This is a genomic window from Vibrio sp. S17_S38, from assembly GCF_014694375.1.
Classification (GTDB): Bacteria; Pseudomonadota; Gammaproteobacteria; order Enterobacterales; family Vibrionaceae; genus Vibrio.
This window is the reverse complement of the sequence record NZ_JAAUWW010000010.1, coordinates 57,672-115,342: the sequence shown is the minus strand read 5'-3', so window position 1 is coordinate 115,342 and position 57,671 is coordinate 57,672. Positions and strand designations below refer to the sequence as shown.

Here is a 57,671-nt window from a genome sequence, read left to right as displayed (position 1 = left end):
TTGATGAAGCCAAATTTAAGGTCTTCTTTTTCTGGTGGACCTATTTTTTCAGCCGCATGAACGACAATAGGCGTTAATAACACACACATTGATAAGGCCACTACTGAGGTTAATTTTTTTACTTTAAGTACCGCTTCGTCCATTTTATTCCCCTAAGGCCAACGACCTTTGCTTGATCCATCAACTCATATTCAAAAAAAAACGCCGCCCATCCGTAGATAGGCAGCGCCATTGCTATTCCATATTCGATTTTGTTCACCGCCATTGATGATTAAAATCGCCGTCTTATTTCAAATAGTGAAACAGACTCAAATTGTCGTGTTACTTATATATCTAATAACTATCCAATTTTTGTGCCAACTTATAAACAGGTTATTTTTTAGCTACTTAGCAATAAACCCCTTTCCGATGTTACTTATTTGTTGCAAAACAGTGCAAGGTTGCACACATTTCAATCATTAGAGTGAGATGTGTTCAAAGGTAACTAATAAGTTTTTCGCGACTTGTCCCATCGTTTGACTGTTTTTCATAGCCGTACTACGCAACGCTTGGTAGGCTTTTTTCTCATCAATCTTATGTAACTTCATTAACAAGGCTTTTGCTTGCTCCACCCACTTACGTTCCTCTAATTTTTGCTCTAGATCCGAAATAGTTTGTCTTTGAGATTGCGCATTCTCTCGAACTTGTTCCGCATACTCCAACCAGCCTTTAAGTGGTTCAGTGGGAATTGATGATAATAAAACATAGCCAGATGAGTTTGGCAGGCGATCACTATCCATTGGTTTTAACTGATTGATAAATGCGATTAATGGAATATTATTATGCTCAGCCAGTTCAATGATCCACTTCAGCTCACCACATGGTTGCCGCCATGACACCACTAAAATAGAATCCGGCTGCTTGGCCAATACGGATTCTAACTTGCGTAACGAACAGGCTGTAATGTCATCAAAATCCTGTGCTAAGTGACCACACAAAAACACTTGTTGGTTCATTTCATCACAACACACAATAATAGGCTTTTGACTTGATTTGGATTTTTTCACCGCTAGAGAAAGTGTTCCCTTTGATGATTTTTTATTCGACATTCTTTCCATTGGCACTCATTACATCCTTGTAAACAACCGGCTAATCACGCCTTTATGCCAACAATCATGCAATTGACTCGCCTACTTGGTCGAAAGAATGAAAAACACCTCTTTAGGGGTAGGCAAACCTAGAGGTAAGAGATATAAAAAAACAGGTGCTAGTCGCTCACCTGTTTCATTTCGATTTAAAGCTAAAAGTTTATAACAAAAGTTAATATTTAACTTGATAGCTCAGCATGTAAGTTCTGCCTTGCCCTTTGTAGTCAAATATAGATGCAGGCGCTGAAGCTCCATAGTACAGCTGAGCACGTTGTCCCCAAACGGTTGTATAGTCTTCATCCATTAAGTTCTGGATCCCAAATGCTAGGCTACCTACGGGTAAGTTGACGGAGCTCATAAAGTCAACGGTTGTATAACCATCGAGTTCATTATCTGAATCATCACTTAAATCAAACATAGTATTACTTTGTAAACGTAATGCATATTGTTCATCATACCAACCCAACCAAGCACTCGCCTTTGATGCACTTGCTCCTGTCACAGCAGACTTAACCCAATTACCACTACTGTCTTTCTCTTCAGTTCGAACAACATGGCCAGAACCACCGATTTGTAAATTAGTCGTTAACCAATAATTCAGTTCTGTTTCTAAGCCATATACGCGTTTATCCGAATCTATTTCTTTTACTGAAAGGTTCTTTTTATCATAGGAAATCACTTTATCTGACAATGAAATATACGCAGCGGTTTGAATACTTAACTCACCAACTTGGTTACGCATCCCCACTTCAAAACTGTTGGTTTTCATCCCTTCAAGTTGAGAGTCAGCAACATTAATGCTGTCCACCAGTTCTAAATGTCCACCGACATTATCGTAGGTACCAATGCCATAATATTTCGCAGGATCAGCAAGATCAAATCCTTGAGAAAAATTAGCCCATACCTGATTCATGGCATTAATACGGTAAATAGTCCCTAAGTTAAACAAACCGACACTATAGTCAGTGCTACCACCATTAATACTATCGGCAGACATTGCTCCACCAAGGGCGATTGTTGCTTGTGCATCAGAGGCAACATAATCATCGATCTTATTATTGATGTATTGGTAACGATACCCACCTTGAACAGACCAATCGTCGGTAATACTAAACTCACCTTGTAAGAAGCCGGCAACCGAAGCCACTTCCGTTCCTGGGTATCGACCTATTGTGGCGTAAGAATCATTAACTAAGCCGCCTGTTGCATAGCTAGTCGCAGGATCAAAAATGGTTTGTTTGCTGTCTAATGTATCAATATAGCCATCAACGCCATACGTTAAATTAAAGCGTCCAAAGTCTTTAAGCAGCGCCATTCGTAAGCTAACAACTTCAGTATTTTGCTCTGAAGCTGCCATGTAAGTACCGTAGATAAAAGGGATAAAAGACATGTTTTCTTTACGGTATGAAGCTTGAACCATTAACTGCTGACTTAAAAAATCCGTATTCAAATAGTTCATATTGAGCATGTAACGCTCGGTGCCACCTTGCTGGTCAGATTCATAACCCTTACTGCGTGGATCAATTTGACTCGGATCTCTTAACCCTGCAAAATTTTGCCCAAAATTAATTCCGTACGGGCTATCTTGTTGGCTATCATAATATTGCGCCATTAAAGATATCGTTTGGGTATCGGTTAAATTAATTTCTCCCGATGCCATAAGATCGAGTACTTTGTTGTACTGTAATGAACCTTGGGTGATATCCGGTACAATGATGTCACCATTACCGTCATACTTCCCACCTGTTTCATGGTATACGGCGGAAATTCGTCCCCGTGCTTTATCATTACCACCGCTAATTGACTGAGCAATCTTGCCATCGTAATCATCACTATTATTAAAACCAGAACCGCCACCAACATAGGTTTCAGCTTGAACAGTGCCATCAGAAGAGGCTTTTTTAGTGACGATATTAATCACACCACCAGTTGCACCCGCTCCATAAACCGAAGTCGCACCAGAAAGCACTTCAATACGTTCGATATTAAATGGGTCGATGGAGTCAAATTGACGGCTAATTGATCGAGAAGAGTTAAGTGATACACCATCAATCATTACTAACGCAGAACGACCACGTAAATTCTGAGCATTGTTGGTACGCCCTTGACTACCAACATCTAATGATGGAATCGTCGCTGCAAGAATGTCGCCTAAGCTTTTTCCCATACGAGCTTCTTGCTCAATACGCTCTTGATCAACATACCAAACCGTTCCCGGAATTTCGCTAATGCTTTTAGGTGCCGTACTTGCCACCACCACCATCGCATCCGTGGATCTATTTTTATCTTCTGCCTGTACTGCGAAACTTGACGCTCCAACAAGTGCTAAAGCTAATGTTACAGGTGTTAATCTCAATCCTTTTAAAGTGTTAATTTCCATTTAACTATTTCTCTCTATATTGAATTTAAAAAATAAACGCATTTCAATACTTCATGTGTAATGCCAACAAAAAGTAATACGAACCCAAATGATAAGTATTACCATGTATAAGCAAGAATCACCCATTACTAAACGGGAAACCCGAGGATTAAATGAATGATTTAATGATCAGCAGTTCAAATACCAATCTTACATACCCTATTTACTTAGGTATTTTATGGTGTTTCTAATTATTCTTATTGCTTACGTAGCAAGTAAATGAAGTAACCGCCGCCAATTAATGACGCTAATAACCCTGCGGGAACTTGCCATGGAAACCAAATGTTTCGCCCAAGCCAATCAGCCAATAGCATGATATTACTACCAATAACACACGCTAATAGCATTTGATGTCGAGCGGTATACTGCCCCAACGATTTCGCCATATGTGGCGCTAATAAACCAACGAAACTAAGCGGGCCAACAACGATCACGGCTAAAGCTGTCAATAATGAGGCCAACAACATTAACCATTGACGTACGCGATAGGTATTCACCCCAAGCGCACTTGCCGTAATATTCCCCATCGCCATTAAATCCAACCAGCGGTGACATAAAAATAAGCCCGCAGCCAACACTATTGTTCCGAGTACTAATACCAAAGAATCTGACCAAGCAACCAAATACGTTGAACCTGATAACCATGCTAATAACGCTTTAACTTGTTCATTACCACTGGCCAGTGATATTCGAATTAAAGAATCTAAAAACGCACTTAATGCCACTCCTGTTAATAGCATTCTGGCCGGTGACAATTGGCTTTTTCGACTTAACCACCACACCAAAAACATCACAGATAAAGCCCCTGCACCGCCCAGTAATAACTGTTCAGCTCGGCTAATAGATCCAAAAATCAAAACGCCTAATACTAATGAGAAAGCCGCACCAGAGCTGATACCTATAACTTCTGGACTAGACATTGGATTGCCCGTGATCCGCTGAATAATACTGCCAGCTAAAGCTAAAGAAGCACCGGCAAACACCGCAACAATCACTCTCGGTAGGCGTAAATCGAGTACAGTTTCCGACCAAGCCACTTGCCACCCTAGCTGACTTTGTCCTACAAAAAGCGATAGGCATAACAAGATAACAAGTACCGTAATCGAGAAAATAAAAACCGGTAAAAAAGCCTTATCAACAAAATATGGATCTGGAGTGGCTTCAAATTTTTGACTTGAAGACCATGATTGCTTGCTTAACAACCACAGTAAACATGGTGCCCCAATTAAAGCTGTGACTGCTCCCGTTGGTAATAAATCGCCAGCAATCCCAGTAAACTGCATCACCACGAGATCAGTAAGCAGCAACAATACTGCACCGACTAATGTACTAATAATCAGTTGGCTTATCATACGTCGAGCACCAAGCAATTTTGCCAAAGCAGGTGCGACCAAACCTATAAAACCGATGATCCCGACTTCACTCACAATGCTAGAAGTAACAAACACAGCAACGATTAATGCCGAGATCCGCAACACACCTACTTTTACGCCCATTGAAGAGGCAACATCTTCCCCTAACTGAAGAATTGAAAGTGGTCTTTGGATCAGCATTAACACCACTAAAGCCAATAAAATTTGTGGCAATAGATGCTGAACCCCAAGCCAATCATTTTGATCAAGCGCTCCCGCTCCCCAAATAAATAGTCCGGTTAATTGTTGTTCATTAAATAAGATCAACACCATATTTAATGCCCCTAAAAACAGAGTTACCACCATTCCTGATAACACCATTTGTAGTGGCGCGAAGCCTTTTCTTACCGTCAGTAAAAACACTAACCCTGTCGCCAGTAATCCACCAATAAAAGCAAAAGATTGAGGGGTTAACCAAAATAAAATTGAATACAACGTACTCCAATCGGCTAATGGTAATAATAATGCAACGGCAATTCCAAGTTGAGCGCCAGATGCCACACCTAACGTTGTTGGAGAAGCTAGTGGGTTTCTTAATACCGCTTGCATCACACATCCCGCCATCGCAAGCCCTGCACCGCACAAGATGGCCATCGCTAAACGAGGAAAAAAGCTGTAATGCAAAATAACGTGTTGATAGCTATCAAGATCGGGCGACAGCAGAACCTCACTCCATTGAGATAACGGCAATGGATAAGGCAAACTAATAGAAATCAATCCAGTAATGATTGCCGCGACTATCAGCATGAAGAAAACCGACTTCAATAAATAGACATAATTTGCGCTGTTAGTTTTTAAAACTGAGATAGATAACGTCATTATTTAGCCGGCATCGTTAATTGACGAGTCACTTCATTACTCAATCGCTCGGCCGCTTTAAGACCACCAAAGGTCCACACTGGCGGCAGCGCGTATACTCGATTTTCTCGAACAAATTTCATGACCTTCCAGATAGGATTACTGGTTAATACACTTTTGTCTTTTTTGCTCACTGGACCAAAATAGAAAACGCTCGAATGTTGTAAAGGTGCTAATTGTGAAATCGTCGCAGAACTAAAACCCCAGCTATTTCCCATCGGCTGCCATGCATTGTTTAATCCCATTTGAGTAATGGTTTCACCTGCCAATGAATTGGATGCATGAATTCGAATATGTTTATCACCAATAAAGCGAATGAGTAATAACGGTGTCTGCGAAGTATTATGCGATTCAATATTGGCTTTATTGGTTTTTAGGGTTTGATTAAACTCATCGATCACTTGCTGAGCTCGAACCGTGCGATCAAGCACTTTACCCAACGTCAATAGTTGAACCTTTGCCGCTTCTAAAGGCTTATTCTTTGGGGTATAGACACTCAAGACCATCGTGGGTGCAATCGCATTTAATTTTTCATAAGCTGGGCTCATCGCGTCACTCATCAAAATTAAATCTGGTTTCATCTGGGCTAAAAGTTCCAAATTAGGCTCTCGCCTTGATCCCACACTGACTACATCATTAGGCAAGCTCGGTTCCACTACCCAGCTCTGGTAACCTTTTACATCTGCCACACCATAAGGAATAACGCCCAATGCTAATAGATGCTCAGTTAATACCCAATCAAGTGCGACTACTTTAATTGGCGTCGTTTTCAACTCAACGCTTCCCATTTCATGTTCAAAACTTTGAGCCTTAGCACTCAAAGCAATAAGAAACAAAATGGCACCAAAAAAACGCATTTTCATCTTCATTATTTCCTTTTGTTCCCGAGCGTTAACTCAAGAACTATTTTTGAATATATCGCTTCAAAATCATCATGTACTGACGAATATATTGATTAACGGATGTAGCTTATTGAATGTCCCGTTTCTGGGTGGATAAACAAACCAAGAGGAATTCCGTAAATCGAATGCAGCACGTCTTGCTGCATAAGTTCTTGCGGTGAACCGCTTGCTAATACTTTCCCTGAATGCAACGCCACCATATGATCACTAAAACGTGCCGCCATATTAATGTCGTGTAATACCATAATGACCGTCATACCTAAGCTTTGATTTAATTCACGAATTAACGCGAGAAGTTCATATTGATGCGCCACATCTAACGCTGATGTTGGTTCATCAAGTAAAATACATTCACTTTTTTGTGCCAATAACATTGCCACCCAAGCTCGTTGCCTTTCACCACCAGATAACGTCGCAACAAAACGATCCTGCATATGAGTTAATCCAACTTGCTCAATGGCTTGGTCGATAAATACTTCGTCTTGAGTACTATAACGACCAAATAAGCCTTTCCATGGATAACGTCCAAAACGCACCAGTTCACGAACCTTTACGCCATCGGTGATTGGTGGATGCTGGGGTAAATAAGACACTTTCAATGCGAAGTCTTTAGCCGATAAATCAGATAATTTACTTCCATCCACTAAGATCTCACCTTGAGTCGCCACTTGCTGTCTCGCGAGCATTTTGATCAACGTCGATTTACCACTACCGTTATGACCAAGTAAACTGGTCACTTTTCCTTTCTCAAAACCAATGTTAATGGGACTCAAAATCGTCTTATCTTGAGTACTAAATGCAACATCTGTTAACTGAAACATACACCGAAACCTAAATGAGCTATTTATGAACCTATTTTAAATCGCGCAAATAATAATAATTATCATAAGCAATATCAATTAAAATATGAATTTATAACCAAGCCAGTTCACAAATAAAGATCATTTATACCGAAAGTAATTGAAGTTGCAGTTAGGCCGTAATTGAACATAACCAACAAAGCTTCAGGTAAGAGAGGTATACACCATTACGATAATAACAGTGGATTACTAATCGGATCGGCCAACTCAGGTAAAGGACGCTCACTGCTATCCCCTAACCCAATTTTAAACCGTACTTTGTTTAAGCAAATTTTGTCTATTTTATCCGTGAAAAGATTCAATAATTCATAACGCTCACTTAGTTCAGGATGCTGGGATTGATAGCTTATAAGCGTGCGTCGCAATAACTGATAAAACACAACTTCACTAACACCAAGCTTTTCTAACCAAGGCGAAACAAAACGTAAAACAGTGACAAAATGTCCGGTTAATAAGTCATGGATCAGATAATGAGCGGGCAAACGAACAAGGTTATTTTGAATATCTTGATCTAAACTTTCTAGTTCAGAAAAAGGTTGATCGATCAGACGCAAATCACCATGAAAATCTTTAATCAAACAGCCTACTGGACGGTTATCTTCCAATACTAAAGTAACGTTTTGACCATGCGCGACAATACCAACACCATATTTCACCATTAAGTGGTAAATGGGTACCACCACATGTTGAAACAGTTCTTGCAACCATTGCTTAGCAGGCAAACCCGATAATAAAATTAATGCTTCAATGCACGATGTTCCTTCTCCATCGGCTTGCATTAACGTCGCCATTGAAAGTGGTCGTTGATTAATTGGCAGCAAACTTTCTGCGCGCTCACGCCAAATACAGCCCAGCATTTCTTGGTATCGATATGGGCCCTCAATTTTGGACTGATGCGGATGCGGGCAATACACACCACCTATTTCTTGCTGAACGCGTAAACCACACATCTTTAGCACGGGATCGTTATTGGCGATATCAGCCAACCACACAGAAATCCTGGCGCCATGAGCAATATATTTCCCGGGAATTCCTCGATAACAAGATGTATTTAGAATAGTCAATGCTGTTTTTACATCAACATCAACTAAAGAACTTTCTGCGGTCAACGTTCGAATTGATTGTTGAGCAATCCACTTCATTGAGGTGGTGCCTAACTCGATCAATTGTTGTTGCATAAAATACTGAAGATATTGGCTTTTTAAATAACGCTCTAATTGCCAAGGGTGCACGAGGATGATGTCAAACTTATCCAACCCACCTTGAGGCAGCTGGCAAATCAATGCTTGCCACTCTTCATTTGAGACAAAAGATTCAAATAAATTTTGCGAAGTTAAACCGGTCTGAAAACCAGAGATAGAAATAGACTTATCAACGGCCAGAAAGTGTAGTGCGAAAGCCTCGCCCGACTCAGGTGAATATTGTTCTAATTCAGTTTCTCCCCACCCTAGTCGACCTTTATTAGCGATCAATTTAGGGTGTGCATCAAGATATTGTTGACGTGTTACTTCATCCATCAGAACGATATCTTGAGCCGTAACACCTTGTTGCGCTTTCAAGCACCGTATCTCGCTCCAAAGTGTTTGTTGTGTTTCTTCAATCAAGCCCGCTAAATTCATATCTGATATTGACAACCTAGTCTGTAGATCCAATAACAAATCATTCAGTAGTGGAATATCACCGTGGCTAGTCATAATCGAATCAGACTTGATCAGCAACATTCCCCACACGCTGAGTTTTGCGTTAAAAGACCAAAAATGATCGCCACATTCCAATTGAAACACCTGACCTTTAACGCCTTTTGATGCCAAAGTTTGAGGTCTACTTGGGGTGTAATTGATGAGCTGCTCAAAATGAATTTCACTCAATGTTTTTGCGATTAACTTGCGGTTAGCCTGCTGCCAAAACTGATGATCCACGCATCCTCCTAAATCATAATACATTGATAAAAAATAGGTTTTTATTTCATCTCTAAAACATGTAGCACGAAATATTCACCAAGAATTTACATCAATGTATTGACATCAGACCCAAAGATCAACAAATATAATGATAATTATTCGCATTATCATTTGAAGATTAAATTATGTGGTTATTCGGTTCATTATTAACATTAGGCGTCAACCAAACACTCTTGATTGCGTTGTTGCCTCAAATTGCGATGCTTTTCGATGTCGATGCTCAGAGTAACAATCTTGGTTTGATTGCCATTGCCATCAATGTGAATTTAGTCAGTTATTGGATTGGATCTGGTTTGTGGGGAAAATATCTCCATAAAACAAGTTTGCTGCAAGCCTATTTTGTTGCTTCCTTAGGCTATATTATTTGCCACGTTTTATTCATCAGCGCTCTATTTCACGTATCTGAACCACAGTTATGGTTAGCCGCATTAAGCCGATTTGGCTTAGGGTTATTTAGCAGTGCGTTCATGCCGATTGGACAAACTCATCTTGCACATAAACAACCGCCTGCACTCAATAAATTATCGCAACTAAGTGGTATGGCAACATTAGGTCGATTGCTTGGCCCCACGCTAGTCTTCTTGCCTCTCACGTTACCCACCGTGTTATTACTCACTCTCATTCCGGTATTAACGAGCTTGTTGTTGATTAAATGGTTTGTAAAAGACTCACTAACTCTGACCGATCATCAACAAGTTTCACATAAAACCACAGACAAAACCTCATCATGGCAATTGGCCAAACAACACCAATTAACGTTTATAACCGCATGTTTAACCACCATGTTAGTCGCAGTTTATCAATTGATGTTGATCCCATATCTAGCTCAATTGGGTTTCAATGACCAAAATATTTCTCATTATCTTGCCATGCTAATGCTAGGGATCAGCTTATTGATGGTAATAAACCAACTCTGGCTTATCCCCCATGTCGTTAATTTTTCCAACATCACTTGGCATAGTATCTTTTGGTCATTACTTGTCACCGCAGCACTACTTATTTTCACCGAACATCATTTAAGCGCTTTAGTGGCATTAAGTATCACTTTAACTATCGCACTATCAACGTTGCCTGCTTGGTATTCAAAACAACTTCTATCCATCCAAGAAAGTAAGAATAACACCAGTCAACTCAGTGGATTATTGGCGCAATCCCACTCTTCTGGTCATTTAATCGGTACTGGTTTCGCCTCATTATTTTTATATTTGCATTGGAATATTGAATATTTATTACTCCTCAGCATCGCCATATTACTCATTTGTACGATTCAACTCAGACGTAAACATAGGCTTTTAGCTCCTTCGCGCAGCTTGAGTCAAAGCTAACATTTAACGTAATAATTTTATCCACTCAATACCGATTTTTAATAAGGAAATGTCATGTCACTTGAACAGCCATCTTCACTCCATCACGATCTCAGCTTACAAAGCTTTTTTAACAGCTTTTCAATGGAAACAGATTCTTGCCAGCTCCATCACCGCACATTATTTATTCCATTAGGAGAGAAGCAACTTGCTTTGCCGTTAAGCTACCAATCTCACCTTGGTAGACATCGTTATAAAGGTGACATTTACCTTTGTCGTAACGCTATCACTGATTCACTTTCACAAACTGACCGTATTGAATTTTCAGCCTCTATTCAACACATCGTTGATCATTACTTCCCACGAGTGAAGGATGAAAAACGCGATCGATTCTTTAACCGTGTTGGCGAGTCAAACCGTTATGTAAAAGCGGCTTATGAATCGCTCATGTCTAGACAAAACACAAACCCAATAGACGCTTTTATTCAATCAGAACAAGCATTAATTGGTGGCCATAGCATGCACCCTGCTCCCAAAAGTTGTGAGCCACTGACGATTGAGGAGCAACATGCTTATTTGCCAGAATATGGGCAGATGTTTGCAATTGAATGGTTTGCTGTTGATCCTAAATTTGTCGCAACACAAAAAAATGCTCAAGGTGATACACAAGCGCTTTACTACACTTTCAAACAATTATTACGCAAAAATCTTAATCTTGATGGTAAAGCTGAAATGCCATTGCCCACTTTAATTGAACAAGGTTGGTTAGCACTCCCAATGCATCCATTACAAGCACAAGCATGGCGTAGAAGTCAGCATGATACTGATCTCAGCAAACATGTTATCGATTGTAAAATTGCCACGCAAGGTTGGACAGCAACATCATCTAGCCGAGCAATTTATCACCCAAACTTAGCTTGGATGCTGAAAGTTTCTTTACCCGTAAAACTGACCAATTCACTTCGACTTCTCACAGAAAAAGAAGTCAAACGTGGGGTACAATTTAGTCAATTATTGCAAACCAATGCAGGCAAAGAAATGCTGCAACGCATGCCAAATACGGAGTTCCTACAAGAACCAATGTGGGCATCAATAAAATCTCTCGAAGGTGAATGCTTAGATCTTCCTTTGGTGTGTTTACGAGATAACGTTTTCTTTAAATCAAATAACAAAAAAAGTTCGTATTTGTTGGCGAGCGTGAATCAGAACATCAATAATCACAGCCAAATTGGGGATTGGGTAAAAGCCTACGCCAACGCAGAAAATATCAGTTTGCAACAAGCGGCACATCAATGGTTATCTTGCTTTATGGACAATGTCATTGCGCCGCTATGTATTGCTCGTAGTGATTACGGCATCATTTTATTAGCTCACCAACAAAATATTTTGTTAGATATTAAAGACAATCTGCCTACAGGTATGAAATACCGTGATTGCCAAGGCATCGCTCTCACTGATATCACTCTCACTCGTTTTTCAGATTTATTTGATGGTCAGCAACCTGAGTATTTTGTGTCGCAAGATCAAGTTAATCCTTATTTGGCTTATTACTTAATAGGCAATAGTTTACTCAATACCATTACGGCTATTTGCGCCGATCACCAATTAGATGAACGTTCATTATGGACAGTTTGTCAGCATAGTTTTTCAGCCTTGCGTCAAGCTCACCCAAAAGATCCAAGTTTTTATGACTACTTGTTATCGTCGCCAACTTTACACTGGAAGCGGAACTTCTTCTGTTTCTTATCCGATTTAAACGAAGCCACCTTAGACGATCCAAGTCAGATTTACTGCCAGATTTCGAATCCATTTTATGACTCTGAGCCAAAACCTCGTATACATAAACCACTGCCTCTTACTCAAGCATCAGGCTCGTCACGCTCTTTACAACCTTCTCACTCGCGACAGCAACGCAATGTGTGCATTGAAACCTTAAGCCATTTAGATGATGGCGAACAAGTGCATCAACGTTACCGCCTTTATGAACATGGCATTAATAAAGGTGAATTTGATGTTATTCGCCATCTTAGTGGTACGCATTTAGATGCAGAATTTAGTGATACATTGATGTGGTGGAGCGCCCTAGAACACGCTTTTTATCTTTATAACGATACTGATATTTCAAGCAATCAATGGCCTGAATTTGCCAAACCACACTTAAGCGATAACAAAATGTCGCGAGTGATTTTTTTACAAGTGGCACCTATCTGGCATCAAGCACATGAAAGCCAAAGTCGGTCTAGCCAATCCAACGCTAACCAAAGTATCAGCGACATATCCAGTTCAACCCAGATCGCTGCCAATGGTATTTCCCACCCGACACGCCCCGATAAACCCGTGGGCCAAGTTTTTCAACGCTACTGTTACCACTTAAAACGTAATCTATCATTTAGAACGGTAGATATTGAGCGTGATTTGCAAATTTTTAACCAATGGCACAATCACTCACAAATCCACCCTGTTTGGGAGCTAAAAGGCAGCCTTTCTATGCACCGAGAGTACCTACAGAAGATGGCACAAGATCCGCACCAATTTGCGGTAATTGGTGAGTTTGATGGCGTCGCTTTTGGATATTTTGAAGTGTATTGGGCACCAGAAGACCGCCTTGGACCATATTACGAATGCCAAGATTTTGATCGTGGAGTGCATATTCTCGCGGGTAACTTTGATTATCGCGGCGGCACCTTTTTCGATGCTTGGGGGAAATCCATTTTACATTACTGCTTTTTAGATGAAGCACAAACCATGAGAGCCGTTGGTGAACCCAATGCCAAGAATCACCGCGTGGTAAAAATAACCGAACGTATTGGGATGAAAAAACAATTCGAATTTGATTTCCCTCATAAACGTGCCGCCTTATTACAATGCGAACGTGGCGACTTTTTTAACCGCGTACTGTTCTAAAACCTCAAATCTAAAGGAAAAGATGATGACTACACCACAGAAACTAGACCCAATGTTAGACTGTATCGGCATCGGCTTAGGCCCTTTCAACTTGAGTATTGCCGCATTGGCAGATCAAGAAAAAACTCAATTGAGTACTCTATTCTTAGAACGTAAACCCTCTTTTAGTTGGCACCCAGGTTTACTTTTAAGCGATGCTAAAATGCAAACATCCTTTTTAAAGGACTTGGTAACCGCTATCGATCCCACTAGCCAATACAGTTTTTTAAATTACTTGGTGACTCAGCAAAAATTCTACCCTTTCTGCGCCTCTGGCCAGTCGGTAATTTCACGCTTAGAGTTCTCAGATTATTTAGCATGGACTGCTCATCAACTGCCCAATGCACAGTTCGATTGCAACGTGAAAAATGTTGAGTATAAAGACGGCCAATTTACCGTTAGCTCAGAAAATGACACCTTCACTAGCGAGCATTTAATCATTGGAACGGGAATGCAGCCTTACGTGCCTGAGTGCATAAAAGGCCAATTATCTAGCACCTGCTTCCACGCTAGCGAACTGGCTTTACGTGCGCCGGATCTCACGGGAAAACGAGTCGCTATTATTGGTGGAGGTCAAACTGGTGCAGATATTTTCCAACATACCTTTGATAAGCACTTTGGCAAACCGGCACACATTGAATGGATCACTCGTCGTCCTAACATCGAACAATTAGATGAAGGTTGCTTCACTGACCAATATTTCATGCCTGATTATGTCAATAACTTCTATCCACTTGATCAAAAGAGTAAGCAGCAAGAAATTACTCATCAAAAGCTTTCAAGTGACGGTGTCACCTCTGATTGTTTACAAAATATCTACCAAAGCCTATATCACGACAAATATGTACTCAGAAATACTAAATGGTGGGCAATTAAACCTCATCAAAGCTTAATGGGAAGTCAGTACAGAAATGGAGTATATCAACTAGAAATCCAGCATGGGCTGAACCAAACTGTGGATATTATTCAAGCTGATGTCGTTATTCTTTGTACCGGATTTACCCACGACTTACCAGCTTGTTTTGACAACTTAAAACACTTGATGATCACCGATCAACATAATCCCCTCATATTAAGCTCAGATTACTGTTTACAGTGGAAAGGCATGCAAACCAATCACATCTACATTGTGAATTCTGGCACGCATAATCACGGTATCGCCGAGCCTCAACTCAGCCTAGCGGCTTGGCGAGCAGGCAAAATTATCAACCACTTAACGCAACGATTCGTTTATCCATTAGCGGAAAATCAAAATATTATGGATTGGGGATTAGATGTTGAACCGCAACACGATTTAGCCGCAGTAAGCTCGATGTGATACATATATGTCCGATACATATAAAGCTTAGGTAACTGAACTGTTGACCATATTAAAAAGCAATCCATTGAATTGGATTGCTTTTTTATTTTAAAATCGAGTTAAGTTACTTCTTCTTAAAAACAGGATTAGCATACATCTCGATTAATTTCGTCTGTGCATTTTCTGGTAATTGACGCAATTTCGCCGCCAATGTTGCCTTTGTTTCATCTGTAATTGAATCGCTCTTGTGACCTGCTGCCAAAAGATTAATCGGGTACAATCTATACAGATTGTGAATTTGTCGGTCGATCTCTTGAGCTAATAAATCAGGGGCTTCGAAATCGCCAGTGACAACGTCACCAAAGCTTACATGAACTCGCCCTTTATCCCCAATAATACCAGTCACAATGCTTTCAATATCTTCAAACTCTGTTTTTTGATAATGACCATTAGTTTCCATTTGGTACAATTCGTTGGCTTTTGCTACATCAAGTGGATCATTTTCATAAGAAATAGATACCGGCACAATTTTCAACGACTTTACATAATCTGAAAATGGTATTTTTTGACGACGACCTTCAACATGGAACATCTTTAAGATTGCAGGCTCCGTCATATCATTACCATCTTTAGCTCGCCCTTCACGTTGAGCAATCCAAATCGAATTATTTGTATCTAAAGAATGCTTGATATAGGCCGAAAGCTGGCCCAATGTTTTCATCATCTCACGTGGGCCTTTCGCTGAACGTTTAACAATAAAGCTTTTGTTTAGCTTCATCATTTCAGTTGCACAAGGCATTTTTAATAAATTATCACCAATTGCAATTCTCATTGTTCGATGACCCGCATTATATAAGCCCCAGTTAACAAGTGCTGGGTCCATAGCAATATCACGGTGATTAGAGACAAATAAGTATGCTTGGTTTGGATCTAGATTTTCTAATCCAGTATAGGTGACCCCATTAGATGTTTTATCTAACGTTGATCCCATAAAATTTTTCACTTCAAATTGAATATCATCAACACTTTTTAGCTTCGACCATTTTAACTTGAGATAAAACTTGATAATTGGCGAGACCAATTGCTTAAACCAAGCTGATTTATGCGAAAACCGATACTTAATGATGGCATTAATAAAATCAGCATCATTAATTAGCCGATCTAACGCGGCAGGGATCTCATCATCATTATAAGGACGAATTTCTTTATACGGATCGTTATCAATACTCATTATTTACTGCTGTTATGAATAAAACGTAATTTGCACAAAATTGTAGTTAGTTCGACAACTTCACCCTATCTTTTTAGGTAACCACTAACACAACTATGCAAAGCTTAAACTGGAGACGTAAAGTACCTGAATTAGCGCCAATAGTGAATAAGAAGATAGCTCAGTTTTGCTATCTTCGACCTTTTTAGTATGGTTTTTTGATATTTTAACCACAAAAATTGGCATCAGGTTTAAGAAAACGCTAATCTTAGCCTCTCTTACTAGAAGTCTGAACTCTGCACATGAATTATCTCACCTCTCACACTCGTACCCAATATCCATTTCTTGTCAGCACGGCTAGAAAAAAAACTACCAAACATCGACTCATTTATATTGAACAAGGCAACATCATTGTTCGTTTGGGGAAAGAAGAATATATATTTACAACCGGACAAACTCTATGGCTACCAATAGATTGCTTGGTTGCGATAAGCTATTTACCAAATACAAACGTGACTGAAATAGAGATATCTATCCGATCCCAGAGAAACTATCCCTATCAAGCGGGTTTACTACGCGGTTCAGAACTTATCAACGCTATCGTAAATAAGCTTTGCCATCTCCATTTTTCACCAAATGATACTGCGTTAAAGGCTTTATATTCCGTTTTTATTGACGAAATAACATCAAATGAATATCAAAAAGAAAAAACACCACATCTTAATGATAATCACACAAGCGTATTACAAAGCTTCAAAGATAAAACTGAACATCACCAAATACAAGTTGCACTAAAGGTTAGAGAAGCCTTCAAAATGCAGCAGTCAGGAAAACATCGTTCTGTTATTATTAATACCCTATTTTCAGGCAATGAGGCTCAGGCAGATCAACTTTGTCGCTTAATTGCTAATCAAGCCTTATAAAGTTGATTACTCTCAATAAATTTCTGAACTGACGCGGTAGTTAAGTGTTCAATATTTACATTTTGGCTACAGTTTTGGCGAATATCACTGCTTCGTACGGCTAATTTTTCAGGACACGCTAGCACAGACCAACGCTGAATAATTTCATCGTATTTATAAAACTTAGAGAAACTTAAAAAATTATCTGGCCCCAAAACAAACGTCAGTTCAGCGTCTGGATGCATTTCTTGTAAAGCACAAAGCACCTCAAAAGTCGTTACAGAATCCTTATTGTCTTGATAAAGCTGATTTTCAATACGCGATAGTTTAACTTTGGTGAATGCCATATCTGCAATAAATCTCTCTACCATCTGACAGCGGACATCAAACTCCAACATGGACTTTCCCCAGGCATGAGCAATACTGGGCACTAACAATATTTGGTCAAAATGCATTAATGATGAAATGACCGATTGATGCCCCAAACTCGGTGGATTAAATGCACTGCCAAATACCGCTATGGTAGCCATGTTGATTTCCCTATAAACAATAATTCAATGTATTAATCTCAAGTTTACCACCGAAAAGCGTTGATTCGAACTGGAAACCCTAACCCTTTTGAGTATATGATTAAAACGACTTAAATTTGCTGGTAATAAGGGATCATCATGGAGCAACACATTCGCCAAGAAATGCGCGTACAACCATCTATTGATGCACAATTTGAAATCGCTCGTCGGATTTCATTTATCAAAAATCGTCTTCAAGCATCTGGTTGTAAAGCATTAATATTAGGGATTAGCGGTGGCGTTGACTCCACCACTTGTGGTCGTTTAGCTCAGTTAGCGATCAATCAATTGAATCAAGAATTATCAACAAACGATTATCAATTTATTGCGGTTCGTCTCCCTTATGGTGAGCAAAAAGATGAAGAAGAAGCGCAATTAGCTCTCTCGTTTATTCAACCAACACATTCTATCTCGGTTAATATCAAAGCCGGTGTCGATGGGATGAATAGCGCTACACACCAAGCACTTAAGCATACTGGATTACTTCCAACCAAAGCTGAGAAATTAGATTTTGTGAAAGGGAATGTAAAAGCACGGGCTCGTATGATAGCCCAGTACGAAGTTGCAGGTTATGTAGGAGGCTTAGTATTAGGAACGGATCACTCTGCCGAAAATATTACTGGTTTTTATACCAAATTTGGGGATGGCGCATGCGATCTTGCTCCCCTATTTGGCTTAAATAAGCGACAAGTTCGTCAAGTTGCGGCGCAGTTAGGAGCCCCAGAATTATTAGTGAAGAAAGTTCCAACAGCGGATCTAGAAGAACTCGATCCACAAAAAGCAGATGAAGCAGCATTAGGCCTAACTTATGATCAAATTGATGATTTTCTAGAAGGTAAGCCAGTATCCAAAGATGCATCTGATCTTTTAGTGAGTATTTATAATAAGACACAACATAAGCGCCAACCGATTCCAACTATTTATGATGATGAGTAATTGGGAATAAAATAGGCTCCCAAATTCACATAGGGAGCCTTTAAATCAGCGGTAAAATTCAATTGCCGCTTAGTTGCTTAGTTGCTTAGTTAAATATTAAATAAGCAACGATTTTTTAGATATCAATTACGATTTAGATACCAACTATTGCTTGATACCTTCAACATAAAGATCTAAATCAACATAACTAGCACCCGCCATGACTTTAATACCAAAATCTTTTAATTCCAGACGAGTCGTGCCTTTAAACCCAGCTCTCTCTTTACCCCATGGGTCATTACCACCGCCAATAAACTCAGCATCAATTGTTATTGGCATTTTCTTTCCATGTAGATCCAAAGTTCCATCAACGGCTAATTTTCCATCGCCTTTATCTGTTACTTTTGTACTTGTAAATGTGGCTTTCGGGAATTTACTCGCATCTAAGAAGTCATCGCTACGAATATGTTTATCACGATCGGCTTGATTAGAATCTATACTGCTAGTATCAACGACAACATTCACTGTAGACGCTGAAACATTGCTCGGATCGTAAGAAAATGTCCCATCAAAAGTATTAAAACGACCTTGGGTGAAGCTATAACCTAAATGGCTAACACGGAAGTTTACCGAAGCATGGGCTCCTTTTGTGTCAATAGCATAATCTGCAGCAATCGCACTCATAGGCGCAACCATGATGGCACATAAGCCTACCGCTGTTAGATGTTTTCTAATTCCTGTTTTGATCATTTTATAACTCCTGTCATTTTTCGTAGGGTATCGTCTTTATTAATAAAGTGGTGTTTTAATGAAGCAACAGCATGTACTGCAGCTAACGCAATGAGCACACAAGCAAAATAATAATGAAGCAAACCAGAAATATCCGATTGGTCTTCAAACAATGCACCAAGAGATGGCACAGTAAACCAATCAAAAATATCGATTCCTCTCCCATCAGAAGTTGAAATTAAATAGCCCGAAATGAAGATACTAAACATAAGTAAGTACATTAAGCCATGAGCAACTTTAGCGGCAATCTTTTCAAACGGAGTCCCGTCAATAGCGGGTGATGCCGTTAATAGCCTCCATATAACTCTAAACATAGTTAAAGCAGAGAGTAATAAACCTATCGATTTATGCCAATGGGGAGCATCTTGATACCAAGCACTATAATAATCTAAGTCCACCATCCATAAGCCGGAAGTAAACAAACCAATAATCACCAAAGCTGCAACCCAATGGTTCACTTTTGCAATTTTGTTATATCTTTTCACATTACTTTTCATCGGCTACCACGGCTGTTCATCTATTAAAACCTTCTCATCATAGCGCTGGAATATCAAAAGCACTTATTAATAAATGTAACATTTGTATTCAAATGTAAATTAATCACAACCAGTTGAAATAAAATCTTAAATTGACTGGTCTTAACTATCACTTGATTCGTATTGCTAAAACAATGTAATTAAAACGTTATGAAAAAAGGAACTTGTTATGTTAATAAAAAATGTTCTTTCGTGGCAACTCAAAGAAAACCAATCAACACCAGAAACAATCTATAAACAACGACGAGATATTGTGAAGAAGCTTGGCCTTGCTGCTGCCATAACACCGCTTGCTTCTAATGCACAAGCTGGGTTGTTTGATGTTTTTTCAGCAAAGAAAGACTCAGCTCCTGATGTGGATCCTCGCCAACCACTTAAAGGTACTGCCTCTCCTTTATCGACTCAAGGCTTGGAATTAACGCCGGAATCAAAAGTGCTAACCTACAATAATTTTTATGAGTTTGGTTCAAGTAAAGGCCAACCTGCTGAACTATCAAAAGGATTTAAAACTCGTCCCTGGACAATAGAAATTACTGGTGAAGTCTCAAAACCAGTTACTCTGGATATTGACGATATTATGAAAAATATGTCCATTGAAGAGCGGATCTATCGTCATCGATGTGTTGAAGCGTGGTCAATGAATGTGCCATGGCTTGGATTTACTCTAGCCAGCCTCCTTAAGCTCGTCCAACCAACGAGCAAGGCTAAATATGTCGCATTTGAAACGCTTTACGATCCAGAGCGCATGCCAGGACAAAAGTCATACTCTGTTGGTGGTGGTATTGATTACCCTTATGTAGAAGGCCTCACGATAGAAGAAGCGATGAACCCTTTGGCATTGATGACAGTTGGTTTATATGGAAAAACGTTAGCGCCACAAAATGGAGCCCCACTACGCTTGATAGTTCCATGGAAATATGGTTTTAAAGGCATTAAATCAATTGTTAAAATACATCTATTAGAGCAACGCCCGCCTACAACATGGAATTTATTGGCTTCAAATGAATATGGTTTTTACGCCAATGTGAACCCAAATGTTGACCATCCAAGATGGAGCCAAGCAAGTGAGCGCTTTATCGGTGAGGGGAGTTTATTCAGTTCACGTCGACAAGATACCTTGATGTTTAACGGTTATGGTGAACAAGTCGCTTCACTTTATAAAAATCTAGATTTAAAGAAAAACTATTAAACAGAAGGTACGTATGACATTAACTCCCAAACATACGATATTGATCAAAATTGTCATACACCTTGGGCATATTTTTGCATTTGTATGGCTATTTTTTGCTGTGACTAATGGATATTTAGGCGCCGATCCGGTCGAGCCAATCATCCACTTTACAGGTAAAGCCGCAATTAATAGCTTACTTATCACTCTACTTGTCACACCAATAGTACAAAAGCTCAAATTAGGTGCATTAGTAAGAGTGCGTCGCTTGCTTGGCGTTTATAGTTTTGCATGGGCATTTCTACATTTAAGCAGCTTCGCATGGTTAGATTTAGCGCTAGAATGGCAGTTATTAGGTAGCGAAATAATCAAACGCCCCTACCTTGTTGTCGGGGCACTAGTATGGATAATTCTATTTTTACTCACTTTGACGTCAACACAATCAATGCAAAGAAAACTCGGGAAGAAGTGGCAACAGTTGCATAACTGGGTTTATATTGCCGCGATTCTTGCTCCGATTCATTACTACTGGTCTGTTAAGTCTGGCGTTGTTGAGCCAATTATTTATTTGATAATTAGCTTTATTTTACTGTCCCTGCGCCGACAAAAAATTAAACGCTGGTTAAATATAAAAACTGCTAAGTAATATCGGTCTTCGTTATCACTACGTAACGAAAATGTCATTACACCATGCCATTATTTCAATATAACTCGATTTGCTTTGTATAATATTTGAAAACTTTAAAGCGCTATCAATATGAACGTTATGCCGTACTTTGCCGCCTTGCATATCTCAGAGTGTTTAAACACACCAATTATGGTTTTTCGCCTAGTGGGCAGCGTATTGTAAAAAATGCAAAGGGACGCACTCTTATGCGAATACTGTGGCATGATGACCATAGTGAGGTGATCGTGGTGATTAAAGGCTCGCATAGTTTTTCAGATTGGCTTATTAACTTTGCATGCTGGCAGCGCTCATGTACAAAAACGCTAGGTTTAAAATATTCAATTCACGCTGGCTTTTATTATTTGCTTCACCAAGAAAGTACACCAGCTCATAGATTAGATAAACTCGGTAGTAATGTTATTGAACGCTTAGAAGCAATATTAATACCTCATATAATTAATGATAAAAAGATCACCGTTACGGGACATTCATCTGGAGGGGCTATTAGCTTGGTTCTTGCAGATTATTTTGAGCATAAATACCCAAATAGTATCAAGCGTGTCGTCACTTTTGGGCAACCAGCAGTCGGTGGTTGGTCTTTTAGGCAACGTTATCTTCTACCGAAAAAAACATTTCGAATTTGTTGTGATATCGATATTGTCACTTTTCTTCCGCCTTTGCCTTTTCTTTATTGGCATACAGGGCGAATGCTATGGTTATATAATGGAAAAATCCATGAAAACACCTCTACCTTAATTCGTTTCGTATTGTCACTATTCAGTTGGGTTTTTCGACCATTTTCTTATCATTTAATGAGTAAATATATTCGTAACAAAGATTTCTTTGACGATCGATAACCGAAATAGAAAAGGCTCAATTATTAAACTGAAGTCAATTTAATAATATGAGCCCATTATATTTTAACTGAAAAGTATTTATGTTCTATAAAGTACCTTGACGACATGCCATCCAAACTTTGTTTTGACTAATTGTGGCGTCAGAATCTCACCAGAAAAACAGGCTTTATCGAAAGCAGGTACCATTGCACCTTTTTGAAATTCTCCAAGATCACCACCTTTTTTTCCTGATGGGCAGGTTGAATATTTTTTTGCCAAGACTTGAAATTTAGCGCCTTTTTTAAGTTGGGCTAAGATATCTTGTGCTTGAGACTCATGCTTAACCAAAATATGTAGTGCTGCAGCCGTTCTTGCCATCGGTAACCTCGTATTTCTTGGTTAGGATAAAAATAAAAAAGCGCTGAGATTAATCAGCGCTATTAAAATAGTATGTTATTGCAGTTTAAAAATATAAGCGAACCACTGAAACAACTACGCAGCCTGGGCGACGAATGCCATCAATCTCGACTTTAACTTCACGCTCAATCTCTAAGCCACGTTTAATCGCTGTCACCTTTAATAGTTTACTGCGAGCACGAACTTTATTTCCCGCCTTGACTGGATATGGAAAACGCACTTCATTTAACCCTACATTAACTGTCATTTTCGCAGTAGGAAATGGAGGGTTTTTCTCATCGACACTATCGGTCAAGCGAGACAATAATGATAACGTTAAAAAGCCATGTGCAATGGTGGTTTTAAAAGGTGACTCTTCTGATGCACGATCTGCGTCAGTATGAATCCATTGCATATCTTCCGTCACTTGACCAAATGCATTAATACGATCTTGATCAACCGACAACCAATCTCCCACATGAAGCTCTTGGCCAACTTTTGCACTTAGCTCTATATAAAGAGCTTCAGCATCTTCAGAAAGATCAATTTCAGGTACAGCAACAGGAGCGATTTCTTCATTAATCGCAGGTTTCTGGTGCTCTTTAAGCCAAGGGAAAATTTGTTGAGAATTCGCTCTATTAATAAAATCAGTCCAGTAAGCTCTTAATACTGGTGACATCAATTCTTTTAAATCAAACTGATGCTTCGCTAGCGAATCTGTTTTGTGTTTTATAATATCAACGACTTTCATAATGAGTCTTTGCCCTTTTTATCTATCACAACTCTTACCAGTTGTTAAATTACCTATAATTTTGAATCACTTCACAAAACTGTGCAAACACTTTCGAGCGTACAAGTGTATTCGAAACCAATAAAATAATTAAAAAACAATAGGTTAAATAATTTTATTAATTTAACATTTTGACACACTAGTGACATAAATTGATGTTAGTCAAACAAAGTATTGATTTTATTATAGTGTAGATATGCATTTTTCCAGTATTAACTATGCAATATCTAACAAATAACATAAGAAAATAAATCATATACACTAAAGACTGGGTTAGAGGTTAGAGCAATTGAAGTCATAATATGATAATTTTTTGGCAATAAAAAAGGCTCACCATAAATGGTAAGCCTTCGTTATAGATGGTGCCCCGGGCCGGACTTGAACCGGCACAGCGCGAACGCCGAGGGATTTTAAATCCCTTGTGTCTACCAATTCCACCACCAGGGCACGCAATTCTTATTGCGATGCGCCTAACTGAAAAGTTAAGACACCATCTTGATATCGCTATTGCAATACCATTTAAATTTTTATCTCACAGTAGATGCTTAGTAATCTCTTCTGTGGGAACGAGGTGTACTTTACTCGACTGACAAAATGAGTCAACAATAAATTTTGTTTTTTTGATTCAACCGATTAAAAAGCATACTCAAGCGGTGGTATTACAAACAAAGCGACGGTAAAAGCAGCAAGTAATACGAAGTTAATACCTACTTTTGTTTCACAAAGCGCTGCCCTACCGTTGGAACATAAGCCCAATGATGGTCAAAAATATTCATTAACTCTGGATTTGCATATTTAGACAAACTAATAGCATGAAAGCGATTTTTATTTAATTTAAGTTTATCTACATGAGCGGTCATATCTTTCGACTGTTTTGGGGCAATAAAATCGGACAAAACCACCAAGTCAGCATTGGTATATTTATCGCTCTCCATTTGAGCTAGAGCCGCAGTAATCGCGGGAGCTAAATCTGTACCACCATGAAAAGTATAAGATAAAAAATCACTCGCTTCTCTCAAGCCATCAGGTCTGGTCAATTCATAGGTAACATAATCCGTTGAAAATAAGACTACAAAGCAATCGCGCTCTTCAGCCAGAGCTATTTGCATTAAAGCAAACGCAATCGCCTTCACGCACTGCTCAGGAAAGCCTCTCATAGAACCCGATGCATCCACACAAATAATAAATGGTCCGGTATCATCTTCAGCTGTACTTGGTATAGGTTCTTGAGCTTGTACTTTTCTAACCTTGCGCACTTTACCTTGCATTTTATAATTCATTAATCGTTTATCAATGAGATGTTTATAGAATACAACTTCAAGTTCGGGATAAGCTAAAAATAGCGTTTCATTCGGTAGGAGTTTATTGAGATCATCACTTTCATGAATACCGACAATATCATCGGTAGCTTGTTCTGAAACTTCATCTTGATATTGGATCCCTTGAGCATAATGTTTGGGTTGTTCAGGATCGATATCATCTTTCGCCATTCGGCCTAAACTCTCCGCAATATCTTGTAGCTTAGGGTGCTTCTTCAAAAAATCGGCCTGCTCTTTCATTACCGACCAATCCGATTTAGAAAGAGTGGCTGAAGACATATCCCATAAACGCCCCGTAATAGCACCATTATTTATATCAGGATCGACTTTATCCATATTTTTTAAGGTATCTATACGCTGGTATAAATCTTCTAGCTGATCCGCCTTCTCGTCTTCTAAAGCATCTTGCTGCACCTTCTTTACCGCTTCAAGAATATTTTGATACCATTGATGGCAGAAATAGTGCGGCAGCATAGGATTTAATTTAGAGTCGGATTCAGACAGCAAACGATATGCTTTGGGATAAAATGGTGAGATTGATTTTAACTGTCTCAATAAATCATCTGAACGTTCTAAAAATTCATCTTCCTGCCAATGAATCACTTGTTGGTATAGCGCCAATTCTGTTTGCAAATCAGGTGATGGTGCAACATTTGTAACCGTTTGAGTGACTTTCCTTTTCCATTTATCGAGTTGATTTCTTACCAATTTTGCGACATTTTTATTTTCTTCCATAAGAGGAACTAGCTGTGAACGCGCCATTAAATCATGAAAAGCAGCCTCGATGACTTCGGCATCCGCTAAAATAACAGCAATATCAAGAGCATCAATTCCTAACATCGTCTATACCTGCTTCCCTTTGATTTTTGCTTAAATATCGTCATTCAAATGATTCATTCAAACGCGTCACTTTACTTAATGCGAGATCGCTAAGCTCCAGTACCGATTCAATTAAAGTATTCAAGTCTTGTAAACTCGATTCAATCATTAATGGAAGATCTTGGTCTAAAAAGCTGTGGGGTAACGAGCTATGGAAATCACTACGCGATTGACGAACACTAAAACTGATATCTTTTAATTCTTTTGTCATTTGTTCAGCGACATCATGCCAAGTATTTAATATCTCTTGTTTAAATCCTTGCTCAGTTACCAGAGCAATCGGTATGGAACGGTTGGAAATATCTTTAATCACCAAATGCTGCTTATGATCCACTTCTAGGCAGAAGCGACATAATGTCGTTTTCTTATTAACAAAACCATAAGCATCTCCTCCTCCATCTCGTATTACTTGCTCTAATTCTTTATAAGGCACATACACCCAGCGACTATCACCTGAGTCGCTCTCACTTACCGACATATTAGTCTGCAGCAGTACTAACTTAACTAAATCAGATGTACTGGCGACTTTATATTTTTTAACACCAGAGAGCGCATATTGGTAAATATTCTTACGGCGTAATGTTCCTTCTGTTTCGGCCGATAACACCATGGCATATTGTTTAATAATCTCATCATCAAGCTCCGTCATTTTAGCTTGTTGCAACTTAACCGCTTGCTGAATGGATGCTTGATCATAAGCGTATTGAGTTGCAAAAGTAGACACACACTCGCGTACCACTAGACGAGATTGAGGAGAATTCCACAGGCAATCTTGTAGAAGCAGCATATCGAGCGCATTAATCTCATCACGACCATTAAAATAGGCGCTAGCTTTTAATAATTTAACGGCCTTTTTCCACCTACGATCAGAAACATACATTTCATCGCCTGCATCACCAGCCGCATTTTCCTTCTCCTCTAACATCGACTTTAATTGATATAATTTTTCAAACATGGAATCAGTGAGAGATAACTGATCCAGTTCTTGCAGCCACAACTGATATTCTTCATCTTTGATAGCTAACCCTTCAGGGATCACTGCTTCTTGTTGTGTTCCAACTGTTAACATGGCTCGAAAGTTTTGTTTATTTTGGATTCGATTAACAAACACTCGCACCAACATGCGATCATATAACGCCTCTAATCCGCTATCTTCATCTGGTAATTCATTAGATGCTGAGATTAATAAACGCATCGGGACCGGCTCTACATCATTCCCATTTTTAAACGTTTTTTCATTCACTACGGTCAATAAAGTATTCAAAATAGCCGGGCCGGCTTTCCAAATTTCATCCAGAAAAACCACTTGTGCAGTTGGTAAGTAACCGTCAGTTAAACGAACATAACGACCATTATCTTTTAATTCTTGAATACTTAGCGGGCCAAAAACCTCTTCCGGCGTTGAAAAGCGTGTCATTAAATATTCAAAGTAACGACTATTATCAAATGCCTGAATCAAACGTTTAGCGATTAAACTTTTCGCAATCCCTGGAGGACCAAGTAAAAAAACACTTTCACCCGATAAAGCCGCCAATAAACATAACTTGATCGTCCCTTCTCTTTCATAAACGCCATCAGATAGGGCTTGAACTAATTTATTAATACGTTCGGAAAGTAACGACCGTTGAGAAGCTGTACGATTTGAAGTGGCCAATAAATGAGTTTGAGTGCGATCCATACGCTTTCCTTTTGAATGCATTTCATGCGGAAGAAAATGATAAAATAAACAAGCTATTTAGCGGATTGTATTAACAATTACGCTTGAATTTAACAGCCTAGATGGCACTATGAAAGCCTCATTTGCGTATTATTAGATCTAAGTATGAGCCAGCAAATATTACATCGTTGGAAAAACATTCAATTAGTTGAGAAAGATATCACTTTACCCACAGGTATCTCCATTTCTCACACAACTATTATTCATCCAGGTGCAGCTGTAATATTACCTATTGCAGAGGGCGGAAATATCATTCTATTGAAACAATTTCGTCCATCTTTAGGTAAATGGATCATTGAATTACCCGCTGGCACGATTGAAAATAATGAAGAGCCATTAGCATGTGCAAAACGAGAGTTGTTCGAAGAAACTGGCTATCAAGCGGACGATTTTCATTCACTAGGCCAATGCACACCGATGGCAGGTTTTTGTGATGAAATTCAGTACCTATTCGTTGCAAAACAGTTATCACTTCCTATGAAACAAAAACTTGACGATGATGAAGTCATTGACGTCATTACAGCCAATTTATTCCAAATAGAACAATGGATCCGAGACGATCTTATTACCGACGCTAAGACTATCGCTTGCATTAGTAAAGCAAAATTATGCGGCCATTTTACTCATCAAAATTAATCATTCCCCTAAATAAAGGAACTAACATGGACTTTCGTTCTGACACTGTTACACAACCTACGGAATCAATGCGTCAAGCCATGGCTACAGCCATTGTTGGCGATGATGTTTATGGTGATGACCCAACTATTAATGATCTCGAGTCATGGGCAGCAGAACGCCATGGGTTTGAAGCCGCGTTATTTGTCACATCCGGCACGCAAGCTAACCTGCTTGGATTAATGGCGCATTGCCAGCGAGGTGATGAATATCTATGTGGCCAACAAGCACATAATTACAAATTTGAAGGCGGCGGCGCAGCAGTGTTAGGTTCGATACAACCTCAACCGATTGAGAACGAACCCGATGGAACAATATGTTTTAAAAAGCTAGAACAAGCCATTAAACCAGATGATTCTCATTTTGCTCAAACAAAACTGCTTAGCCTTGAAAACACGATAAATGGTAAAGTGCTTCCTTTAGAATATTTGAAGCAAGCTCGTGCTTTTACCCATAAGCATAATCTACAACTTCATTTAGATGGCGCTCGGGTTTACAACGCGGCAGTTGCATTAGATGTAGATGTCAAAGAGATCGCACAGCATTTTGATTCCATGACGGTGTGTTTATCTAAAGGGTTAGCGGCTCCAGTCGGATCTTTGCTTCTAGGATCAAACGATTTTATTAAACGAGCTCGACGAATTCGTAAGATGTTAGGTGGTGGCATGCGCCAAGCCGGCATTTTAGCGGCTGCGGGGAAAATTGCCTTAACCGAGCAAGTAACACAGCTCATAACCGATCATGACAATGCTCAAATTCTCGCTAAGGGATTAAATGCTTTAAGCGCATTTGAATTAAAGCCTGAGCTTATTCATACCAATATCGTTTTTGCCAAAATTGCAGAGCACATTGATCGCCAAGCTCTGCAGCAATACCTACAACAACAAGATATTATTATTGGTAATAGCCAACCGATGAGATTTGTATTACATAAAGATATCAATCGCCAAGATGTTGAACTATTCCTACAAGAGATCAGCTTGTTCATTGGTTCAGCCGTATTAAATCGTTCTGAGCGCGATGAGCCTTTTCCATTAAATTCGTGATTGAGCGATCAATACTCATGAAATATCACAAAAATTTGATGCCAAATGCGCTATACTTTCCACTTGTATAATATAATTTCAAATTACTGGAATGATATAAAAGGAATGTGGCTTTAATAAGGCACACTCCTATTAAAAAATAGGAGTGTAGATTGAATACGGTAATTGAAAAAAAACAAGGCCGACGCAGCGCAGAAGAAGCAGAAGAAACCAAAAAGGTCCTTCTTTCCGTTGCTGGTGAACTATTTTCAGAGTTGGGTTATAAACGTGTTTCTCTTCGCTTAATCAGTGAGAAAGCAGGTGTTTCTCATAGCCTATTGCGTTATCACTTCGGCAGTAAAGAAAAAATATGGCAGAATATTAGCGACCGTCTTTATCAATATTTTAGAAATTATTTTCAACATATTGTAAGTGTTCTACCAGAAGGCTTGCCTGCAAATATTCAACTATACAAATTAATGAATCGCGTTTTAGCCTGCAGTCTTAATGATCCACGCGCGGTTCGCTTTTTAGCCGATGCAGTAAGGCAAGACAAAAAAATGGTGAACTATTTCCTTGAACCTAGCGTTCAAACCAACGAAGTCCTAGAAAACCTAGTTCACCAATTCAAACAAAGCTATCCAAAGTCACCAATAACAGGCAGAACATTACGCTGGCAAACGACAATGTATTCGCACTCTGCTACAACTCTACGACCTTTACTTCAGCACATGTTTGAAAAAAAGACTGACAAAGAGGCACTTTTTGCACATTGGCAGCAGTTCAACCTATTATTAGTACTTCAACTTCATATCGACGAAAAAGATATTGAGCGCCCAAAAACTCTAACTGACATTATCGTCCCTGCTCCCAAAGAAAATAGTTAACTCCACGGCATCTCAATAGTAACGGTGTTTACGACTAACGACGCTTACCTCGTGAGCTATGAATGTTCAACTTAGCTTTCAGTTTCCGTTTTTCTGCCGTTCTGCCACGTTTCATTTGAGGCTCTTCAACCTGATTAACACTTGGTTCATAACCTGCTAGCCACTCTTGTGGTAAACGTTTGTCTAATAAAGCTTCGATAGCATCTAACAAATATTGTTCTTGTGGGCACATTAAAGAGAATGCTTGTCCTGTTTCACCTGCGCGACCTGTTCGCCCAATTCGATGGATATAGTCTTCAGCTTGAAAAGGCAACTCATAATTCACCACTTGCGGTAACTGCTGAATATCCAGACCTCGAGCAGCAACATCTGTTGCAATTAACGCTCTAACTTTTCCTGACTTGAAATCATCCAATGCTTTTTGACGTGCACCTTGGCTTTTATCGCCATTAATAGATGCCGCATTAATACCATCAAGTTTAAGCTCTTTTGCTAAATTATCTGAGGTTTGTTTCGTCTTAGTAAACACCAACACCTGTTGCCAATTTCGCGAGCCAATCAAATAAGCCAATAACTCTCTTTTTCTCGATTTATCAACAGGATAAATCATTTGATCAACGGTATCTGCTGTACTGTTTTTAGCTGCAATTTGTATTTCTTTTGGATCATTAAGTATTTTATAAGCGACTTCACGTATACGTTTAGTGAAAGTTGCTGAAAAGAATAAGGTTTGTCGGTCAGTGCTCATTCTGCGAAGAATTCTTTGTAGATCAGGCATAAAGCCCATATCCAACATTCTATCCGCTTCGTCTAACACTAAAGTTTGAGTTTGCTTCAAATGAATATTGCCAACAAATAGATGATCCAATAATCGCCCCGGTGTTGCTACAACGATATCTGCGCCTTTTGCTAGGGCGTTAGTTTGCACATTCATGCTCATACCGCCATACACAACGACAATGTTTAAACCTTGATTGTAAGACTGCAAACTATCAAAGACTTGTTGTGCTAATTCTCGGGTTGGGGTTAATACTAATGCTTTAACTGATTGAGCTGATTTTGCACTTTTTAGTTTGCCTAACGAACTATCATCTGGCTTCACTATTTGTTGGAAAGTAGAAGGATCACTAGAAATAGATGGGTCTTGAATAATTCTCTCATCTCGAACGATGGAGATCTGGTGCAGAACTTTTTGAATCAATGGCAAACCAAAAGCTGCTGTCTTTCCTGTTCCAGTTTGCGCGCACGCTAGCAAGTCGTCACCTTGTAGAACCAATGGAATCGCCTGTTCTTGAATGGGTGTTGGTGAAGTAAAGCCTAACTGCTTAACGCAATCGACTAAAATAGAATCTAAACCTAATGATTGAAACGACATGGCAACCTAATATTAAAATACAAATATCAATAAATAATGGGATGGGAGTTTAGCAAATTTATGTTTGAGAGTATTTCGCTTTCATTAATAAGTCCGGATAGAACTGACTAAATGCAGCCATTAAAGTATCGTATTCTTGTTCCATGATTTCCGAACACTGCGCTAAAGGTGATAATTTGGGTCTGCGCATCGACATACGTTCAAGTGCATAGGCGATATTATCGAAGTTTTGATAAGAAAATAACCACTCACCTTCCCACATTGCTTTTGTCACTTGCTCATACTTTTCAGGCAATATTAATTCGCATTGGGAACATTCATATTCCGATTGACTAATAAATTGTGCTAACGATAAATGATGGTACTCATCCCACCGAGTCGCAAGCGCATGATCCCAAAACATATCAAATGCAATAGGTGCAAAACGTTTTAAATTTTCAGGGAAAAAGCGCTTTAAGCTAAGGACAATCGGGTGAGTATCTGTATTACTATCCACCCAGCGGTGTAACTTAATACCTTGAACCACTTCTGATGGGAATAAATTATCAGGGTTACCTTTCACAAAATCGCCTAATAAATTACCGACCAAATCACTACTGCAATGCTCAGCAATATGTAAATGTGCTAAATAATTCATACGATTACCCTGTGGTGAACTTTAATATTGAAAACAAACATGCTTCACAATCGATCTATCATGGCGGATAGCGATGAATAATTCTAGATATGTAAGCATTACGTTAAAACTGGATATGCATCCCATATGCTTACTGTGGGAATAAGTGAACCAATTAAAACTGTGAGATAATCCCTGTCAGTATGCAATAGCAACTAAGATAATTGCACTAGAGTGTAAACAAACTCGCTATATTGATGTTTAGCTCATTAAATTATGTACAGGAATACTGTCGCATAGCCATACTAAGTCATAACGATAGGAGGCATGAAAATTATGAATAAAAAACGAATAACAAAAGAGCCTACTTTAGACGTTAATTTGGACACTTTCTGCTGCCCATTATGTTCTAGCGAAGAATTTTTACTCTCAGAAAACGGAGACGAACTGGTTTGTATAGACTGCGGTCTTGTACCATTAAGCACGGACACTAAATTTCTGACATCGACCATGCAATTTCAATGTCACAAATTTCCATTCGTTCATTGAATCTTACTGAAGATCGAGCACTATTGATAATAGTCAGCATTCTTATCGATTAAAGTAAACAAAACCCACCGAATTAGTTTAGCTTCAATTCGGTGGGTTTTGTTTATTCTGAATCACTTTTTATTTAAACGTTTCACGCCAATAAAGTAATAGATTGAAGCTCTGATAAGTGCTCAATTCTTCTCACTAACGGATGATCAATGGTTTGCTCAATCAATTTCGTAAAGTGGATCGTTTGAATCCCTGCATTGATCCCGGCTTGCACACCATTTTCAGTATCATCGACAAATAAACATTCTTCTGCGCGAAAACCCATTTGCATAGCAGCATACATCAATAAATCAGGTTCTGGTTTCCAACTATTAATGTCAAAGGCACTAAATATATTGTTTTTGAACAAATGCAACATACCAGTTAATGAAAGTGCATATTCCATTTTACTTACTGACCCATTTGAAGCCACACATACGGAAATATTATTATCAATCAAATACTGTACTGTTTCCAAAGCTGATGGAATAGGTTTTAGATTTTCAGAAAACAAATTATTCATATATTCTCTATAACGAGGCTCTAATGTTTCCATCGGAATATTTAATCCAACTCTATCACTCGTTTCTTTAAGAATATCGAACATTTTACCACCTTGAAAGTTAGCCATACATTGGTCATAACACACCTCAGCACCGTAACTGGCAAAGACTTGAACTAATGCTTGGCAACAGAGAGTTTCACTATCCACTAGCGTGCCATCACAATCAAATATAACGCATTTGATCTGAGATTTAGCCATTCTTATTCCCCACTTTCAATTTAATAAACTAAGTCTGGCTTTTAGTTATTAAATTAGAAAGAAAAGGTTAAGCATTTTGTTAAATCGAACCGAGCAAAAATCTATATTTTCAGACAAGATCACTATTTATAATTATCACATGAAAAATTAACCTGATATTCACATAATAGACATCGAGTTATGCCTCATAAATGACGGTCATATCTGGATCATTTGGGGTTTGATATAAGTGAATTATGGAAGCTATAAGCGGTAGATATACTTCTGGAGACGATACTTTTTGTATATAAATATCTGATAACAATAAGCTATTGGTTTGGTCATCTTTATGAGCGATGATTGCCATAAGTGGCTGGCCCTGTTTAAACCCCATATAAAGCTGATAAATATCATCAAGGATGATTTGAGTGAGAAATTCAATAACCAGCTTTTCTTGATCAGGATCGTTCGACCAGGCTTTTGCTTGCAGAATAGAAAACATAATGGTTAGTCGATGAAAATCGACAGGTACAATATCATCTAACCAAATAGGATAATGGCTAGCTTGCTCTAATAACTCTGATGCAAGTTGCGTTTTAAACGTTTTGTGGTCTTGTGAGGATAAGTACAGTTCTCGCCCTTTTAGGCTTTCTTGAGTTGGAAAGTCAACATCAACATGATTAGATAACCATCGATTTTTTTGTTTGATTAATCGTGCTACTTGCGAGTCCATACAATCCTACTTAAATGATCTGACGCTACTAAGATTTGACGATAACATTTAAGATTAGGGAACGATAGCGCTTATCATTTTGTTAACTAAATAAAAAAAACCATTTACCCAATCACAGTAAATGGTTTTTTGTTATTTATTCAGACTCTTTCAATGCTTTTTCTTCTGCTAACATTTCTGGAGTTTTATAGGCTTTTGTGCCCCATAAAGGAACCGTTGATAAACTATGCTTAAAGCTACCTGAGGTTTCTTTTGTTGAATACGACAAATACATCAATGTTTGACTCTTAGGATCATAAATGCGGCGGATCTTCATCGTTTTGAAAAACACACTTTTTGATTTTTTAAATACTGTTTCTCCTGACTCTGAACGATCAATACTCGCAATCATTTCAGGAGTGATCTCACCCGTTTGACGACAAGAAATTGAGCTATCACTTGGGTCAGAAAAGCTTAAATTAGCTTCAATAGAAGCAATATGACAAGTTACACCTGAAATTTCAGGATCGACAAGTGTATTCAGTTTAATATCTTTTGTTGTGAATAGTCCTAAAGAGACATCACCCACTTCGTTATTATCACAACCGGTTAAAATAGCCGCCAAACTGAGAGCAACGATTAATTTTTTCATTTTCTTCCTTAAAATTAACATTGTTTTGATAATGTTATCACGTCTTACTTAATATTTAGAATCACCAGTAAAATAATTCTTCTAACATGTAGAAAAACCAACACATTAGATAAATGTATTTATTTCGCCACTTAGCCACTTCTATTGATAAATTTCATCCCTAACGTTAATAAATTCACAACAAAATAATAACTATATGACTCTTTATTTCGCTTCCTAGATTAAAGCTACATCAATCTTCTCATAATGATTTTCTTTTGTTTTACATCAAGCGGAACTTTTTCTATGATTTGCGCTCTATTAGCTTGTATCCCTAACTTAAATTTGAACTATATATCATGCATAAACATATAAAAAGTATCGTTTTATTTTCGATGTCCTTAATTTTCCTTTCTGCTTGTTCTGATAATAGTACTCCGAAGGAAGGTGAGAAATATCAAAAACTCTCCACAATATTAACGCAACCAAATATAAAACCTGTAACTGAAGTATTCTCTTTAATGTGTGGTCATTGTCGTAACCTTGAGCCTTCCATTGGAGAATTAGAAAAGCTAACCAACCAGCAATTTGGTCGAGTTCATGTCACCTTCAATGATCAAGCCCAAGTGGCGGCTCTCATTTATTACGCAGCAGAAATGCAGCTCAATCAGATTCCAGATGAAAAAATGCTTTCTGAATTATTTGCAGCAGTACAGCTAGGCGAAGGTTCAACTATGACGCAGAAGCAGCAGGCAATTGAACAGGTGTTTACCTCACACAATATTATTAGCCCATACAATTTCGATGAATTACAAAAGAAAGCTTTATTACGTTATTTAAATGGTGCGATAGAGATCACCAATCAAGCAAAATTCGATGCGGTTCCCACTTTTATCGTCAATGGTAAGTATCAAGTTCTGATCACGGGTCATAAAGATATTCAAGATATTGCAAACACTATAAACTACTTACTTAAACAGCCTTAGAACATGCATGTGAGTTGCTATTCAAGTCAGACGAATCTAGGCGATTACCGATAAATAAAGGATTAAGTTAAGTGAAAATATTATTACCTATTATTCTGCTACTTTTAGTTGGTTTCCTATTGTATCGCTCTATAAATACCACTAAAGCAGCAGAGCTAAATATTAAAGCGGGTGAAGAATTTTTAGCCGAAAATGCAACTAAAGAAGGTGTTATTACTACACCCACTGGCTTGCAATACCAAGTTTTAGAGAAAGGAACAGGAGACAAGCACCCTACCTCAACCAGTACCGTTCGTGTTCACTATAAAGGAACATTATTGGATGGTACCGAGTTTGATAGTTCATATAAACGAGGTGAGCCGATTGAATTTCAACTCAGTCAAGTAGTGAAAGGCTGGCAAGAAGGGCTTCAATATATGGTGACAGGGGAAAAAGTTCGCCTATTCATTCCGTATCAACTTGGCTATGGAAAATCAGGCAGCGGACCTATTCCTGCTGGAGCAACTTTAATCTTTGAAGTAGAACTTCTGGATATTGTTAAATAAAATTTGAGCTAAAAATCACTCTTCTCATAAACGCTAAAGCCCTGAAATTTCGCATTTCAGGGCTTTATTATTTGCTTGGAGCATTATTTTCAATAAATAACGCTTGTATGACAAGAGCAATTATTATGAAATTTTATGATTGCTTTCGACCAATTTCCCATCAACCACCATAATACACGCCATTCCAGCCGCTAATGCAGCTTGGCGACCAATTTCAGTATCTTCAAATACCACACAATCTTTTGGTTCAATACCTAGACGTTCAGCTGCGAGTAAAAATGTATCTGGATTTGGTTTGTGATTTTCAACATCCCTAGACGTTACTAAAGCATCAATCATTGTCAACATTCCATTGTGCTCCAATAACTTCATCGCGTTATGGTGATTGCTGCCAGTGCCTACTGCCATTTTTTTCTGACCTTGAAATTGTTCTAATACTTGGTAAGTACAATCAATAACTTTGCCATCATGAATAAGGGAAGCAAAATAAGCAATTTTAGTATCAGCCACTATAACCGGATCAATTTTAACGTCATACTTAGCATTCAACTGTTTTGCGACTTTTAATGTTGGCATTCCCCCCATGCTATGAATCCATTCTTGCTCGTAAGGAAAATTATATTGCTCTGCGGTTTGTTGCCATGCTTTTAGGTGAGACGGCATGGTATCGATTAAAGTGCCATCCATATCAAAAATAAGTGCTTTGTAATGAGATACATCTACGGTCATACTACCCACCTTAAATCAATATACAGCCAGAAATATTGTTTTAAACAGCACAGCTTCCATGGTTTAATCGCCTACTGTTTCTCGAATACGATATAGCATATCATTAGTGTTAATAACAATTCGATAACTTAGCCACATTCATTCATCTATTTATAATAAAACTATGCTCAAAATCTCAAATAATGTCGAAATCCCTGATAATGAAATAGAACTCACCGCGATACGAGCTCAAGGAGCGGGGGGGCAGAACGTCAATAAGGTGTCATCAGCCATCCACCTTAGGTTTGATGTAAACGCATCCAGCTTACCGGGTTTTTATAAAGAACGGTTACTGAAAATCTCTGATAAACGCTTAACTGGTGATGGTGTTATTGTTCTTAAAGCGCAACAGTATCGAACTCAAGAACAAAACCGAGAAGATGCCCTATTGCGTTTAAAAGAGTTAATTTTAGAGGCGACTAAAATAGAGAAGGTTCGCAGGGCCACGACACCGACTCGATCGTCACAAAGAAAACATACCGATAAAAAAGTACAGCAAGGCCAAAAGAAACAATTAAGAGGGAAAATTCAATATTAAAACCCGCACTCAATGGTGCGGGTTTTATAAAGTCTATTTTTTGATAAAGAAATGCAGGATAAATCTTATTTAGCGCAGACCGTGTAAGAATTCAGCGCGGGTTGCTGGATTTGATTTGAATATACCACCTAGTGCTGTCGTTGTAGTCACGCTGGTGGCATCCATAACACCACGAGATTTCACACAGTAATGGGTTGCATCCATTGTAATGGCCACATCATCGGTCTCAAGTAATGCTTGCAGAGCAACTAAAATTTGCTGCGTCATACGTTCTTGGACTTGAGGGCGTTGAGCAAAAAATCGCACAATACGATTTATCTTCGATAGGCCAATAATTTTCCCACGAGGAATATAAGCGACCGCGGCTTGCCCATCTATAGTCACGAGATGATGCTCACAAGTGCTGGTCACGGTAATATTTTTTACTCGCACCATTTCGCTGCAAGACATTTTATTTTGAATTACCGTGATCTTAGGAAAATTTTTATAATCTAATCCCGAAAACACTTCATCAACATACATTTTGGCAATACGACGTGGCGTTTCTTCTAAGCTATCATCATTCAAATCGAGCTCTAACAGCGTTAAAATTTCCCGCATATGATGCTCAATACGCTCTTTTTTCTCTTCACGAGGAATATCATTCAAACGCATCGGAGTTTCTATACCGCGCTGTTGCAACGCTGATTGAACTAATAACGCTGATTCACTTAAGCCTTGTTCGTTAAGAGTTTGAGATTCTAGATTTGACATTGTTTTCTCCGACCGTGCTGATGGTAAAACTCGACAAGAAGTTAGATACTACTATTGAGTTGATGACAAGGATACTCGTTCTCAAGCATAATTACATCCACAAATTACGTGTGCGCTTTGAGGCTATGAATAGCTTTTTCCACGTAACCTGACTCACTTTCAAAACAGGAAAAATCATGGACAGCTGTACGACTCCCGGCCTAATGCCTATAGATGATGCTTTAGCAAATATGCTTAAATCCATTACTCCAATCCACTCCACCACAGATAAATCTTTAGCTGATACCGTCGGTTATGTTTTGGCGCAAGATCTCCATTCTCCAATTAATGTACCACCTTTTGATAATTCGGCGATGGATGGTTATGCCGTTCGTATTGATGATTTAATCGAAACCGCAACATTAACTGTCGCGGGTAAGTCATTTGCTGGTGTTCCTTTTAAAGGTGAATGGCCTAATGGGTCCTGCATCCGAATTATGACTGGCGCGAAAATACCACAAGGTTGCGATGCCGTTATCATGCAAGAGCAAGTAAGTGTAGAGGGTGATCAAGCTGATTTTTCACAGGCATTACCCCTTCGTGCTCAACAAAACATCCGATCTTTAGGCGAAGATATAAAGCAAAGTAATTTAGTTCTTCCCAAAGGACACCGCTTAACTCCTCGTGATATTCCAATGATCGCCACTTTGGGTATTCCAACATTAACTGTGTTAAATAAGCCAAAGGTAGCATTCTTCTCGACAGGAGATGAATTGAAGCCATTAGGAACCGAGCTAAAAGAAGGCGAAATCTATGACAGTAATCGCTACGGTATTAAAATTATGCTGGAAAAATTTGGTTGTGAAGCCATTGATCTAGGCGTTATCCCTGACGATAAAGAGCAACTTAAACAAGCCTTTATTCACGCTCAACAACAAGCGGATGTAGTGATCACATCTGGTGGCGTAAGTGTAGGCGAAGCCGATTATACCAAGATCATTTTAGAAGAACTTGGACAAATCGGCTTTTGGAAAATTGCCATGAAACCGGGTAAACCATTTGCATTCGGTAAACTACTCGCAGCAGATAACACATCGGATGCTATTTTTTGTGGCCTTCCTGGTAATCCAGTTTCTGCGATTTTAACCTTGTATATTCTGGTTCAACCATTATTGGCAAAACTAGCTGGTCATTCTGATTGGAAACCTCAACCAAGCATTCCAGCAAAGGCATTAACACGATTTAATAAATTCCCAGGACGCACTGATTTTCAACGCGGTATTTACTCGATTAATGAAGATGGGCAATTTGAAGTGAGCAGTACAGGTAATCAAAGCTCTGGTGCATTTCGCTCTATGAGCATTGCCAACTGCTTTATTATTTTAGAAAGAGAGCGCGGTAAAGTTGAAGTAGGTGAAACGGTACACATTCAGCAGTTTGCCCCTGTCTTCTATTCTTAATCTCTTGAATCGATTGTAATAGTTACACCTACTAAATGAAAAAGGCTGAAACATAGATATATTTTCAGCCTTTTTTATTTTTAGGTTCTACTATCAGAACTGATTATCTCGTTACGTTCTTCGATGCTTTTTATCTTTAACAATCGAAGCAATTACCGCCAGCGTCATTGTCGTTAATAACACCAATAATGACACCATGGTTGGAATCGCATAAGCCGTACCAATAAGCAGCATTTTACAACCGATGAAAATCATAATAAATGCGAGGGCTGGACGTAAATAAATAAATTTATCCAACATTCCCTCAAGCACAAAATACAGTGATCGCAAGCCTAATAGCGCAAATACATTAGCGGTTAAAACAAGGAACGGTTCTTGTGTAACCGCAAAAATAGCGGGTATAGAATCTAAGGCGAACATCACATCAGTCATAGCAATTACAACAACAACAATAACCAATGGCGTAACAAGCCAACCAGCATTGTCCTTCACCAACAGTTTAGTGCCTTGGTAAGAATCACTGACTCTAAATAATTTGCGTACTAATTTTTCAGGAAAAGAGCTAACAGACTCATCTTCTTCTGGCTCAGGCTTTGTAAGTTGATAACCAGTCCAAATTAAAAAGAAAGCAAAAACGTAAAGTACCCAGTGGAAGGACTCCAACAATTCAGCGCCAACTGCAATCATAATACCACGGAGGAATAATGCACCAATTACACCCCACAATAAAACGCGAGGGCGCAGCTCAACAGGTACAGTAAAGCGCCCAAAAATCAAGGCGAACACGAACAAATTATCTACACTGAGTGATTTCTCTAGTAAGTACCCCGTTAAGAATGCAGTCGCGGCATCATGAGGTGTATAAACACTATCTGGCTCAAATACAGGCCAAAATTCATAAAGAGAAATGAAAAATAAAAGCGCTAAAAACACCCAAAAGAAACTCCAGAGCGCGGCTTTTTTGATGGTAATAACACCATTTCGGGTTTGCCATACATCCAGTGCGAACATGCACAAGGTCAGTAACCCAAAATAAGAATAAGTTGAAATGTGCATCTCTTTTCCTTAGGCACGGAAAGAAATGGATCGTAAGAGATCAGACCTTCCGCATAATATCAAAAAATATCAGGTAAATTCCTGATCATTAAATTCTATGCGTTGGTCTCGTCTGAGTGATTATTTCATTGATAAATTCACAATAAATAATCACCTTTGCTTACCGGAAAAAGGTCTATCACTATTTCAGTGGCCCTTTTCGAGATGACGACAAGCAAACTTGCGCTAACTACTCCCCAAACTAATAAAGTGTACAAGCGATATTCTCGTCTTCCTAGAACTATTTCTTAATTTGTGAAAGTAGGCCAACTTATATTTTCATCGTGCTAAAAATCGTCCTCATTGGCTTCACAATACATCGTTATTTCACAGCTTTTGTGGTGGTTGATATTCCAACCATGTCAGCCGGATTAAGGGACATCTGTTGAAAACGATCAGGATGGTATTTTAAGAACTCAATAAAACAATCGGCCATCGATAATGACGTCACTTGTCCTTGTTGTCTCATATTCACAATCGCATCATAACCCTCTTTACCTTTCATGGTATACGCTGATGAAGTACCTTTAAAATAGCGCGTCGCCTCAACTTTTTGCCATGTTTTTTGCTGACCATTAATGTCAAAAGTATAGATTTCTAATTTCACAATTCGTAAACCAAGTGGCTTATCTGAGCAATATTCAAAACGTAGATTATGCGTATAAGGATAACTTCCCGATCCTGTTCCGACTACACCATTGCTTAATGCGTTATTGATTGCCCCTTCTAATAATTGAGAAATATAGCGACCTTGAATTTCATAACAGCCAATCGGAACCGCAAATGGCAATAACTTTCCAGCAATATCCGCAATAGTAATATCGCCCGGATCCAAAGATGTACGTACGCCACCAGCATTATGAATAGCGAACTCAATGTCATGCCCTTTCTGATTTAAAGCAAAGGCAAAAGATTCGGCAACTAATGGTGCTACCTCGCTACTACCATTTTCATCTGGGACTCTGACATGACGTAGTTTGTAATCGGTTCGACCAATGATCGTTTGCTGTAAAGCTTTCACCTTAGGCATGTATTTATCGACCAAAATACTATGTACATAAGGATTTTTTTTACATATCACAACATGAGGGTGTTGGCGTAAATATTGACATGCTTTTTCGTGTGCGTCGTCCGTATGCGTCTGGCTTAAAGTCGCATCTAAACATAAACGGCGACCTAAAAGCAGCTCATTCTTACCGTTAAATTCACTAACTCGTCCATAAGCATCAAACGTAATATCACAATGCCCTATTGTTTGAGCGTGGAACCCTGCTTGCACAACGTAAGTGTCATTAATTTTCTGACCATAATCATCATCTTTCGTTAACCCAAGCGTCGAAAAATCACCTTGTAAACGATGGGAATGACCACCAACGACAATGCCAATACCGTCAACTTTTGCTGCCAATTCTAAATCTGATTCATAGCCTAAGTGGCTCAATAAAATGATGTTATTAATGCCTTGGTGATGAATTGCGGCGACAGTTGCTTTCGCCACTTCGATTGAATTAATAAAAGGAGTATCCGCATCTGGCGTTGAAATATCAGCCATTTTGTCCAAAGCAAGACTAAAAATAGCAATACGCTCTCCATTAATTTCCTTTTCTATCCATGCCGCATGCTTCTTGGCTGCCACATAGCTATGAAGACGATCGGAATCACTCACTTTAAATGGCTTATTGGGATTTTCATTCGAGACATCCCAATTACCGGCCAAAAGTGGGAATTCAATGCGTTTTAGAAAATGGGCGACTGGCTCATTGCCCATATCTAATTCATGGTTACCTAACGCCATTGCATCCAATTTTAATGCATTAAGCATGTCTGCATTGGCTTTGCCTTTAAATAAGGAAAAATACAGCGTTCCTTGAAAACAATCACCAGCATGTAAAAATAAAAAACCTCTTTGTTGCAGCTGAGCTTGCTCTCTTAGCTGCTCCGCTCGTGTGGCAATTCTGGCAAAACCACCAGCGCTGACATACGGAGATACAACCTGTTGATCTACCGTGATCTGAAGCTGTAGTGAGGTAGGTTCAAAATAAGAATGGGTGTCGTTGATATGAGCCAGTGTTAAGCTCACAGATTGATGTTTTGTTTTGATCATAGTTCTTCTTATGGTCTTGATCGCTATTGTTCTTATAGAGATCGATAATCATTTATTTTCTTTAATTCTTTACCATCATAAAGCTTCAATCATGACAACTCTATGACTATTTCAAATTTGAGAACAAAACAAACGCTTAGTCCAAGACATTCCTATAATCTAAGTAAATCGATCACAATGTGAGAGTCTTAGATGCAATTAGAACGAATTGAGATTGTCGGGTTTAGAGGCATTCAGCGCCTATCGCTTGATTTTGATGAAATCACAACACTATTAGGCGAAAACACTTGGGGTAAATCATCGCTCTTAGATGCGCTTTGCATTGCACTGCCACATAATGGTCAGCCCTACTCTTTCCAAATCCAAGATTTTCACGTCAATTACGCTTTATCCCAACCCCAAACACAACAAATTCAAATTGTGACACAATGGCGAGCACAAAATAAAACGGAACACAGAAGCGCCAGATATCGTCGTTTAAAACCGATTTGGATAAACAGCCATAGTGATGGTCAAGATGACTCTAAACGCGTTATCTTTCAAATCAGTGCCATACGTAATGAACATAAAGTCAGCACGCATTACCAATTTCTCGACTGGACAGGGACGCCACTGGCAATTCACGATTGTGAGCAGTTAGCTTTAGAGCTTAGCCGACTGCATCCTGTTATTCGTTTACGAGATGCAAGACGTTTACATCAACACAGTGAAAACATTACTCCCGACTCGAATAACCAAAAAGAAAAGATTGAGCGCCGAGTGAATAATACTTATCGGCGTTTATCAGCAATGCCTGGGCATGTGAATAAAGCGGAGTTAAAAAGTACCTTAAATGCTATGCAACACTTAATAGAGCACTATTTTTCATTTCAATCACAACCTAAAAACAATACACGAGAAGCAAGATCTAACTTGTTTACAGGCAATACATCATCCACTGAAAACGACAAAGACAACCTGATTCAATTATTAAAAAGTAATAAAAATCATCAAAGTAAACTGCTGCTAATGGGGTTGCTTAACGCTTATCTTCAGGCGAAAGGAGCCGCAGAGATCAGTCAATCAGCGCGACCAATATTGATTTTAGAAGATCCAGAAGGCCGTTTACACCCCACTAATTTATTAAAATCGTGGGAATTACTACAAATGATCCCTATGCAAAAAATTGTTACGACCAATAGCGGTATTTTGCTCAGCGCCGTTCCTTTTTCTTCTATCCGACGTTTAATAAGACAGTCGGATCGAACCCTCGCCCTGTCTATCCCTGAGCATTTATTAAGCCAAGATGAGTTACGTCGCATTAGTTTTCACATTCGATTCCATCGACCGAATGCCTTGTTTGCTCGCTGCTGGCTATTAGTGGAAGGTGAAACAGAAGTTTGGTTATTCAATGAACTCGCTAAAATTTGTGGTTATCACTTTCCCAGTGAAGGCATTCAATTGGTAGAGTTTGCTCAATCTGGACTCAAATCATTAATTAAAGTCGCTAAAGCTTTAAATATTGATTGGCACGTGGTGACCGATGGTGATGCGGCAGGGAAAAAATACGCGACCGCCGTTCGAACTCAACTTGGGCAAGATATGGATAAGCATCGTTTAACTGAATTACCCGATAAAGACATTGAAAATTACCTCTATCATAATGGTTTTGAAAAGTTCTTTCGGGGTATGATTAATATCCCTGAAAACCAGCAAGTACCCACTAAAAAAGTCATTAATCGAGTACTTAAAAAATATGCTAAACCTGATGTTGCACTTGGTATCGTTGAATACTGTGAGGAACATGGTATCGATAAAATCCCATTGTTAATCCGACGTATTTTAAAAAGGGTCATGACAATGGCGAATGGAAACAACTGATTTTTACCTAGCGACCGGCAATCAACTCATTAAGTATTATTTCCATTTATGTTTCACTTTAACATTTGTGTACTGAAAGCCATGTCGTTAAGATGCCATTAGTTTTTATTGTTCACTCCTAGTTGATAGGAAAAATTAATGGGAAAAAGCATGTACAAATTGATCGCAATTGATATGGATGGAACCTTACTCAACACTGACCACCAAATTACCTCGCACAATAAACAAGCGATCACCCAAGCTCGTGCAATGGGCGTAAAAGTCGTATTGGCTTCTGGTCGCCCTTTGGCTGGTATGCTTTCAGCTTTAGATCAACTAGAAATGAACACGGATGATGATTACGTGATCAGCTACAACGGCTCAATGGTACAAACGGCAGCAAGTAAAACGGCGATTCGTCAAGAGATCCTAACCGGTTCTGATGCCAAATTAATTGCAGATTGGGCGGAAAAATTAAGTGTTAACGTGCACGCATTTTCATTAAAAGATGGTTTAATTACGCCTAAAAATAACAAATACACCACCCATGAATGCAATATCAATAATATTTCATTAACCGAAATACCTTTCTCTGAATTAAGCGATGACGAAGCTATCTTGAAAGTAATGATGGTTGAAGAAGAGCCATTATTAACCAAAGCAATTGAGCAACTGCCAGCCATGCTTAATGAAAAATATACTATCGTTCGCAGCTCACCTTTCTTTTTAGAATTTATGCACAAAACAAGTGATAAAGGTGCTGGTGTTGAATGCTTAGCTCAACATTTAGGCATTAAACGAGAAGAAGTCATCACAATGGGTGATGCTGGTAATGATCACCACATGCTAACTTATGCAGGCTTGGGTGTTGCAATGGGAAATGCGACCGAAGAAACCAAAGCAATTGCCGACTATATCACCGACACCAATAATAATAGTGGTGTCGCACAAGTGATTGAAAAGTTCGTTCTAAACATCAAATGATTAACTCTACATTAATCAAAAAACTCATTAAACAAACATTAATGGAAAAGGAAACCACGTGAAGATTGTGGCAGTAACCGCATGTCCAACGGGCATCGCCCATACTTATATGGCAGCTGAAGCATTAGTAAAATCCGCCGCGAATTTGAGCGTTAACATACAAGTAGAAACCCAAGGTGCAATGGGTATTGAAAACAAGCTTAGCTACCAAGATATTAGCAAAGCGGATATTGCGCTCATTGCCTCTGATATTATGATTGAACAAGCCGAACGATTCGAGCAATGCCTTGTGCTCAATTCAACCATTGAAGATGTACTAACCAATCCAGATAGTGTGATCAAACGATGCTTAACGCTATCTCTTAAATCAAGTTAGTTCATTATAATGTCAACGGTACGAGTTACCTTCTATTTAGGCCAAGCTGGATTACCGGCTTGGTTAATTAAAGGTGTCCATCACCAAGTTCGAGGATTTAAAGGCTATGCTGAATTAATTAAAGTACAAACTTTACAACGAGTTAATGTTCAAAAATATTTGAGCGCGTTAACCTTTGCATTTCAACCTTTTGATTTATGCCAGATCGTTCTCACTGGTGAACATGCGGCAAGCTACGCCGCCATACTTCGAATCTATCTTCACAAAGATTGTTTTTTACTGGATAAAAGGATCACGCCAACCAGCCAGGACACACAACATTTACATCTCAGTCATTTTGAATTTCACCATGTCACGATTCAAAAACAATTTGATGCTTTCATTCGCCTTTATCGATTAATGCACCCTTCTGAAAATGAATCAGCAGCAGAAAAAGCTTATATTCTCCAACAAGTTGCTAAAATTTCATCAATTGAAAATTATAAAGTCATAGCGGAACAGCTCAATCGGCGTGAACAATCATCGTCCACTGGAATGAAAGGCGGTATTGCTCTCCCACATATAATGACCGAGTATGTCAATCAACCTCAACTAATTTGCCTAACCTCTAATAACCCTATTGATTGGCAATCATCTCATGGTCCCGTCACCCACATTATTGCTTTATTACTACCCAAAGAAAGCAGCAAAAATACTATGTACGCAGTTCGTCATTTGGCGGTCAGTTTACTTTCATTAGAGGTGAACCAATTTGTTAGCGAGCATCATACCTCCAATGAATTACATGCCATTTTGACTTGTTTAATGATGCCAAAAGTTTGATGATACCCAAATAATACCAATCATATTGATCTTTAAGAACAATTATACCGCTCTGTACAACCAATCACCCACCGTGCATAGCTCTAAATTCACTTGGTGTTCGACCTAACTTATTTTTAAATACTCGATAAAAATAATTCACATCATTAAAGCCACAACGCAATGCCACTTCACTCAATCTAAAGGTATAACGGGTTAACATAAACTTCGCCCGCTCTAATCTCACCCACGTAATGTAATCGGCTAACCGCATATGGCCTTGTTGGCGAAATAAGCGTGACAGATGGTTTGGACTGACATTAAAACGACTGGCAATACTGTCGCGAGTAATATCACGATGAAAATTTTCTTGGATATAAATGCAAATGCCTTGGTATAAATCTTCACTACGACCTTGAGTTGAGCTTTCTGGCGACAACAACATGCCATGGCAATAACTCATCAAAGCCATCAATAAATGTCCACCGGTAGGATGTTGAGTCTTTTCTTTGGCTAGAGTATTTAACCCATTCAAAATATGGTCTAAAGCGTGGCCTGTACGCGTCTGCACACTGTGCTTTTGGACATCAAAAAATGTCGCTTCATTTTTGCGTTTTTCCACCAAACTAAAGCCTAATTGTCTCTTACCAAATAACAGGCTCAACACACTACAATCCGTGTCCCATTCAGGCTTATTCCAACTATTGGGCGGTATATATAAAATATCGCCCGGTAGTACTTTAACTTCAGTAATACCAAATTCAGGGTCTTCAATTTTATTAATATATTCCCCCTTGATAACAAACTCCATACGAGGAAAGTTCACCTGATAGCTAAAAGGTGGCGGCGTGGTGTGATCACTGGCAAACCAGACTCGATTAAAATACTCCCTTTCTGATAACACACCTTCTAAAACATTAATAAAAACTTGAGTCATTACGATTTTCCACTTTAATTTTAAATAGTTAAGTATCTTTAACTCTCTATTAACTATTGTGGTCTCTAGTAATTACTGAATATATCGACCAGATGACAACCTAAGTGATCGCGGTCACAAAGCACAACTTAGGTTACAATAATCCAGTAAATGGTTTCAATGTACACTATTTTAAAACAACAAAATATCCAACAATTAACCTATAACTTAAAATAACAATACATATATAGGTACGATAATGATTACACAGCTGATTAATGAAAACCTGATCCGCTTGAATCTAAAAGCCACTACTAAAGATGAAGTCTTTAATGAAATGGTTGATGTATTAGATGCTCAAGGCAAACTTAATAACCGTGACCAATTCTTACAAGATATTTATGCTCGTGAAGAGATTGGAAACACAGGGTTTGAAGAAGGCATAGCGATACCACATGCAAAAAGTGCCGCAGTAGCTCAACCTGCTGTAGCAATTGGTATCAGCCGAAATGGGATTGAGTATGGCGCAGAAGATGGAGAAGCTTCTACACTATTTTTCATGATCGCATCACCAGATGGCGGCGCTGATCATCACATTGAAGTATTAGCAGAGCTGTCTTCTAAATTAATCGAAGATGGTTTTATTCAAGCCTTCATGCAAGCTGAATCACCAAAAGCTGCACTTGATCTTTTACTGCAGAAGAAAGAAGTCGAGAACACCGTAGTGGCAGATAAAGGCTTTCTTATTGGCGTAACGGGTTGCCCTGCTGGTATTGCCCATACTTACTTAGCCGCCGAAGGCTTAGAAAAAGCGGCCGCCGAGATGGGTTACAAGATTAAAGTCGAAACCAATGGTTCAATTGGTGTGAAAAATGCACCTACCGCAGAAGAAATTGAACGTGCAGTTGCAGTTATTGTTAGCTGTGACAAACAAGTAGACATGACGCGATTTAACGGTAAGAAATTAGTCCAAACCAGTGTGAAAGCCCCTATCAGTAATGGTAAAGGCGTTATCCAACAAGCATTAGATGCATCGCCTTATCAAGCAGATGCAAGCCATTCAAAAGACGATAAATCCGCTGCAACCTCTGGTCGTTCAAATCTTTATCGTTACTTGATGAATGGTGTATCACATATGATCCCATTTGTAGTAACTGGTGGTTTGATGATTGCCCTATCGCTTGCACTTGGTGGGCAGCCAACGCCAAATGGCATGCAAATACCTGAAGGCAGCTTGTGGAACCAAGTTCTCAATGTGGGTGTCGTAGCCTTTACTCTAATGATCCCTATTCTGGCTGGCTACATTGCTTTTGCTATCGGTGATCGCGCCGCACTTGCACCTGGTTTTATTGGGGGTTGGATTGCGAACAATGGTTCTTTCTACGATGCGGATGCAGGTACTGGTTTTATTGGCGCTATTATCGCCGGTCTCTTAGTTGGCTATTTTGTACGCTTTATCGCAACACGTGATTACCACAAAATGGTTGCCCCACTTGTACCTATAATGATTGCGCCAATCTTAGGTACTGTCTTTATTGCTTCACTATTCATCTTTGTTATTGGCGCACCAATTGCAGATCTGATGCAGTGGTTAAACGCCGTTCTAACTGAAATGAGCACTGGTAACGTAGTTCTGCTTGGTATTGTCCTTGGCGGCATGGCGGGCTTTGATATGGGTGGTCCATTTAATAAAGTGGCATTCCTATTCTCTGTCGGTATGATTGCAAATGGTCAAACTCAATTTATGGGCGCGATGGCCGTTGCGATTCCAATTGCTCCACTTGGCATGGCTTTCGCCACCGTGATTGGTCGCAAACTAGATATATTTGAAGCAAGTGAAATCGAAACGGGCAAAGCAGCCGGCGCAATGGGTTTAGTGGGTATTTCTGAAGGCGCTATTCCATTTGCGGCGCAAGATCCATTATCGGTTATTCCTGCTAACGTTATTGGCTCAATGGTTGGTGCCGTTATGGCGTTCTCCTTTGGCATCACCAATAGTGTTGCTCACGGTGGCCCCGTAGTTGCTTTACTCGGCGCAATGAATAAACCCGTCATGGCATTAATCTGTATGGCGACAGGGGCAATCGTAACCGCTATTGTGTGTGTAACTTTAAAAAAAATGCGCAAAAATCGCGCTTTAAAAGCAGTAGCTGCATAACATATTGACGCTAGATAAAGCATCAATGTAAAAATGAGCAGATAATGATTCCCGTTATCTGCTCATTCTAGTTTTTTAGCTAGCGTATAATTTTAAATTCATCCAATTAAAATTGTTATTCTATTAAAACAATTATCTGATTAAAGCATTTATCAAATTAACAACACTCAACCGAAAAGTAAGGTTTTCTCATGAAACAACTTCCCCCTTTTTTCCTTATGCAAAATGTAATTCAAGACTATGCATGGGGAAGCACAACCTCCATCAATCAGCTTTTTGATATCCCGAATCCAAACCATAAACCACAAGCTGAAATTTGGATGGGCGCTCACCCAAATGGTTGCTCCCACATTGAATTAGACGGAAAATCAACCCGCTTGGATGACCTCATCAACCAGAATAAAAATACTATTTTAGGAGAAGAAACGACTCAAACATTTAATGAACTTCCTTACTTATTTAAAGTATTGGCGGCGGCGCAAGCGTTATCAATTCAAGTTCACCCAAGTAAACAAGCCTCTGAAATTGGTTTTGATAAAGAAAACAAAGCAGGAATTGACATTAAAGCGGCTAACCGTAATTACAAAGATCCAAACCACAAACCTGAGCTTGTTTATGCTTTAACCACTTATCAAGCAATGAATGGCTTTCGTGATTATTCCGCTATCATTAAACCTTTTGAAAAGATTGGCATTGAAGTATTACAACAAGACGTTGCTGCGCTTAAAGCAAACCAAACACCTGAAGGATTAAGCGCATTTTTTGAAGCTATTTTGTCACTTGAAGGCAGTCGTAAAACCTCTGCACTTAACGAGCTAATGGCGCATGTAGAAAAAAATACGCAATGTACCACTGCTGCATTAATTCTTGAATTGGCCGAGCAATATCCGGGTGATGTCGGTTTATTTGCGCCACTAATGCTGCATGTCATTACGCTCCGACCTGGAGAAGCGATGTTTCTTTATGCTTGCACACCACATGCATACTTAAAAGGCACAGGGCTAGAAATTATGGCAAATTCAGATAATGTTCTTCGCGCGGGCTTAACCCCCAAATATATTGATGTCCCAGAATTGGTCGCTAATACTTTATGTGAACCAAAACCAAGTGAAGATCTCTTACTCACACCAATTATTAAAGACAATGCTAAGCATTACCCTATTCCAGTTGACGATTTTAAATTCAGTGTTTATCACGGAGATAGCAACATCACCTGTGAGAGCGCTGAAATTATTTTCGCTATCGATCAAGATGTCACATTACGCCATCAATCTGGCAATATGCTTTGTATTACCAAAGGTCAATCAGCTTTCATTCCATTGAGTACCCACCAATACCAAGTCGAAAGTACCGGAACTTTTGCCCGAGCTTATAATTAATCGCAATTAAAACACAACATCTAAAGCGCTAGATTTGCTATTTAGCGCTTTGTCTGATCTTTAATCAGACTTGCCGTAATGATTTCACCATACTTACTAAACCATAATGACTAAGTAATGCTGACTAGCCAAAATTCATTCAAGTGGTAGAATATATACACAATTCAACTTAGGATTCATAATGATAAAACAACTTCTTACCACCACCTTTTTTTGTTTATCCCTTTCAGCTTGTTATGACTCTTCAAGTGACAGCTCACCCAATGAACCATTAGAAACACTTGCCTTCACATCAGTAGTAGAAGCCGTAAGTCTTGCCCGTGTTGAAACATCAAATGGACAAGGCAGCCATTTGATTGGTTTTGATGCTAACGGTGCTCCACTTGGTGATCTTTCTAATTATGACGTGGATAAATTCACACCAACTTCTGATGGTGGGTTTGTAGTTGAAGTTACGGAAAACCATAAATCAACTTACCAATATCAAAATCTAGGCGACAGTGTTGATCAACACGAGCCTATAACCCACACCTACCGCAAGCCTGTTTGGTACTATGTGCAAACATCAGGCTCTGAAAATGGGAGCATTAACACTGGGGATTATTTCTTAATCTCAGATAAAAAAGAATTACCTGAGTTTGTTGGGGAAAATAGTGATGGTTTACTTGTATTTTCAGATGGCGAGACGTTTAACCTTAAAAATTATACTCGTGGACAATTTTATAATAGCCTTGAGTTGAATACAGAATCTATTATTGATTCCATTACACAAATAACAAGCGAAAGTTCAAGTGAATCTATCACTGAAGTCCTAGCACAATTAATTGAAAATAAAACGATTGAAAAAGCGAAAAGTATCCATCAAATTAGTGGTGATACACTACTATCGACTAGTGAAAATTTAAATGATGTCCTTATTGAAACAAATAAAGGGGCAACAGCATCATTTAGTCAAGAAATTTGCGAAAGCGAAAAGCTCACCAATAAACAAAAAATAACTTGTAAAACAGTAATAATACCAGCAATCAACTCAGGTATAGTTTCTGGTCTGATCGGATTAGATAATAAAATAAAAAACCTCAATGGAGTTAGCCAAATTTTAACTGTCCATAATTCTGATTTAACTTTATTAAATACCGGGTTATTAAAAGATAATGCGGAACTGGATGAATCATTTTCTGGCGGCTGGATTGGTGAAACAACATTAAACTCTTTTAATAATAAAGATTTACCTACATTTATCTTAAGTAATTTCTTTGATAAAAAAGCCTGTAATGATGGAAACAAACAATGTTTATATTCAATTCAAGAAACAGGTTCAATCAATAAAACCTTAACTAGTGATTTCGTTATTAACTCAGACACAGGCTTCGAAACTGATAGCAAAGCTGGTCAAATCGAAGGCGGACAGCAAAATTACCTTTGGGTCAATGACGATTACATAGTGATCAAAGAAGCCCGTCAAATATCCATTATCGATAGAAAAGATAGTAATAAATTGCTAGCGCCAATTCTTGTTGGTACCGAAATTGATACGATCAATCTAACAAAAGATAGCAAGCTGTACATTACCGCTACTAATTCTCCAAATTTACCTGTCGCTTATATTTACGATATCGCCACCAAAAAAATGGGTAACGACATCTCAAATGGGGAAAAATTCCATGCTCTTAAGGCATTAATTAAGTAATTTTTCTATTCTATGAATCCAGCGCTTATCTTTACAAAGGTAAGCGTTTTTTTATTTACTATCTTACTGTGCTGAACCAATAAAAATTCAAAACATGACGGGTATCACATGCCGCTCATATCGTCTATAATACGCCACATAATCGATAAGACAATTTATGAACCATGAGTTGATAAATTGCAACCAATTGAAATAAAAACAAATTCGAGGAATTCCACTATCATTAGTTCAGCTAACATCACGATGCAATTTGGCGCTAAGCCATTATTTGAAAACATCTCAGTTAAATTTGGTGACGGTAACCGTTATGGCTTAATTGGTGCTAATGGTTGCGGTAAGTCAACATTCATGAAAATCCTAAGTGGTGAGCTTGAACCATCTGGTGGTAACGTCAGTGTTGATCCAAATGAACGTGTTGCAAAACTAAGCCAAAATCAATTTGCTTACGAAGAATTTTCAGTACTTGATACTGTCATTATGGGTCATAAAGAGCTTTGGGCTGTAAAACAAGAACGCGACCGTATTTATTCTTTAGCTGAAATGACTGAAGAAGATGGCATGAAAGTGGCCGACCTTGAAGTTGAATTTGCGGAAATGGATGGTTACACCGCTGAATCGCGCGCAGGTGATCTTCTGCTTTCTGTGGGCATTCCAACCGAGCAACATTGGGGTCCAATGAGCGAAATCGCACCGGGCTGGAAACTTCGTGTTCTTCTTTCTCAAGTGTTGTTTGCTGACCCACATATCATGCTACTTGATGAACCAACCAACAACTTGGATATGGATACTATTCGCTGGTTGGAAGATACGCTAAACCAACGTAACTGTACTATGATCATAATATCGCATGACCGTCACTTCTTGAACTCAGTATGTACACACATGGCCGATATCGACTACGGTGAACTACGTGTTTACCCTGGTAACTACGATGATTACATGTTTGCATCGACTCAAGCTCGTGAGCGTTTGTTAAATGATAATGCGAAGAAAAAAGCACAAATTGCAGAACTGCAAACTTTCGTATCTCGTTTCTCAGCCAATGCTTCTAAAGCAAAACAAGCGACATCTCGTGCAAAACAAATTGATAAAATTCAACTAGACGAAGTTAAAGCGTCTAGCCGTCAAAATCCATTTATTCGTTTTGAACAATCGAAAGAACTATTTCGTAATGCATTGATTGTGGAAGAGTTAACGCAAGGTTTTGAAAACGATTTATTCACTAACTTCAATGCTATTTTTGAAGTCGGTGAACGTGTTGCCATTATCGGTGAAAACGGCGTGGGTAAAACTACCCTACTGAATACGCTAGCGGGAAGATTAGATCCTAAATCAGGTGAGTTCAAGTGGTCAGAAAACTCAAACATTGGGTACTATGCACAAGACCATGAATATGAATTCTCACAGAATATGAAAGTATTCGATTGGATGGCTCAATGGCGTCAAGAAGGCGAAGATGAACAAGTCGTTCGTAGTTTCTTAGGCCGTATGCTCTTTGGTCAAGACGATATTAAAAAAGACGTTCAAGTACTATCTGGTGGTGAGCAAGGTCGTATGCTGCTAGGTAAATTAATGATGCACAGACCAAACATGTTGTTGATGGATGAACCAACCAACCACATGGATATGGAATCAATTGAATCGTTAAACTTAGCTCTTGAAAATTACAAAGGCACTTTGTTCTTCGTATCACACGATCGTCAGTTTGTATCCTCTTTGGCAACTCGTGTACTTGAGATCCGCGATGGTAAAATCAATGATTTCCGTGGTACTTATGAAGAGTACTTAAAAGTGCGTGAAGTGAATAAAGCGTAATTGATTTAATATAAAACAACATCAACAATTAACTGGCCCTAAAGTGTTTTCTTTAGGGCTTTTTTAGTCTTTACTTCCTTTAGGATAAACCTAGCATGACCTTTTCTGAGCTTAACCTTAACGCTGATCTTATCAAGGCCTTACCTGCTGACATTACAGCTCCAACCTTGGTTCAGCAACAAGCTATTCCTGCCATTTTACATGATGCAGATGTGCTTGCTTTAGCTCACACAGGCAGTGGTAAAACGTTAGCTTTTGGTTTGCCTATTTTACAAATGATAGAGTCTAAAATAAGTGATGTTCAAGCGGTGATCATCGCACCAACCCGAGAACTTGCTAGGCAGACCACTCAAACTTTACAACCCATCGCTACACGTTTTCATATCAAAACCGCAGCCTTATTTGGTGGTATTGATTTAGCCATCCAAGCTGAACAAATAACTCAACATCCGCAACTGATCATTGCGACACCCGGCCGCTTATTGGCCCTTTGCCAAGAAAAATCGATCAACCTATCTCAAGTTAAACATCTTGTTTTAGATGAAGCCGATCGCTTATTAGACATGGGCTTCTGGAAAGATATACAAAGCTTAATCACCTTCATTCCAATGCAGCGACAAACGCTATGTTTTTCGGCCACTTTACCCGATGATCTTGCCAATCAAGTTCGTAACGTTCTAACCTCTCCGGTTGAAATAAAAACGCACAATAGCAATAGTGTTGTGGATGGAATTAATGAACAGCTGTACTTAGTCAATAAGGGCAGTAAGACCCAAGCATTAATCTCGATACTAAAACAGCACTCAGATAAACAAGTCCTAATTTTTATCAATGCAAAAGATGGTGCCGATGCCCTAGCTAAGAAACTGGCTAAAGCAGGTATTAATGTTAAAACACTTCATGGTAATAAAGATCAAGCATCACGCGAATCTACATTAAATGAGTTTAAACAAAATAGTGTTCAGGTACTGGTCGCCACTGATTTATTAGCGCGTGGTATTCATATCGACTCCTTACCTGTTGTGATTAATTTTGATATACCAGAAAACCCTGCGGTGTATGTTCATCGTATCGGGCGCACGGCTCGATCTGGAAAAGCTGGTTTAGCATTGTCTTTAGTGTGTCATGCAGAAACTGAAATATTACAGGCAATTCGTGATTTAACCCAAAACACTATGGATCTAGAAATACTAGAACATTTTCCTGTCACCGATATACCGAGTACAGGTGAGAAAAAACGAGCGCCGAAAGATAAACAAGCTAATCGTCGTAGTGCGAAAAAGCAGAGTATTAAAGACTTTCAACCGAAAACAGAGCAAGCCCATTCTAGCCACTCAAAACAAAAACCAAGATTCAAATAAACCCACCTCATACGTATTGAACTGCTCACATTTGTGCAGTCCAATACGCACCACCTACTCACCCCCATAAACCATATCGCACCATTACAGTGCAATTGAAGATAATAAAAAATAATCCTTTAGACAGAAATCCCCAACATCCACCATAAGCCATTAACATATCTGGTTTTTAATTTTTATTTAATATTTACCAGTAATTGGCTTAATTTTTGCTTAAACTATTATTATAAATTTAACTTTGCTCTATTTAGGGGCTTAGAAGCTTGTAAGGCACATATTTCGTGCAACATACGATTTATAATACGCCAGCTAAAATCATAAAAAGGAGATATTCATGGATGAGTCAATGAATCAGGTCACTGGCGTAGTACAGGCCCTCACCCAAAGTTCGGATACATTATTCCTATTACTTGGTGCCATTATGGTGTTTTTAATGCACGCGGGTTTTGCTTTTTTAGAAGTCGGCACAGTGCGCCATAAAAACCAAGTGAATGCATTAGTGAAAATTTTAGCTGATTTTGGTGTATCAACTATTGCTTACTTCTTTTTTGGTTATTGGGTTGCTTATGGTCAGACATTCTTTGTTGATGCTCATACATTATCAGCCGGTAATGGTTATGCCTTAGTGAAGTTCTTTTTCTTATTAACTTTTGCAGCAGCGATCCCTGCTATTGTTTCTGGTGGCATTGCAGAGCGTGCACGTTTCTATCCCATTTTAATTGCGACTTTCTTCATTGTTGGCTTAGTTTACCCACTTTTCGAAGGCATCATTTGGAATGGTAACTTTGGTTTACAAAGCTGGTTTGATACTACCTTTAATGCACCATTTCACGATTTTGCTGGCTCTGTTGTAGTGCATGCCGTTGGTGGTTGGATTGCATTAGTTGCCGTTATTTTTCTTGGTATGCGTCATGGGCGTATAAAAGCAGGTCGACATACTAACTTCGCACCTTCAAACATTCCTTTTTTAGCACTAGGTGCATGGATTTTATCTGTGGGTTGGTTTGGTTTTAATGTTATGTCTGCCCAATCTATCAATGGAGTGAGTGGATTAGTTGCCATGAACTCATTAATGGCAATGGTAGGTGGAATAATAACCGCGA

The 57,671-nt window shown here is 38.9% G+C and carries 50 protein-coding genes and 1 tRNA gene (2 of these 51 cut by a window edge); 25 read left to right on the top strand and 26 right to left on the bottom strand.

Translation table 11 applies throughout. The features are described from left to right. The 7 genes from HC725_RS09735 to HC725_RS09705 form a co-directional block, all read right to left on the bottom strand. A protein-coding gene (locus HC725_RS09735) for a CmpA/NrtA family ABC transporter substrate-binding protein (RefSeq protein ID WP_190331657.1) crosses the window boundary here: on the bottom strand, positions 1-89 show its start. Its footprint begins 1,246 nt before the window's first position; the window shows 89 of its 1,335 coding nt (coding positions 1-89); the start codon lies at positions 87-89; its stop codon lies beyond the left edge, outside the window. 369 nt (positions 90-458) lie between these two features. Beyond that, on the bottom strand, positions 459-1,088 hold the full coding sequence (locus tag HC725_RS09730) for an ANTAR domain-containing response regulator (protein ID WP_190331626.1): 630 nt from the start codon (positions 1,086-1,088) through the stop codon (positions 459-461). 211 nt (positions 1,089-1,299) lie between these two features. Then, positions 1,300-3,507 (bottom strand): TonB-dependent receptor, encoded by a 2,208-nt coding sequence (locus HC725_RS09725; protein ID WP_190331625.1) that lies wholly within the window; start codon positions 3,505-3,507, stop codon positions 1,300-1,302. 236 nt (positions 3,508-3,743) lie between these two features. After that, positions 3,744-5,777, bottom strand: coding sequence for a Fe(3+)-hydroxamate ABC transporter permease FhuB (gene fhuB, locus HC725_RS09720; protein ID WP_190331624.1), 2,034 nt, complete (start codon positions 5,775-5,777; stop codon positions 3,744-3,746). Beyond that, positions 5,777-6,679: an ABC transporter substrate-binding protein gene (locus HC725_RS09715; RefSeq protein WP_190331623.1), complete on the bottom strand. Its 903-nt coding sequence runs from the start codon at positions 6,677-6,679 to the stop codon at positions 5,777-5,779. Before HC725_RS09715 ends, fhuB begins: the two co-directional genes overlap by 1 nt. 92 nt (positions 6,680-6,771) lie before the next feature. After that, the gene (locus HC725_RS09710; protein ID WP_190331622.1) at positions 6,772-7,539 is read right to left on the bottom strand and encodes an ABC transporter ATP-binding protein; all 768 of its coding nucleotides are present in this window, start codon (positions 7,537-7,539) and stop codon (positions 6,772-6,774) included. 206 nt (positions 7,540-7,745) lie between these two features. Next, positions 7,746-9,497: an IucA/IucC family protein gene (locus HC725_RS09705; protein ID WP_190331621.1), complete on the bottom strand. Its 1,752-nt coding sequence runs from the start codon at positions 9,495-9,497 to the stop codon at positions 7,746-7,748. Between the two features lie 167 nt (positions 9,498-9,664). Between HC725_RS09705 and HC725_RS09700 the strand changes: the two genes are divergently transcribed. Genes HC725_RS09700 through HC725_RS09690 form a run of 3 tightly spaced genes read left to right on the top strand, consistent with a single transcriptional unit; the run spans position 9,665 to position 15,104 of the window. Then, on the top strand, positions 9,665-10,864 hold the full coding sequence (locus HC725_RS09700; protein WP_190331620.1) for an MFS transporter: 1,200 nt from the start codon (positions 9,665-9,667) through the stop codon (positions 10,862-10,864). Between the two features lie 54 nt (positions 10,865-10,918). Then, positions 10,919-13,747, top strand: a complete 2,829-nt coding sequence (locus tag HC725_RS09695) for a GNAT family N-acetyltransferase (RefSeq protein ID WP_190331619.1) — start codon at positions 10,919-10,921, stop codon at positions 13,745-13,747. 22 nt (positions 13,748-13,769) lie between these two features. Next, entirely contained in the window at positions 13,770-15,104 is a 1,335-nt protein-coding gene (locus HC725_RS09690; protein WP_203219074.1) for a lysine N(6)-hydroxylase/L-ornithine N(5)-oxygenase family protein, read from the top strand. A 106-nt stretch (positions 15,105-15,210) separates the two neighbouring features. Here the strand turns inward: HC725_RS09690 and HC725_RS09685 are convergent, their stop codons facing one another. Further along, positions 15,211-16,317 (bottom strand): 1-acyl-sn-glycerol-3-phosphate acyltransferase, encoded by a 1,107-nt coding sequence (locus HC725_RS09685; RefSeq protein ID WP_190331618.1) that lies wholly within the window; start codon positions 16,315-16,317, stop codon positions 15,211-15,213. Between the two features lie 281 nt (positions 16,318-16,598). On the opposite strand from HC725_RS09685, the gene HC725_RS09680 reads away from it, so the two are divergent. Next, the gene (locus tag HC725_RS09680; protein ID WP_190331617.1) at positions 16,599-17,219 is read left to right on the top strand and encodes a hypothetical protein; all 621 of its coding nucleotides are present in this window, start codon (positions 16,599-16,601) and stop codon (positions 17,217-17,219) included. Here HC725_RS09680 and HC725_RS09675 read toward each other — a convergent pair. Then, the gene (locus tag HC725_RS09675) at positions 17,207-17,728 is read right to left on the bottom strand and encodes a nicotinate-nicotinamide nucleotide adenylyltransferase (RefSeq protein ID WP_190331616.1); all 522 of its coding nucleotides are present in this window, start codon (positions 17,726-17,728) and stop codon (positions 17,207-17,209) included. The two genes, HC725_RS09680 and HC725_RS09675, sit on opposite strands and share 13 nt — an antisense overlap. Before the next feature lie 138 nt (positions 17,729-17,866). On the opposite strand from HC725_RS09675, the gene nadE reads away from it, so the two are divergent. Then, positions 17,867-18,703 carry an ammonia-dependent NAD(+) synthetase gene (gene nadE, locus HC725_RS09670; RefSeq protein WP_190331615.1) on the top strand — a complete coding sequence of 279 codons (837 nt, stop codon included), beginning with the start codon at positions 17,867-17,869 and terminating at the stop codon, positions 18,701-18,703. A 144-nt stretch (positions 18,704-18,847) separates the two neighbouring features. Here the strand turns inward: nadE and HC725_RS09665 are convergent, their stop codons facing one another. Beyond that, positions 18,848-19,417 carry a YceI family protein gene (locus HC725_RS09665; protein ID WP_190331655.1) on the bottom strand — a complete coding sequence of 190 codons (570 nt, stop codon included), beginning with the start codon at positions 19,415-19,417 and terminating at the stop codon, positions 18,848-18,850. Between the two features lie 11 nt (positions 19,418-19,428). Further along, positions 19,429-19,968 (bottom strand): cytochrome b, encoded by a 540-nt coding sequence (locus HC725_RS09660; RefSeq protein WP_190331614.1) that lies wholly within the window; start codon positions 19,966-19,968, stop codon positions 19,429-19,431. Between the two features lie 208 nt (positions 19,969-20,176). On the opposite strand from HC725_RS09660, the gene msrP reads away from it, so the two are divergent. From msrP to HC725_RS09645, 3 genes are all read left to right on the top strand, one after another. Continuing rightward, positions 20,177-21,196, top strand: coding sequence for a protein-methionine-sulfoxide reductase catalytic subunit MsrP (gene msrP, locus HC725_RS09655; protein WP_190331613.1), 1,020 nt, complete (start codon positions 20,177-20,179; stop codon positions 21,194-21,196). A gap of 13 nt (positions 21,197-21,209) precedes the next feature. Next, on the top strand, positions 21,210-21,821 hold the full coding sequence (gene msrQ, locus HC725_RS09650) for a protein-methionine-sulfoxide reductase heme-binding subunit MsrQ (protein ID WP_190331612.1): 612 nt from the start codon (positions 21,210-21,212) through the stop codon (positions 21,819-21,821). 86 nt (positions 21,822-21,907) lie between these two features. Then, positions 21,908-22,699 (top strand): lipase family protein, encoded by a 792-nt coding sequence (locus tag HC725_RS09645; RefSeq protein ID WP_190331611.1) that lies wholly within the window; start codon positions 21,908-21,910, stop codon positions 22,697-22,699. A gap of 78 nt (positions 22,700-22,777) precedes the next feature. On the opposite strand, the gene ppiC is transcribed toward HC725_RS09645, so the two are convergent. The 5 genes from ppiC to HC725_RS09620 form a co-directional block, all read right to left on the bottom strand. After that, positions 22,778-23,056: a peptidylprolyl isomerase PpiC gene (gene ppiC / locus HC725_RS09640; protein ID WP_190331610.1), complete on the bottom strand. Its 279-nt coding sequence runs from the start codon at positions 23,054-23,056 to the stop codon at positions 22,778-22,780. 85 nt (positions 23,057-23,141) lie between these two features. Further along, positions 23,142-23,825: a MaoC family dehydratase gene (locus tag HC725_RS09635; protein ID WP_190331609.1), complete on the bottom strand. Its 684-nt coding sequence runs from the start codon at positions 23,823-23,825 to the stop codon at positions 23,142-23,144. 399 nt (positions 23,826-24,224) lie between these two features. After that, positions 24,225-24,311, bottom strand: a tRNA-Leu gene (locus tag HC725_RS09630). A gap of 260 nt (positions 24,312-24,571) precedes the next feature. Then, positions 24,572-26,023 carry an ATPase RavA stimulator ViaA gene (gene viaA / locus HC725_RS09625; protein ID WP_190331608.1) on the bottom strand — a complete coding sequence of 484 codons (1,452 nt, stop codon included), beginning with the start codon at positions 26,021-26,023 and terminating at the stop codon, positions 24,572-24,574. A 40-nt stretch (positions 26,024-26,063) separates the two neighbouring features. Next, positions 26,064-27,740, bottom strand: a complete 1,677-nt coding sequence (locus HC725_RS09620) for an ATPase RavA domain-containing protein (RefSeq protein ID WP_190331607.1) — start codon at positions 27,738-27,740, stop codon at positions 26,064-26,066. Between the two features lie 144 nt (positions 27,741-27,884). On the opposite strand from HC725_RS09620, the gene HC725_RS09615 reads away from it, so the two are divergent. The 3 genes from HC725_RS09615 (at position 27,885) to HC725_RS09605 (ending at position 30,366) form a co-directional block, all read left to right on the top strand. Next, positions 27,885-28,415, top strand: coding sequence for an NUDIX hydrolase (locus HC725_RS09615; protein ID WP_190331606.1), 531 nt, complete (start codon positions 27,885-27,887; stop codon positions 28,413-28,415). Positions 28,416-28,441: 26 nt separating this feature from the next. Next, positions 28,442-29,500: a low-specificity L-threonine aldolase gene (gene ltaE / locus HC725_RS09610; protein WP_190331605.1), complete on the top strand. Its 1,059-nt coding sequence runs from the start codon at positions 28,442-28,444 to the stop codon at positions 29,498-29,500. A gap of 152 nt (positions 29,501-29,652) precedes the next feature. Next, positions 29,653-30,366 (top strand): TetR/AcrR family transcriptional regulator, encoded by a 714-nt coding sequence (locus tag HC725_RS09605; protein WP_190331604.1) that lies wholly within the window; start codon positions 29,653-29,655, stop codon positions 30,364-30,366. A 34-nt stretch (positions 30,367-30,400) separates the two neighbouring features. Here HC725_RS09605 and HC725_RS09600 read toward each other — a convergent pair whose 3' ends face one another. The 5 genes from HC725_RS09600 to HC725_RS09580 all read right to left on the bottom strand — a co-directional run bounded on the left by HC725_RS09600 (position 30,401) and on the right by HC725_RS09580 (position 35,042). Beyond that, positions 30,401-31,663 (bottom strand): DEAD/DEAH box helicase, encoded by a 1,263-nt coding sequence (locus tag HC725_RS09600; protein WP_446751360.1) that lies wholly within the window; start codon positions 31,661-31,663, stop codon positions 30,401-30,403. Between the two features lie 136 nt (positions 31,664-31,799). Further along, positions 31,800-32,378, bottom strand: coding sequence for an acyl carrier protein phosphodiesterase (locus tag HC725_RS09595; RefSeq protein ID WP_190331602.1), 579 nt, complete (start codon positions 32,376-32,378; stop codon positions 31,800-31,802). Positions 32,379-33,039: 661 nt separating this feature from the next. Next, on the bottom strand, positions 33,040-33,699 hold the full coding sequence (yieH, locus tag HC725_RS09590; RefSeq protein WP_190331601.1) for a 6-phosphogluconate phosphatase: 660 nt from the start codon (positions 33,697-33,699) through the stop codon (positions 33,040-33,042). Between the two features lie 178 nt (positions 33,700-33,877). Then, positions 33,878-34,411 carry a flavodoxin gene (locus HC725_RS09585; RefSeq protein WP_190331600.1) on the bottom strand — a complete coding sequence of 178 codons (534 nt, stop codon included), beginning with the start codon at positions 34,409-34,411 and terminating at the stop codon, positions 33,878-33,880. A 136-nt stretch (positions 34,412-34,547) separates the two neighbouring features. Beyond that, on the bottom strand, positions 34,548-35,042 hold the full coding sequence (locus tag HC725_RS09580; protein WP_190331599.1) for a CreA family protein: 495 nt from the start codon (positions 35,040-35,042) through the stop codon (positions 34,548-34,550). A 338-nt stretch (positions 35,043-35,380) separates the two neighbouring features. Between HC725_RS09580 and HC725_RS09575 the strand changes: the two genes are divergently transcribed. Both HC725_RS09575 and HC725_RS09570 read left to right on the top strand, forming a co-directional pair. After that, on the top strand, positions 35,381-36,007 hold the full coding sequence (locus tag HC725_RS09575; RefSeq protein ID WP_190331598.1) for a thiol:disulfide interchange protein DsbA/DsbL: 627 nt from the start codon (positions 35,381-35,383) through the stop codon (positions 36,005-36,007). 71 nt (positions 36,008-36,078) lie between these two features. Further along, positions 36,079-36,552: an FKBP-type peptidyl-prolyl cis-trans isomerase gene (locus tag HC725_RS09570; RefSeq protein WP_190331597.1), complete on the top strand. Its 474-nt coding sequence runs from the start codon at positions 36,079-36,081 to the stop codon at positions 36,550-36,552. Positions 36,553-36,675: 123 nt separating this feature from the next. Here the strand turns inward: HC725_RS09570 and HC725_RS09565 are convergent, their stop codons facing one another. Beyond that, positions 36,676-37,281 (bottom strand): HAD family hydrolase, encoded by a 606-nt coding sequence (locus tag HC725_RS09565; protein WP_190331596.1) that lies wholly within the window; start codon positions 37,279-37,281, stop codon positions 36,676-36,678. A 163-nt stretch (positions 37,282-37,444) separates the two neighbouring features. On the opposite strand from HC725_RS09565, the gene arfB reads away from it, so the two are divergent. Further along, positions 37,445-37,858, top strand: coding sequence for an alternative ribosome rescue aminoacyl-tRNA hydrolase ArfB (gene arfB / locus HC725_RS09560; protein ID WP_190331595.1), 414 nt, complete (start codon positions 37,445-37,447; stop codon positions 37,856-37,858). Positions 37,859-37,927: 69 nt separating this feature from the next. Here arfB and folE read toward each other — a convergent pair whose 3' ends face one another. Continuing rightward, positions 37,928-38,611, bottom strand: coding sequence for a GTP cyclohydrolase I FolE (gene folE / locus HC725_RS09555; protein WP_190331594.1), 684 nt, complete (start codon positions 38,609-38,611; stop codon positions 37,928-37,930). 176 nt (positions 38,612-38,787) lie between these two features. Here folE and moeA point away from each other — a divergent pair, with 176 nt between their 5' ends. Next, positions 38,788-40,050 carry a molybdopterin molybdotransferase MoeA gene (gene moeA, locus HC725_RS09550; RefSeq protein WP_190331593.1) on the top strand — a complete coding sequence of 421 codons (1,263 nt, stop codon included), beginning with the start codon at positions 38,788-38,790 and terminating at the stop codon, positions 40,048-40,050. A gap of 111 nt (positions 40,051-40,161) precedes the next feature. Here moeA and HC725_RS09545 read toward each other — a convergent pair whose 3' ends face one another. After that, the gene (locus tag HC725_RS09545) at positions 40,162-41,106 is read right to left on the bottom strand and encodes a TerC/Alx family metal homeostasis membrane protein (RefSeq protein ID WP_190331592.1); all 945 of its coding nucleotides are present in this window, start codon (positions 41,104-41,106) and stop codon (positions 40,162-40,164) included. Positions 41,107-41,467: 361 nt separating this feature from the next. Beyond that, on the bottom strand, positions 41,468-43,249 hold the full coding sequence (locus HC725_RS09540) for a bifunctional metallophosphatase/5'-nucleotidase (RefSeq protein ID WP_190331591.1): 1,782 nt from the start codon (positions 43,247-43,249) through the stop codon (positions 41,468-41,470). Positions 43,250-43,441: 192 nt separating this feature from the next. On the opposite strand from HC725_RS09540, the gene HC725_RS09535 reads away from it, so the two are divergent. From HC725_RS09535 to HC725_RS09520, 4 genes are all read left to right on the top strand, one after another. After that, entirely contained in the window at positions 43,442-45,109 is a 1,668-nt protein-coding gene (locus HC725_RS09535; protein ID WP_190331590.1) for a DUF2813 domain-containing protein, read from the top strand. 150 nt (positions 45,110-45,259) lie between these two features. Next, complete coding sequence (gene yidA / locus HC725_RS09530) at positions 45,260-46,072, top strand: sugar-phosphatase (protein ID WP_190331589.1); 813 nt, start codon at positions 45,260-45,262, stop codon at positions 46,070-46,072. 58 nt (positions 46,073-46,130) lie between these two features. Continuing rightward, positions 46,131-46,448 carry a fructose PTS transporter subunit IIB gene (locus tag HC725_RS09525; RefSeq protein ID WP_190331588.1) on the top strand — a complete coding sequence of 106 codons (318 nt, stop codon included), beginning with the start codon at positions 46,131-46,133 and terminating at the stop codon, positions 46,446-46,448. A 9-nt stretch (positions 46,449-46,457) separates the two neighbouring features. Next, positions 46,458-47,270 carry a PTS sugar transporter subunit IIA gene (locus HC725_RS09520; RefSeq protein ID WP_190331587.1) on the top strand — a complete coding sequence of 271 codons (813 nt, stop codon included), beginning with the start codon at positions 46,458-46,460 and terminating at the stop codon, positions 47,268-47,270. Positions 47,271-47,334: 64 nt separating this feature from the next. On the opposite strand, the gene HC725_RS09515 is transcribed toward HC725_RS09520, so the two are convergent. After that, positions 47,335-48,186, bottom strand: a complete 852-nt coding sequence (locus tag HC725_RS09515) for a helix-turn-helix transcriptional regulator (RefSeq protein ID WP_190331586.1) — start codon at positions 48,184-48,186, stop codon at positions 47,335-47,337. Between the two features lie 238 nt (positions 48,187-48,424). On the opposite strand from HC725_RS09515, the gene HC725_RS09510 reads away from it, so the two are divergent. From HC725_RS09510 to HC725_RS09485, 6 genes are all read left to right on the top strand, one after another. Next, entirely contained in the window at positions 48,425-50,323 is a 1,899-nt protein-coding gene (locus HC725_RS09510) for a PTS fructose transporter subunit IIABC (RefSeq protein ID WP_190331585.1), read from the top strand. A 191-nt stretch (positions 50,324-50,514) separates the two neighbouring features. Next, positions 50,515-51,702, top strand: coding sequence for a mannose-6-phosphate isomerase, class I (gene manA / locus HC725_RS09505; RefSeq protein ID WP_238928474.1), 1,188 nt, complete (start codon positions 50,515-50,517; stop codon positions 51,700-51,702). A gap of 181 nt (positions 51,703-51,883) precedes the next feature. Then, complete coding sequence (locus HC725_RS09500) at positions 51,884-53,392, top strand: hypothetical protein (RefSeq protein ID WP_190331584.1); 1,509 nt, start codon at positions 51,884-51,886, stop codon at positions 53,390-53,392. A gap of 219 nt (positions 53,393-53,611) precedes the next feature. Further along, a complete protein-coding gene (locus HC725_RS09495) occupies positions 53,612-55,207 on the top strand; it encodes an ABC-F family ATPase (RefSeq protein ID WP_190331653.1) in 1,596 nt (531 codons plus the stop codon). A 95-nt stretch (positions 55,208-55,302) separates the two neighbouring features. Next, positions 55,303-56,568 (top strand): DEAD/DEAH box helicase, encoded by a 1,266-nt coding sequence (locus tag HC725_RS09490; protein WP_190331583.1) that lies wholly within the window; start codon positions 55,303-55,305, stop codon positions 56,566-56,568. Between the two features lie 334 nt (positions 56,569-56,902). Continuing rightward, positions 56,903-57,671, top strand: partial view of an ammonium transporter gene (locus HC725_RS09485; RefSeq protein ID WP_190331582.1) — the 5' portion only. It continues 452 nt past the right edge of the window; 769 of the gene's 1,221 nt are visible here — the first part of the coding sequence; the start codon lies at positions 56,903-56,905; the stop codon falls past the right edge of the window.

Bases quoted from the DNA above. Each gene is read 5' to 3' on its own strand.
- HC725_RS09515 (WP_190331586.1), bottom strand. From the start codon at position 48,186: ATGACTCAAGTTTTTATTAATGTTTTAGAAGGTGTGTTATCAGAAAGG.
- viaA (WP_190331608.1), bottom strand. From the start codon at position 26,023: ATGTTAGGAATTGATGCTCTTGATATTGCTGTTATTTTAGCGGATGCC.
- HC725_RS09535 (WP_190331590.1), top strand. From the start codon at position 43,442: ATGCAATTAGAACGAATTGAGATTGTCGGGTTTAGAGGCATTCAGCGC.
- HC725_RS09580 (WP_190331599.1), bottom strand. From the start codon at position 35,042: ATGAAAAAATTAATCGTTGCTCTCAGTTTGGCGGCTATTTTAACCGGT.
- HC725_RS09660 (WP_190331614.1), bottom strand. From the start codon at position 19,968: ATGAAAAGTAATGTGAAAAGATATAACAAAATTGCAAAAGTGAACCAT.
- HC725_RS09540 (WP_190331591.1), bottom strand. From the start codon at position 43,249: ATGATCAAAACAAAACATCAATCTGTGAGCTTAACACTGGCTCATATC.
- msrQ (WP_190331612.1), top strand. From the start codon at position 21,210: ATGACATTAACTCCCAAACATACGATATTGATCAAAATTGTCATACAC.
- HC725_RS09710 (WP_190331622.1), bottom strand. From the start codon at position 7,539: ATGTTTCAGTTAACAGATGTTGCATTTAGTACTCAAGATAAGACGATT.
- HC725_RS09635 (WP_190331609.1), bottom strand. From the start codon at position 23,825: ATGAAAGTCGTTGATATTATAAAACACAAAACAGATTCGCTAGCGAAG.
- HC725_RS09685 (WP_190331618.1), bottom strand. From the start codon at position 16,317: ATGAGTATTGATAACGATCCGTATAAAGAAATTCGTCCTTATAATGAT.
- HC725_RS09690 (WP_203219074.1), top strand. From the start codon at position 13,770: ATGATGACTACACCACAGAAACTAGACCCAATGTTAGACTGTATCGGC.
- HC725_RS09565 (WP_190331596.1), bottom strand. From the start codon at position 37,281: ATGACCGTAGATGTATCTCATTACAAAGCACTTATTTTTGATATGGAT.
- yidA (WP_190331589.1), top strand. From the start codon at position 45,260: ATGTACAAATTGATCGCAATTGATATGGATGGAACCTTACTCAACACT.
- HC725_RS09575 (WP_190331598.1), top strand. From the start codon at position 35,381: ATGCATAAACATATAAAAAGTATCGTTTTATTTTCGATGTCCTTAATT.
- HC725_RS09715 (WP_190331623.1), bottom strand. From the start codon at position 6,679: ATGAAAATGCGTTTTTTTGGTGCCATTTTGTTTCTTATTGCTTTGAGT.
- HC725_RS09620 (WP_190331607.1), bottom strand. From the start codon at position 27,740: ATGGATCGCACTCAAACTCATTTATTGGCCACTTCAAATCGTACAGCT.
- HC725_RS09730 (WP_190331626.1), bottom strand. From the start codon at position 1,088: ATGTCGAATAAAAAATCATCAAAGGGAACACTTTCTCTAGCGGTGAAA.
- msrP (WP_190331613.1), top strand. From the start codon at position 20,177: ATGTTAATAAAAAATGTTCTTTCGTGGCAACTCAAAGAAAACCAATCA.
- HC725_RS09585 (WP_190331600.1), bottom strand. From the start codon at position 34,411: ATGGACTCGCAAGTAGCACGATTAATCAAACAAAAAAATCGATGGTTA.
- nadE (WP_190331615.1), top strand. From the start codon at position 17,867: ATGGAGCAACACATTCGCCAAGAAATGCGCGTACAACCATCTATTGAT.
- HC725_RS09725 (WP_190331625.1), bottom strand. From the start codon at position 3,507: ATGGAAATTAACACTTTAAAAGGATTGAGATTAACACCTGTAACATTA.
- fhuB (WP_190331624.1), bottom strand. From the start codon at position 5,777: ATGACGTTATCTATCTCAGTTTTAAAAACTAACAGCGCAAATTATGTC.
- HC725_RS09490 (WP_190331583.1), top strand. From the start codon at position 55,303: ATGACCTTTTCTGAGCTTAACCTTAACGCTGATCTTATCAAGGCCTTA.
- HC725_RS09615 (WP_190331606.1), top strand. From the start codon at position 27,885: ATGAGCCAGCAAATATTACATCGTTGGAAAAACATTCAATTAGTTGAG.
- ltaE (WP_190331605.1), top strand. From the start codon at position 28,442: ATGGACTTTCGTTCTGACACTGTTACACAACCTACGGAATCAATGCGT.
- HC725_RS09520 (WP_190331587.1), top strand. From the start codon at position 46,458: ATGTCAACGGTACGAGTTACCTTCTATTTAGGCCAAGCTGGATTACCG.
- HC725_RS09695 (WP_190331619.1), top strand. From the start codon at position 10,919: ATGTCACTTGAACAGCCATCTTCACTCCATCACGATCTCAGCTTACAA.
- folE (WP_190331594.1), bottom strand. From the start codon at position 38,611: ATGTCAAATCTAGAATCTCAAACTCTTAACGAACAAGGCTTAAGTGAA.
- yieH (WP_190331601.1), bottom strand. From the start codon at position 33,699: ATGGCTAAATCTCAGATCAAATGCGTTATATTTGATTGTGATGGCACG.
- arfB (WP_190331595.1), top strand. From the start codon at position 37,445: ATGCTCAAAATCTCAAATAATGTCGAAATCCCTGATAATGAAATAGAA.
- manA (WP_238928474.1), top strand. From the start codon at position 50,515: ATGAAACAACTTCCCCCTTTTTTCCTTATGCAAAATGTAATTCAAGAC.
- HC725_RS09675 (WP_190331616.1), bottom strand. From the start codon at position 17,728: ATGGCTACCATAGCGGTATTTGGCAGTGCATTTAATCCACCGAGTTTG.
- HC725_RS09500 (WP_190331584.1), top strand. From the start codon at position 51,884: ATGATAAAACAACTTCTTACCACCACCTTTTTTTGTTTATCCCTTTCA.
- HC725_RS09595 (WP_190331602.1), bottom strand. From the start codon at position 32,378: ATGAATTATTTAGCACATTTACATATTGCTGAGCATTGCAGTAGTGAT.
- HC725_RS09545 (WP_190331592.1), bottom strand. From the start codon at position 41,106: ATGCACATTTCAACTTATTCTTATTTTGGGTTACTGACCTTGTGCATG.
- ppiC (WP_190331610.1), bottom strand. From the start codon at position 23,056: ATGGCAAGAACGGCTGCAGCACTACATATTTTGGTTAAGCATGAGTCT.
- HC725_RS09700 (WP_190331620.1), top strand. From the start codon at position 9,665: ATGTGGTTATTCGGTTCATTATTAACATTAGGCGTCAACCAAACACTC.
- HC725_RS09510 (WP_190331585.1), top strand. From the start codon at position 48,425: ATGATTACACAGCTGATTAATGAAAACCTGATCCGCTTGAATCTAAAA.
- moeA (WP_190331593.1), top strand. From the start codon at position 38,788: ATGGACAGCTGTACGACTCCCGGCCTAATGCCTATAGATGATGCTTTA.
- HC725_RS09680 (WP_190331617.1), top strand. From the start codon at position 16,599: ATGAATTATCTCACCTCTCACACTCGTACCCAATATCCATTTCTTGTC.